Genomic DNA, 56,414 nt, shown 5'->3' on the forward strand with positions numbered 1-56,414 from the left:
ACCGGTGCGCCGTCCTCGAGGGGCTGGCGGATGTCGGTGGGCCGGCGTAGACCGGACGCATGGAGATCACGCACCTCAATCCGGAATCGATGCACTCCAGCCCGGCCTTCAGCCAGGGAGTGCTGGTCAGCGGACCGCACAGCACGCTGTACGTGGGCGGTCAGAACGGGCGCAATCCCGACGGCAGCGTCGTCGAGGGGGGCCTCGGACCCCAGACCGTCAGGGCGCTCGAGAACGTCCTCACCGTCCTCGCCGAAGCCGGCGCCGACCAGACCAACGTCGTGTCGATGACCATCACGCTCGCAGGCGGCGCCGACGCGAACGAGGGCTTCGCCGCATCCGCGGAGGTCTGGGGCCGGCATCGCACGACGGTGCAGGTGAACCAGGTCGCGGCGCTCGCGAACCCCGAGTTCCTCGTCGAGGTGAGTGCGGTGGCCGTGCTCCCGGCCTGAGCGGCGGGTCCGGCCAATCCGCCAGGGCGCCCGCGTCGAACCACCTTCCAGCGGGAGAACGTCCCGCATGCGACGGAGGCCGACATGGAGCACCCTGCACAGCAGCCCGATCGACCCGGCGCACGGCGAACCGGCGCGGGGCGCCTTCGCTGGTGGTCGCTCGCGGCGCTCGCAGGCGTCGTCAGCGCCGGGGTGTTCCTGGCCGCCGCGGAGCTCGTGGCGTTCCTGGTCGCGCGCGACGGCAGCCCGATCCTCGCGGTCGGCGCGTTCGTCATCGACATCGTGCCGCAGTGGGCGAAGGAACTCGCGATCGAGTTGTTCGGCGCCAACGACAAGATCGCGCTGCTCGGCGGGCTCGGCCTCGCGGTGCTCGTCGCATCCTGCATCTCGGGCATCCTCCAATTCGTGCGTCCACCGCTCGGTGCGGTGGCGCTCGGCCTCGCGGGCGCGCTCTCCCTCGCCGCGATCGTCACGCGCACCGGTGCGACCGCCTTCGCCTGGCTCCCGCCGCTCGTCGGCACGGCCGCCGGCATCGTCGTACTGCACCTGCTCATCCGACGCCTCCGCGCCTGGCACGCCGCGACCGTGGACGCCGTGGTCCCTGGCGGCGCCGCGAGTGGCGGCGGCACGGCCCTCGGTGGCGGCGCGACCCCGACGCCCCCCGATCCCGGCGCACGGGCGAAGTCCGACGCGGCCGCGGCATCCGTCGACCGGCGCGGGTTCTTCGTGCTCGCCGGCATCGCCGCGGCATCCGCCCTGGTGGTCGGCGTGGGCGCCCGCGTCGCCGGTGCCGCGACGAGCTCGATCGCCGCGGTCCGTCGAGCGCTCAAGCTGCCGGCACCGAACTCGACGGTCACGGTCCCCGAGGGGGCCGAGCTGGACATCCCGGGCATCACGCCGCTCTACACCCCGAACGGCGACTTCTACCGGGTCGACACGGCGCTCACCGTGCCGTCGGTCGATCCGGGAACCTGGCGGCTCGTCGTCGACGGCATGGTCGGCCGCCGCGTCGAGCTGAGCTTCGACGACCTCGTGGCGATGGGCCTCGACGAGTACTCCATCACGCTGACCTGCGTCTCGAACGAGGTCGGCGGGGACCTGCTCGGGACGGCCAAGTGGCTGGGTGTCCCGGTGCGCGACGTGCTCGCGAAGGCGATGCCGGGTGCGGATGCCGACATGGTGCTCTCGCGGAGCGTCGACGGGTTCACCGCGAGCACGCCGCTCGCCTCCCTCACCGACGACGGGCTCGATGCGATCCTCGCGGTCGGCATGAACGGCGAACCGCTCCCCCTCGAGCACGGCTTCCCGGTGCGCATGGTCGTGCCCGGCCTCTACGGCTACGTCTCGGCGACGAAGTGGCTCTCGGAGCTCAAGGTCACGCGTTTCGACGCGGAGGAGGCCTACTGGACGCCGCGCGGGTACAGCGCGAAGGCGCCGATCAAGCTGTCCTCGCGCATCGACACCCCGCGCCTCGACAAGGCGGTCGATCCCGGACCCGGCGTGATCGCGGGCGTCGCGTGGGCGCAGACCGTCGGCATCGACCGGGTGGAGGTCAAGATCGACGACGCCGACTGGCAGCCCGCGACCCTCTCCAACCCCGTCAACGCCGACACGTGGGTGCAGTGGTTCCTGGAATGGGAGGCCACGAGCGGCACCCACAACGTGACGGTGCGGGCCATCGATCGCGACGGCAACCTGCAGGTCGAGGAGCGCGCCCCGATCGCGCCCGACGGCTCGACCGGATGGCAGCGACGGCTCGTGCGCGTGAGCTGAGGTCGCGACGCACGGGGCGCGACGCGACGGCCCTGACGCCGCGGGTCGCGGGTCGCGGGTCGCGACATCCGCTCGTCCCTGACAGCATCGAGGGATGAGCAGCAAGCGCATCCTCTTCATCGGCGGCAGCGGCATCATCAGCTCGGCCTGCGTGGCCAGGGCGGTCGAGCTGGGGCACGAGGTGACCGTCCTGAACCGGGGGTCGTCGTCGACGCTGCGCCCGTTGCCGGCAGGCGTGCGGGCCGTCACGGCCGACATCCGCGAGCCGGCGTCCGTGCGCGCCGCGCTCGGCCGCGAGACCGGCGCCGGGCTCGAGTTCGACGTCGTCTGCCAGTTCACGGCGTTCACCCCCGAGCACATCCGCACCGATCTCGAGCTGTTCGAGGGCCGCGTCGGCCAGTACGTGTTCATCAGCAGCGCCTCGGCGTACCAGACGCCGCCGAGCCGGCTTCCGGTGACCGAGTCGACCCCGCTCGTGAACCCCGAGTGGCAGTACTCGCGCGACAAGATCGCGTGCGAGGACGTGCTCGTCGAGGCGGTGCGGGAACGCGGATTCCCGGCGACCATCGTGCGGCCGTCGCACACGTACGACCGCACGTTGCTGCCCACGCTCGGCGGCTACACGGACATCGCGCGGATGCGCGCCGGCAAGCCGGTGCTCGTGCACGGCGACGGCACGAGCCTCTGGACCATCACGCACCACCGGGACTTCGCCGTCGGGTTCGTGGGCCTGCTCGGCAACCCGTTCGCGATCGGCGACGCGTTCCACATCACGGGCGACCACGCCCCGACCTGGAACCAGATCTACGGCTGGCTCGCCGAGGCGGCGGGGGTCGCCGACCCCGAGTTCGTGCACGTGGCATCCGAGACCATCGCCGCCGTGCACCCCGAGTGGGGCCCCGGCCTGCTCGGCGACAAGGCGCACTCGATGGTGTTCGACAATGCGAAGGTCACGGCGCTGGTGCCCGGGTTCGCGACGACGATCACCTTCGACGAGGGCGCGCGCGAGATCATCGACTTCATCGATGCGACGCCGGAGCTGCAGCGCGTCGACCCCGAGGCGGATGCCGCGTTCGAGCGCATCCTCGCGCTGCCACGCCGGTAGGCCCGGCCCCACCGAGGCCCGCCGTCCGGCCGTACCGCCCCCGCGGGCTACTGGTTCGAGAACGCGGCGTCGAAGGACGCCGTGGGCTTGGGCCAGAGGAGCGAGCGGATGAATCCGACGGCCTCCTTCGCGCCGTGGAGCCGGTCCATGCCGGCGTCCTCCCACTCCACCGAGATGGGCCCGGTGTAGCCGATGGAGTCGAGCGCGCGGAACGAGTCCTCCCACGGCACGTCGCCGTGCCCCGTCGAGACGAAGTCCCAGCCGCGACGCGGGTCGCCCCACGGCAGGTGCGAGCCCATGACACCGGCGCGCCCGTTGCGCGGACGCATCCGCGTGTCCTTGCAGTCGACGTGGTAGATGCGGTCCTGGAAGTCGAGGATGAAGCCGACCGGGTCGATGTTCTGCCACATCATGTGCGACGGGTCCCAGTTGAAGCCGAAGGCCTCGCGGTGCCCGATCGCCTCGAGCGTGCGCACCGAGCTCCAGTAGTCGTAGGCGATCTCGCCCGGGTGCACCTCGTGCGCGAACCGCACGCCCTCGTCGTCGAACGCGTCGAGGATCGGGTTCCAGCGGTTCGCGAAGTCCTCGAAGCCGCCGTCGATGACCGACGCCGGCACGGGTGGGAACATCGCGACGTAGGGCCAGATCGACGACCCGGTGAATCCGACGACGGTGTCGACGCCGAGCTTGCGCGCGACCCGCGCCGAGCGGCGCAGGTCGTCGGCCGCCCGCTGGCGGACGCCCTCCGCCTCGCCGTCGCCCCAGACGTACGGGCGCAGGATGGCCTCGTGCCGGAAGTCGATCGGCGCATCGCAGACCGCCTGCCCCGCGAGGTGGTTGGAGACCGCGTAGACCTCGAGCCCGTGCCGCTTCAGGATCTCGCGGCGCTCCTCGAGGTAGCCGGGCTCCTCGTCGGCGAGCTTCAGGTCGAGGTGGTCGCCCGAGCATGCGATCTCGAGCCCGTCGTACCCCCACTCGGCGGCGAGCCGCGCGACCTCCTCGAACGGGAGGTCGGCCCACTGGCCGGTGAAGAGCGTGACCGGGTGGCCGCCGTCGGCACGGCCGGCACGGTTGGTCGCGGCATCCGTCATCGTGGTTCCCTTTCGTCCTGCAGTGCGGTGAGGTAGCGGATGCTCCGCTCCGCGAGCGCGTCCTGCGACGGCGCGAGCGGGCGCCACACGGACGCCGCCACCGCGATGGTGTCGTTCTCGCCCGTGAAGCTCTCGAGCCCGAGCGGGCCGTCGTAGCCGACGTCGTCGAGCGCGTCGAGGAAGGCCGGCCAATCGATATGGTCGTCGCCGACGGCGCCGCGGTCGTTGCCGCAGACCTGGACGTACGCGAGGTGTTCCCCTGCCGCGCGCACGGCCGCGCCGATGTCCTTCTCCTCGATGTTGAGGTGGTAGCTGTCGAGCGCGAGCCCGAGGCCCGGACCGAGCAGCGGCCCGAGCGCCTCGAGGGCCTGGTCGACGGTGTTCACGAGGCTCGTCTCGTACCGGTTCAGCGGTTCGATGGCGAGCCGGATGCCGCTCCGCTCGGCCGCGCGGACGACGGGGGCGAGGCTCGCCCGCAGTTCGACGTAGCGCTCTGCGCGCTCGACGTCGTCCATGCGCCACGTGCGCCCGGTGGACGCGGTGAAGGGCCCGGCGACGATCGAGGCGCCGAGGCGCTCGGCGACGCCGACGCAGTGCACGAGGTAGTTCTGGGTGGCCACGACCTCGGAGCCCGGGGCGGCCACGAGGTTGCGACCCGGGCCCATCGCCCCGACGACGACCGGCGCGAGCCCGTGCTCGGCGAGCACGTCGGCCGCGGCATCCGCCGACCAGTCCCCGGGCTGCTCGACCGGCAGCTCGATGGCGCCGAAGCCGAGGCCCGCCGCCTTGGCCGCGATCTCGCGCAGCGAGGCATCGTCGAGCGGCGAGGTCCAGACCCAGGTGTTGACGCCGATGGTGCGGCGCATGCTGCCTCCTTGCGAGCGTGCGGTCGGTGGTCGTGCGGTCGAGCGGAGTGGAACGAGCGTATCGAGACCCGGCGACGCCCCTGAGGGGAGCATCGTCCGGGCCTCGATACGGCGCTGGCGCCTACTCGACCACCGGCATCCTTACGGGATGATCCGGTCCTGCCAGACCTGCGGGTAGCCGGGAAGGTCCTCTCCGCCGAACTTGGCGTAGTGGCCGTCGGGCATGCCGTCGTTCGCCTCGAGGTACTGGTCGACCTCTTCCGCGGTGATGGGGCTCTGCGGGAGCACCCACTCCTTCGGGATCTCCTCACCCGCGAAGATCTTCTGCGCGGCGAGGAGCGGCGTGCGCCACTGGAAGTTCGAGTACACCGGTGCGAGACCGGTGAGGCCCGTGTCCTTCCACTTGCGGAGGAAGCTCATCTCGTCCTCGCCCGTCATGACGGGGTAGTCGGCGCCGGCGTCCTCGAACGCCTCGATGGCGGCGACGGCACCGTCACCGGCGTCCATCCAGATGCCCTGGACGTCGCCCTTGGCGAGCTCGTCGGAGATGATCTTCTTGATCTCGGCGGGGTCGGCTCCCGTGAAGTAGTCGACCGCGTCGATGCCCGCCTCGTCGAACAGCTTCTCGGCTGCCGCCCAGCGCTGCTCGAGCACGTCGACGCCCGGCAGGATGCGGAGCGCCACGACCTTGTCGCCCTCCTCGAGTTCGTCGATGAGGAACTCCGCCGTGTCGATGCCCCACGCGAATCCGCCGATGGGGTGGATGAACGTGACGGGGCAGTCGGTCTGCACGCCGCGGTCGAAGACCACGACGGGCTTCCCGGTGTCGCACGCTCGCTCGACCGCGGGCGTCATCGCTGCGGTCGAGTTGGGCGAGATGAGGAAGATGTCGCAGTCGCCCTCGGTGATGAAGTAGTCGATGTCGGCGATCTGCGTGTCATCGGAGTCCTGCGCGTCGCGCGTCTCCATCTCGGAGATCACGCCGGCCTCCTGCAGCACCTCCAGCTGCTGGTTCATGGTGATCCAGCCGGTCTGGCGCCACGGGTTGGAGATCGACGCGTTCGCGAAGCACGCCTTCTTGGCGCCTTCGCTCGCGAACTCGGCCGTGTCGATCATCTCGGCGTTGATGTGCTGGAGCCACGGCTCGCCTTCGGGCCCTTCGGGCACGACCTCACGCTCCGCGTCCTGCTTGTCGAACAGCTCCTGGTCGAACCACTCGACCGCCTCCTCGGTGGCAGCGGCGTCGTCCGACGGCGCGGCCACGTTGGGGTCGGTGGTACAGCCGGCGAGCGTGATCAGCGCGAGAGCGCCGACCATGGCGGATGCCACAGTGAACCTGCGTCGCATCACGAACCTCCCTTGGTTTCGTTGTCAGCCCTCTGCGTCGAGGGAATGGGTGCAGGGCGAGCCGAAACCGGGTTCGGATCTGGCTCCTTCGCCACGGGTGGTGCGGGCGAAGTCTGGTCCACGGGAGCTGCCTCCGGTGGGATCGTGCCGGTCGGCGAGGCCGCCGCCGGAGTCTCGAGGGCGCGGCCGCGTCGGCGGGCGCGCACGGTCGTGGCGGCGTACGCCACGGCGAGGATGATGATGAGGCCCTGGACGGCGTCGCGATAGGTCGAGGGCACCCCGGCGAAGTTCAGGAGCGTGAAGAGGGCTTCGAGGGCGAAGGCTCCGGCCGCCGCCGCCACGACCCAGCCGCGCCCGCCGCCGAGCACCACGCCGCCGAGCACGACGGCCGTGATCGCCGTGAACTCGTAGCCGCGGCCGACGCTCGGGTGCACGCCGGCGTAGCCGACGAGGAGGATGCCGGCGACCGTCGCCGACAGCGACGAGATGATGAACGTCGACGTCTTCACCCACCAGTTGCGGGCGCCGGCGTACCGGACGGTCGTGGCGTTGTCGCCGAGGGCGATGATGGTGCGGCCGAAGGGCCGGCGTGCGAACCAGACCGCGAGGGCGAGCACGACCGCGAGCACCACGACCGACCACGGCAGGATGTCGATGACGGGGAGGTCGCGGATGCCGCCGCGGCCGATCTCGCGGAAGGCGTCGGCCGGGTTGCCGGTGGCCGCGCCGCCGGTCCAGTAGAGCACCCCGCCGAGCAGGGCGAGCATCATGCCGAGGGTCACGATGAAGCTCGGCACCCGGAGGAAGGACACGATGAGGCCGTTCACGAGGCCGACGAGCGCCCCGAACACGAACATGAAGATCGTGACGGGCACGATCATGGCGTCGTCCTGGCCGATGAGGTTTCCGGCGATCACCACCTGGGCGGTGACGACCGAGCCCATGGACAGGTCGAACTCCCCGCCGACGATGACGAAGTACTGTCCGATCGCGACGATCGCGATGGGCGCGACGCGCTGGATGAAGCGGATGAACTGACCCGGCTCGGCGAACGAGGGGTTGAGGATCGCGATCATGACGAGCAGCACGATGAGCAGCAGGAACACGGCGCCGCGCGGGCTGATGAGGGTGCGCCCGAGGTTCGCGAGCCGGTCGAGCGTCGAGGGCTGGTGGGCGGTGGACGTGCTCATGCCTTCGCCTCCGATCGGTCGGGGTTCTCGGATGCCGCGGCGGGGCCCGCCTCGGCGGCGGTCGGCGGGTTCGCCGATGGTGGTTCGGATGCCGCGGACCCTGGCCCGAAGCGCGGCCGGCGCCGGTCGAGCCGGCGGCTCGTGTACACGGCCACGGCGGCGACGATGACGACGCCGCGGACGACGTCCTTGAGGAACGGGTTGACCTGCATGACGCTCATGACGTTGTCGACGACCGCGAAGATGGCGACGCCGCCGATGGTGCCCCAGATCGAGCCGCGCCCGCCCATGAGCAGGGTGCCGCCGAGCACCACGGCCGCGATCGAGAGCAGGTCGTAGCCGCCCTGCGTTCCGACGGTGGGGCTGCCGACGCCGAGCCGGCTGGCGAGCAGGAGCCCGGCGAACGCCGCGGTGACCGAGCAGAGCACGTGGGCCACGATGATGGGCCGTGCCGTGCGGATGCCCGAGAGCCTCGCGACCTGCTCGTTGCCGCCGACGGCGAACATGTGGTTGCCCGTACGGGTGCGGGCCAGGAAGAACGCCCCCAGGATCGCGACGACGAGCATGAGGATCGTCGAGACGGGCACCGGTCCGACGCCGGTGGCGCCGAGGAGCTGGAACTCCCACGGCACCTCGCCGCTCGTGCCCTTGTAGTTCGAGTCGAGGTAGCCCTTGATGATGAGGCCGGTGCCGAGGGTGGCGATGAAGCCGTTGACCTTGAGCTTGGTGACGATGAGGCCGTTCACCAGGCCGATCGCCGCGGCGACGACGATGACGGCGAGCACCGCGACCGGGATGTTCGCGGGGTTGCCGGCCATGAGGTCCGCGGCGATGAGGCTCGACAGGCTGACCACGTACGGCACCGACAGGTCGAGCGAGGCGCAGAGGATGACGAGGGTCTGGCCGATCGCGACGAACCCGAGCACGCTCATGCCCGTGAGGATGTCGCGGATGTTGCCGGCGCTGAAGAAGTTGCGGCCGACGCTCGCGACGAGGATCGCGCCGATCACGATCACGGCGATGAGCGCGATGCCGACGATGAGGCTGGAGTCGAGCCGGCGCGGGCGCCTGGTGGGCGCGGGTCGGGTTGCGGTGGTCGAGCTCATCGGATCTCCTCACCCTCGACGCGGAGGGTCCCGGTGGCGGCCGAGAGGATGGTGGCCTCGTCGCTCCTGGCGGGCAGTTCGGTGGACGCCCGCCCGTCGTGCATGACGACGATGCGGTCGGACATGCCGATGACCTCCGGCAGCTCCGACGAGATCATGAGCATCGCGACGCCCTCCTTCGCGAGCCGGCGCATGAGCTGGTAGACGGCGACCTTGGCGCCGACGTCGATGCCGCGCGTCGGCTCGTCGAGCAGCACGACCCCCGGCTTGGTGGCGAGCCACTTCGCCAGCACGACCTTCTGCTGGTTGCCGCCGGAGAGGTACTGGACCTCCTGGTCGAGGCCCTGCGAGGCGACCTCGAGCGAGGAGAGCACGCCCGGCAGCTCGCGGCGGACCTCGCGGGTGCGCCTGGAGAAGACCGAGCGGATGACGAGCAGGGCGTTGTCGCCCACGGACTGGTTGAGGGCGAGGCCCTGCGCCTTGCGGTCCTCGGTGATGAGCGCGACCCCCGACTTCACGGCCTGCCGCGCACCCGTCATGTGCACGACGGACCCGTCGAGGCGCATCTCGCCGCGGGTGAAGGGGGTGATGCCGAAGATCGCCTCGAGCAGTTCGGTGCGGCCGGAGCCCTGCAGCCCGGCGACGCCGACGATCTCGCCGGCCCGCAGCTCGAGGTCGATGCCGTCGACGTAGGCGTTGCCCGCACCGCGGAGCGCAAGCCGCGGCTCGCCCAGGACCGTGCCCTCCTCGGCATCGGGGAAGTAGGCGGAGATGGGTCGGCCGACCATGCGGCGCACGAGCTCGTCGGTGTCGAGCTCGGAGGCCGGCCCGGTCGAGACGAGGGCGCCGTCCTTCAACACCGTGATCGTGTCGCAGAGGTCGAAGATCTCCTTCAGGCGGTGCGAGACGTAGACGATCGCGACACCGCGCTCGGCGAGCCGGCGCACGATCGTGTAGAGCAGGGCGACCTCGTGGTCGGCCAGCGCGGCCGTGGGCTCGTCCATCTGGATGACCCGCGCATCGACCGAGAGCGCCTTCACGATCTCGACGATCTGCTGCTCGGCGACGGTGAGCGTGCGCACCGGGGCATCCGGGTCGATGCCGTCGATGCCGAGCTCGGCGAGCAGCTCCCGGGTCTCGCGGGTCATCGCCTTGCGGTCGACGAGGCCGCGACGCCGCGGTTCGCGGCCGAGGAACACGTTCTGCGCCACGGTGCGTTCGGGCAGCAGGTTGAACTCCTGGAAGACCGTCGCGAGTCCGGCGCGCGCCGCCTCGACGGGGTGCGAGAAGCGCACCTCCTCGCCGCCGAGCGTGATGGAGCCGCCGTCGCGCTCGTAGACGCCCGCGAGGATCTTCATGAAGGTCGACTTGCCCGCGCCGTTCTCGCCGACGAGGCCGTGGACCTCGCCGCGCCGGAGCGTGAGCCCGACCCCGTGCAGCACCTGCACGCCGAAGAAGGACTTCTCCAGGCCCGTGGCGACGAGCACCGGCCCGCCGTCGAGCACCGCGGCGCCGCCGGCGCCGGTCTGCGACTGTTCCGCGTTCACGCGGCCACCTCCGTCCAGTTGCCGCTCGCCGCAGAGGCGAGCACGGCCTCGGTCACGCGCACGGCGCGCAACCCGTCATCGAATCGCGGCAGTCCCTCTGGTCGATCGCCGCCGATCGCGGCATAGGCGTCGGCCACGAACGCGTTGAAGGCGTCCTGGTAGCCCATCGGATGCCCCGCCGGCACGATCGAGAGTCGTGCGGCGTCGTCGGCGAGCCTGGCCTGGTCGCGCTCGATCACGCTCGACGCGTCGGTGCGGCCGATCCAGAGCGTCTCGGGTCGTTCCTGCTCGAAGCGCACGCTGGCCTCGGTGCCCGAGAGCTCGATGGTGAGCGCGTTCTTGCGGCCGGGTGCGACCTGGGAGACGAGGAGCGTGCCGACGGCGCCCGACTCGAACTCGACGACCGCGGCGACGAGGTCCTCGGTCGCGATGTCGTCGTGCCGGGCGCGTGCCTCGTACACGGTGCGGGACGAGGCGTTCAGGCGGCGGATGCGCTCGCCCGAGACGAACTCGAGCAGGTCGACGAGGTGCGAGCCGATGTCGGCGAAGGCGCGCGACGGCCCGCCCAGGGCCGTGTCGACGCGCCAGTCGTCGTCGAACGGCGCGCTGAGCCAGTCCTGCAGGTAGGCGCCCTGCACGCTGAGCAGGCGTCCGGCCTCGCCCCTGGCGATGCGGGCGCGCGCCTCGCGGGCCATCGGGTGGAAGCGGTAGACGAACGGAACGGCGGCCACGAGGCCGCGCTCGTCGGCGAGGGCGGCCAGCGCCGCGGCATCCGCCGTCGAGGTCGCGAGCGGCTTCTCGCAGATGACGTGCTTGCCGGCCTCGAGGGCCGCGCGGGCGATCGCCGCGTGGGTCGTGTTCGGCGTGCAGACATGCACCACGTCGATCTCGGGATCGGCGAGCAGGGCCTCGACCGAGTCATAGGAGGACCCGAGGCCGAGACGACGGACCGCGTCACGAGCCCGGTCGGCGGTGGATGACGCGCCGCCCCGGAGCTCGGCCTGCGCGGCGCGAGCGGCCCTGGAGTGCACGGCGGCCATGAAGCCGCCGCCGACGAAGCCGGCACGAAGTGTGCGGGTCGGGGCCGTGACGTCCGTTGTCATAGTCGCCATGCTGACATAGGTCCGTCACCTTTTGCTAGTCCTTCGTCAAAAGTTGGCTGAGTCGTTACACCTTCGAGATTTTTCGGCGAGACAAGCCGGTGTGCTTTACTCAGTTCATGGTCGACATCAGCCGCGGTTCGGCACTCGGCGTCACGGGGGCGAGCGAGCTCTTCCAGCTGCTCCGCGACGGCGCGCCCCGCACCCGCGCCTCGCTCGCCGCGAGTACCGGACTCGCCCGTTCGACCATCGCCGCGCGCGTCGACGAACTCATGCAACTCGGACTCGTCTCCCCGGTGGCCGACGCCGTCTCGACCGGTGGCCGCCCGCCCTCGCAGTTCGCGCTCAACCCCGGCGCACGCCTCGTGCTCGCCGCCGACCTCGGCGCCTCGCACGCGACCGTGGCCGTCACCGACCTCTCGGGCACCGTCCTCGCCGAGCACAGCGAGGAGATGGACATCGCCCGCGGTCCCGAGGCCGTGCTCGGCTGGATGGTCGATGCCGCCCACGAGCTCATCGACGGGCTCGGCCGCGACCGCAGCGACGTGGCCGCGATCGGCATCGGCGTTCCGGGCCCGGTCGAGCACGACACCGGCCGCCCGGTCAACCCGCCCATCATGCCCGGGTGGGACCGCTTCGACGTGCCCGGCTGGGTGCAGCAGCACCTCGAGGTGCCGGTGCTCGTCGACAACGACGTGAACATCATGGCCCTCGGCGAGCGCGCGCTCGCGTGGCCGCAGGTCGAGCACCTCGTGTTCGTGAAGGTCGCGACCGGCATCGGCTCGGGCATCATCTCGGGCGGGCTGCTCCAGCGCGGCGCCCAGGGCATCGCGGGCGACCTCGGCCATGTCCGGGTGCCTCGCGGAGCCGACGTGCCCTGCCACTGCGGCAACCGCGGATGCCTCGAGGCCCTCGCCTCCGGCCCGGCCGTCGCCCGCGCGCTCCGCGAGCAGGGCATCGACGCACGATCGGGCTCCGACGTCATCGAGCTCGTCAAGCGGGGTGACCTCGACGCGATCCAGGCCGTCCGCCAGGCCGGCCGCGACATCGGCGAGGTCCTCACCGCCTGCGTGAGCCTCGTGAACCCCTCGGTCATCGCGATCGGCGGGTCGATGGCCCGTGCCGGCGAGCACCTCATCGCCGGGGTGCGCGAGGTCGTCTACACGCGATCGATGCCGCTGGCGACCGAGCACCTCGCGATCGTCCAGTCCGCGGCCGCCGAGAACGCCGCCGTGCTCGGCGCGGCGATGCTCGCGATCCACCACGCTCTCTCGCCCGAGGGCATCGTCGCACTCGCGTCGCGCTGACACACCGAACAGGCCGTCCGGTCGGGGGCGCCCCGCGCTACGCTCGTTCCGTGCCCGACTCCCCCTTCGCGCTCTTCGATCTCACGCCCTCGGGCGAGATCCGCGAGAGCATCGCGCCTCCCGTGCGGCTTCCGCATGAGACGCGGGTCGTGGCCGACTCCACCGACCGGGTGGCCTGGCTCCGCGCCCGCTCGCAGGGCGTCACCGCGACGGATGCCGCGAAGCTGGCCACGAAGGCCTCGGTCAGGTCGGCGGCGTGGGAGAAGCTGCACGGCTCGCCCCGCAGCTTCGGCGGCAGCCGCTACACCGACCACGGGCGCGAGCGCGAACCCGTCATCGCCGCGTGGGCGGCCGAGCTGCACGGCATGTCGCACTCGTCGCTGCTGTACCACGCGGCATCCGACCGCCGGCACCTCGCCACGCCCGACGGGCTGCGCGTCACGGCCGGCGGCGTCCTCGAGCTCTGCGAGATCAAGACCACCTCCAAGCCCTGGCGGGCGGTGCCCCGCAGCTACCTGCGACAGGTCTGGTGGCAGCAGTACGTGCTCGGGGCCGAGCGCACGCTCATCGTCTGGGAGCAGCACGAGGACTTCGTGCCGGTGGCCGCCGAGCCGCAGTGCCGGTGGATCGACCGCGACGACGACCAGATCGCGATCCTCGTCTCGCTCGCCGACCAGCTGCTCGCCGAGCTGCGCCCGGCCCAGGCCCCCGCGCAGGAGGCGCGAGCCTACTACCGGCCGTCCGTGCTGGCATGACGACGGTCCTCCTGCACGGCCTGGGCGCCGACCGTCGACAGCCGCTCACCCTGCTCGAGCCGATGCTGCGCGAGGTCTCCGCCGAGGGCGAGCTGATCATCGCCCCCGACGTGCGCGCCCACGGCGGGTTCCTCGAGGTCGGCACGGCGGCCGACTTCGCGATCGACGCGCTCGCGGCCGAGGTCGTCGCGGCCGTGCATCGGGGCATCGACGAGGGCGGCGCCTCGCGCGAGGACCCCGTGACGATCCTCGGCATCTCGATGGGTGCGGCGCTCGCCCTGCGCATCACGCTCGACGAGCGGCTCCCCGTCGAGCGCGCGGTGTTCATCCGGCCGTCCTTCGACGACCGGCCGCTGCCCGACAACCTCCGCGCCTTCCCCGTCATCGGGCAGGTGCTCGCCGACGCCGGCCCGTCCGGGGCCGTCGAGTTCCAGGAGCGCGAGGTCTACCACCGCGTCGCCGAGGTGTCGCCGCTCGGTGCACGAGGGCTCCTCGCGCAGTTCACGGCACCGGATGCCGCGCGGCGCGCCATGCGGCTCGTCGAGATCCCGCGCAACCGGGCGTTCCGCGACGACGCCGAGCTCGCCGAGCTCGAGACCCGCGGCATCCGCTCGCTCGTGGTCGGCGCGCTGCGCGACCCCGTCCACCCCATGCCGACGGCCGAGCGGTGGGCCGCCGGCACGGCCTCCCCGATGCTCGTGCTGCCGGCGCGCGACGACGGGCCCGCCGCCCAGGCCCACGTGCTCACCGAGCAGGTCGGCCGCTGGATGGTGAACTTCTAGGCAGCGGCCGGTTCGGGTTCCGTGCGGGGCCACCCGGCGCGACTGAGGGCGATGACGCCCGCGCCGACCAGCAGGATGAACGCCGCGATCGCGATGACGTACACCGCGACACCGCCGTACCCGGCCTCCTGCGCGGGGTTCAGGAACGGGTACGGGTACCAGCCGGTGATCGCTCCGCGGATCATCGAGTAGACGGCCCACGCGATCGGGAAGATCGCGATCGACCAGAGGCGCTGCCAGGCCACCGGTCGCCGGCCCGGAGCGAGCGCCCAGTCGAGCACGAGGTAGAGCGGCGCCCACACGTGCAGGATCTCGTTCGACCAGGGCACCGTCGTCGCCTGGTCGAGCGAGATGCCCCGGAGCAGCAGGTTGTAGACGACGAAGGTCGTCGCCATGTAGGTCGCGGCGCAGGCCCGGACGAGGTTGTACCAGTCGGGGTCGATGCGCCGGGTGAAGGCGTACCAGGCCCCGATGAGCAGCACGATCGCGGTCAGCGCATTCGAGAGGATCGTGAAGAAGCTGAAGAAGTTCACAATGAAGAAGAGCCGGTCGGGCACCATCGACCAGCTCTGCGCGAACTGTCCGACGATCGCGACCGCGATGGCCGCCCCGGCGATGACCCGAAGCACACCGAACACCCTGCGCATGGCTCCCCTGCCCACGTCGCCCGGCCGGCGCCGTTCCGAGTGCAGCCTAGTGGCGCCGGAGGTCCGGGGCCGGGAGGATGGTCGCATGACCGACACGATGCGCGCCCTGGTGATCGACCGCACCGGCGAGGCCGACGAACTCCACCTCGCCGAGGTGCCCCGGCCCATCCGGGTGAGCGACGAGGTGGTCGTGCGCGTGGTCTCGGCGGGCGTGAACCCGATCGACGCGAAGACCCGGGCCGGTCGCGGGGTGTCCGCCGCCATCGGCGCGTACCCCTTCGTGCTGGGCAACGACTTCGCGGGCGTCGTCGAGACCGTGCCCTACGCCGGTCACCCGCTGCACGTCGGCGATCGCGTCTACGGGAGCGCCCGGCCGCCCCGCACGCCGGGCAGCTATGCGGAGTTCGTGACCGTGTCGTCGATGAGCGTGGCCCCCATGCCCGCCTCCCTCGGCTTCGTCGAGGCCGCCGCGCTGCCGATCGCGGCGCTCACCGCCTGGGGCGCCGTCGTCGACGTCGCCCGCGTGCACGACGGGCAGCGCGTGCTCGTGCACGCCGGCGCAGGCGGCGTCGGCCACCTCGCCGTGCAGCTCGCCGCCTACTTCGGGGCGCACGTCACGGCGACCTGCTCCGCGGCGAACGTGGAGTTCGTCGAGGGGCTCGGCGCCGAACGCGTCATCGACTACCGCGCCGAGCGCTTCGAGGAAATCGCCGGCGAGCAGGACGTCGTGATCGACCTCATCGGCAACGTGAAGGACGACACGGGCAGCCGGTCGCTCGACGTGCTCCGCCACGGCGGGCTCGTCGTCAACGTGCCCACCGGGTCGTGGCCGACCATGGCCGAGGAGGCGTCGGCACGCGGCATCCGCTCGACCGGCTACTCGTGCTCGCCCGACGCCCGCACCCTCGCCGTGCTGACCCGCCTCATCGACGACGGGGCGCTCCGCGTGCACGTGGAGCGCGAACTCCCCCTCGCCGAGGGCGCCGAGGCGCACCGCCTCGTCGAGGCCGGGCACGTGCGCGGCAAGGTCGTGCTGCGCGTCGCGCCCGACCCCGAGTAGCGGCGACGGACGAGCGGGCGGATGCCGCGGCATCCGCCCGCCCGCCCGTTCAGCCGCTCCGCGACTCGAGCAGGGCCGACCCGAGCTCGCTGCGGAGGTAGAGCACGCTGCGCCCGTACCGCGAGCTGACGAGGAGGCCGGCGTCCCGGAGCACCCGGAGGTGCTGGTTGACGGCCGACGCGCTGACGCCGAAGCGCACGCCGAGCTCGGTCGAGGACGCCGGGTCGCCGAGCGCGGTGAGCAGCGCGGCCCGCGTCTCGCCGAGGATCGCGACGACCGCGGCGGGGTTGGCGATGCGCTCGGTCTCCCAGAGCGCGCCCTGCCCGCGCGCGGAGTACATGATCATCGGGGGTCCGTCGCCGACGGGCGCCGAGGCCCGCCTCGTGAACATCGTCGGCACGAGCGTGAGGCCCTCGCCGTCGATCGGTTGCGTGCGCGGCGCCGGGTCGCGCAGGTGCACGACCACGACCCCGTGCTCGTACTCGATCCGCCCTGGCGACAACTGGTTCAGCATGGACGCCACGCCGGACTGGGCGACCTGCCGGCCGCGGAAGGCGATGTCGGCCTCGAGCACGGCGCGCATGCGCGGCCAGTAGGGCTCAAAGCAGGTCTCCCAGAGCTGGCGGAGCGTCGCGATGATGCGCGAGATCGCGCGGTCGTGCGGGCCGGCGAACACCTCGGGCACGTGGCCGTGCACGGCGATGAGGTCGGCGCGGAACACCTCGGGGGGCGTCTCGGCCAGCGCCCGGAACTCGTCCTCCAGCCTCGTGAGCGGCGAGGTCGGCCTCGGGTTCAGGAAGTCGGGCGTCCACAGCCGGTCGTCGATGAGCCCCATCAGCACCCGCTGGTCGAGACGGGCGCGCGCCTCCTCGGTGCGCCGGAGCCAGCCGAGCTGCAGGGGGAACCTCGAGGGGTCGCGGAACGCGCGCACCGAGAGCCCGAGTTCGCAGAGCGGCGAGATGCCGAAGCGCACGGCCCCGATGTCGTCCTCGGTCATCAGGTAACGCAACATGTAGCACAACGCTACATCGATTTCGCGGCGGCATCCGGCTCGGGATGATCGACGACGTGAGCACCACCCCCCACCCCGACACCGCCTCGATCCCCCTCGTCGAACCCCACCTCGACGACGCCGCTGCGAGCCTCGACGAGGCGGATGCCGCGGCCCAGCGCCCGTCGGACGCCGCGACGGCGAGCGCGAAGGCCGGGTTCGCGGCCCGGCTCGCGGCATCCGTCGCCGACCCGGTCCTGCGCATCCTCGTCGGCGCGACCCTCATCTCGCGCGTCGGGCGCGGCATCTTCCTCACCGTCACCGTGCTCTACTTCACCCTCATCGTGGGGCTCACGCCCGGCGAGGTGGCAGTCGTGCTCGCCTCGGCGAGCGCGGCCGGGGTCGTGGCCTCCTTCGCCGGGGGCTGGCTCGCGGACCGGTTCAGCGCCAAGCGGCTCCTCATCACGTTCACGAGCATCGAGGGCGTCGCGCTCATCGCCTACGTCTTCGCCGGGGACTTCGTGACGGCGCTCGTCATCGCGATCATCTGCGGACTGTTCGAGCAGGGCGCGAACTCCACGCGATCGGCGATCATCGCGCGGGCGTTCACGGGCGAGTCGCGGGTGCAGGCGCGCGCGGTGCTGCGCACCGTCACGAACGTCTCGATCGCCGTGGGCTCGGGCCTCGGCGCACTCGCCCTCGCGCTCGGCACGGCGGAGGCCTACCGCTGGCTCATCGTCGGCGCCGGCGCCCTCTACCTGCTGGGCCTGTTCCAGCTCGTGCGGCTGCCGGCTCGGGTCGACGCACCCGCACGCGCCGGCGTCGAGCAGGTCGTCACCGAGACCGGGTCGGTGGATGCCGCGGCCACGGCCGAGGCGATCGCCGCCGAGCGGCGCTCATGGCGGACCCACTCGCCCTGGCGCGACCCGCGGTACCTCATGCTGACCGTGCTCAGTGCGGTCTTCGGCATGCAGTTCGGGGTCGCCGAGCTCGGGGTGCCCCTCTGGGTCGCCCGCGAGACCGCTGCGCCCGAGGTGCTCATCGCCGCCCTGCTCATCATCAACACGATCATCGTCGTGATCTTCCAGGTGCCGATGTCGCGCGGCACGCACGACCTGCGCGTCGCGGGGCGGGTGTCGGCCATCGCGGCCTGGCTGATGGCCGTCGCCTGCCTGGTCTACGCGGCCGCGGCCGGTCTCCCGGTCGGCTTCGCGATCGCCGTGCTCGTCGTGGCCGCCGTCACCCACGCGTTCGCCGAGGTGCTCTCGCAGGCCGGCGGGTGGGGGCTCAGCTTCGAGCTCGCGGACCCGGTGCAGGCCGGCAGCTACCAGGGCGTGTTCGGCATGGGCTACTCGGTCGGCGCGCTCGCGGCGCCGCTCGTGGTCAATGCGACGGCGATCTCGCACGGGTTCAGCGGCTGGGCCGTGCTCTCGGGGATCTTCCTGGCCTCGGGCCTCGGCATCTGGTGGATCGCGCGCCGGGCCGCCCGGACGATGCCCTCCGCCGCCGCTCCCGCCTAGCCCCGGGCTCCCGCCGCCGACGACCGGAGTGCCGAATCGGCGCAGGAGTGCCCGAATCGCCCCCCGTGTTCGGCCCGTCCACGCCGAAACGGCACTCGGGTGTTCGCGGGATGCGTCGGCTAGGGTCGGGCGCATGGCCGACGCACCCACGATCGTCTGGTTCCGCGACGACCTCCGCGTCGCCGACCATCCGGCCCTCTCGGCCGCGGTCGAGCGCGGCGCTCCCGTCCTCTGCGTGTTCGTCCTCGACGAGGAGTCCCCCGGCATCCGTCCGCTCGGCGGAGCGTCACGCTGGTGGCTGCACGGGTCCATCGAGGCCCTCCGCGGCGAGCTCGAGGCACTCGGCGGCCGACTCGTGCTCCGGCGCGGGCCGGCGGGCCGCGTCATCCGCTCGCTCGTCGAGGAGGCCGGGGCCGGAGCCGTGTTCTGGAACCGGCGCTACGGCGGCCCCGAGCGAGAGGTCGACACCGAGCTGAAGGCCGCGCTCACCGAGGGCGGGGTCGATGTGCGCAGCTTCGCGGCGAACCTCCTCTTCGAGCCCTGGACCATCCGCACCCAGCAGGGCGCGCCGTACTCGGTGTTCACGCCGTACTGGCGGGCGTGCGTCGCGGCGCCCGAACCGCGGCATCCGCTTCCGGCTCCGGGTGCGATCGAGGCGACCGGTCCGGATGTCGCGAGCGACGAGCTCGCCTCGTGGCACCTGCTGCCCACCCGACCCGACTGGGCGGACGGGCTCGGCGAGACGTGGACGCCGGGCGCGGCGGCCGCCCATGAGCGGCTCGAGACGTTCCTCGACGAGCGCGTCGGCGACTACGCCGATGATCGCGACCGCCCGGCGGTCGACGCGACCTCCCGGCTCTCGCCGCACCTGCGCTGGGGCGAGATCAGCCCGTTCGAGGTGTGGCACGCCCTGCGGGAACGGCGCGTGCACGGCGACGGCGCGAGCCGGTTCCGCGCCGAGCTCGGCTGGCGGGAGTTCGCCTGGCACGTGCTCTTCCACGCACCCGAGCTCGCCACCCGGAACTGGCGCGCCGAGTTCGACGCCTTCCCGTGGCCCCGTCTGCACCCGGCCGCCCTCGTCGCGTGGCAGCGCGGCCGCACGGGCGTGCCGATCGTCGATGCCGGCATGCGCGAGTTGTGGCGCACGGGCAGCATGCACAACCGCGTGCGCATGGTGACGGCGTCGTTCCTCACGAAGAACCTGCTCATCGACTGGCGCCTCGGCGAGCAGTGGTTCTGGGACACGCTCGTCGACGCCGACGCGGCATCCAACCCCTTCAACTGGCAGTGGGTCGCCGGATCGGGCGCCGATGCGGCACCCTACTTCCGGGTGTTCAACCCCCTGCTGCAGGCGTCGAAGTTCGACCCCGACGGGCGATACGTGCGGCGGTGGGTGCCCGAGCTCGAGACCGAGGAGTACCCGGCCCCGATCGTGGACCTCGGAGAGTCGAGGGAGGCCGCCCTCGCGGCGTATCGGAAGGTGCGGTCGAGCTCGGCGTCGGCCTGACGGCCCATTCGACTCGGCCGGCTCATCCGGCTCAGCCGGCTCAACCGGCTCAACCTGCTCAACCGGCTCAGCCGAGCAGGATGTCGGTCACGAGGTCCTTGGCCGCGGCAGGCGGAACCGGCGGCGGTTCCACGCGGACCTCCTTCTCGGCCGCGGGCGCCGGCGTGGCATTCGTACCCCGACTCGCTCCCCTGCCGGCGCGGGCGCGCGACGCCGTGCCCGCGCCCAGCTTCTGCTCGTACCAATCCCGAAGGGCGATGAAGCCCCGCTCCCGGTACTCCGTGCGCTGGCGCTCGGCACCGGTCGCGTGCGCGCGGACCCGCTCGATGCCGGCCATCGCGAACTCCAGGTCTCCCGCGTCCTCGAGCGCGGGCCGCACGACCTCGACGAGGTGATCGAGCACCTCCTGCGCCGGGCGGAAGCCGCCGGCGACCGGATCGGGCAGCCGTGACTCCATGCCCGTTCGGGCGGCCGCCCATAGCGCGCCGTCGAGGAGTTCCGTCGGGGCGTCGCGGTCGACGCTCTGCTCGGAAGCCGAGGTGACGATCGCACGGGTCAGGGCGACGGCGAGCAGCGCGTCGTCGACCGTCAGCTGCGCATCGAACACGCGCAGCTCGACCGTCGGGAATCGTTCCGAGAGGCGCGCGGCCCAGGCGATCGACGGCAGGTCGACGACCGCGCCGAGTTCGACGAGCGCCTGCGTGCGCTCCTGGTAGTCGGTGGCGTCGACGAACTCCGGCGGGCATCCCGCGGTCGACTGGCGCCTGAGGATCAGGTGACGCCAGCTCGCGAACCCGGTGTCGCGCCCGCGCCAGAACGGCGAGTTGCCGGTGGCCGCCATGAGCACCGGGAGCCAGACCCGTGTGACATTGAGCGCGTGCACCCGCGCCTCGGGATCGGTCACCTCGACGTGGACGTGGAGGCCGTTCACCTGGTGGTCGACGATGAGGTCGCCGAAGTCGTCCGCGATGTGCAGATAGCGCTCGGTCGGCATGATCGCGACGTCGGGCCCGGCATCGAACGGCGTGCCCGTACCGACCGGGACGACGTCGAGGTCTCGGGAGGCCTCCACGAGCTCCGTCCGGAATCGCAGCAGGTCGGCGCCCGCCGTGCCGAGGTCGTCGTGGATCCCGGTGGCATGCTCGATCTGCGCGGCGAGGAACTCGCATCGGATGTCGGGGGCCAGCAGCGGATCCCGCTCGAGGATCTCCTGCGCCTCAGCGCCGCGGGCCACGGGCGAGAGCCGGTGGCGATCCAGGAGCATGAATTCTTCTTCGACGCCGAAACGTGCCATGCGGGCACTCCTCTCCCTGTGGGGGAAGTCTGGCTCGGGCGGACCGCGGTCGGGAGGGCTTGACGGACTCCCGATCTCGATGTTACTCGCGCAGCGCGCGCTCGGCCATGGCCGTCGGGGCGGCGCTCACGGACGCCGCGACACTCGCCCCGGAGGCCGCCGGTCGCACGAGCACCCAGTCGTCCTCATCGCGATCGCCGAGCCGGAAGTGCTTCGTGCCCGCCTTCGCGAATCCGTGCTTCTCGTAGAAGCGGATCGCCCGGCCGTTCTCCTGGTTCACGCCGAGCCAGACGGAGGAGACGCCGGTCGCCTCGGCGGCCTCCACCGTGCCGTCCATGAGCGGTCCGGCGACGGACCCGCTGCCGTGCGTCGCCTTGCGCGTGTAGAACTTGCTGAGCTCGATCGTGGGCCGCACCACGACGGCTGCCGCGACCTCGGCATCGGTCGGGTCGCCCGCGATGAGCATCGTGTAGCCGACGAGCCGGGGACCGGCCGTGCCGTCGGCCGGGCGCTCCGCGACCGCGTCCTCCTCGGCGACGACGATGATGCGCGACGGGTCGGCGAGGTATGCGTCGAACCGGGCGGGGGTGAAGTTCGCGGCGATGAACGAGGCGATCGCCTCGGCCGTGGTCGACGGCGGGCAGGCGAGGGGGAAGGTCTCGGCGGCGAGGTCGGCGAGCGCCGCGGCATCCGTCGGCCTCGCCCTGCGAATCGTGGCTCGGGTCACGACTGGCATTCTGTCAGGCCGACGGATGTCGCGGGGCTCGCCGCTCACCGGAGTGCGGCCGCGGCCCGGGGCGACGCTCAGTCGCAGACGCCGCCGATCGCCGTGAAGGTCTCGCCCAGGGTCTGCGCCTGCGCCGCCATGCCCTGGGCATCGGCTTCCAGCGGGTTCGCGAGCACGTCCTCCAGGAACTCCGCGTAGGCCGTCATCGCCTCCTCTGCGGGCGCCGCCACCGCGGCGACGTCGGCGTTCGTCACCTGCGCCGCGCCCGCGGCGAAGGCGTCGGCGGCCGCGCGGACCTCGGCGACGGCGCCGGCCGGGTCCTCCGCCGCCCATGCCGCGGCGTCCTGCTCCCTGGATGAGATGTCGACGAACTCCTGCGCACCGGACTGCAGGATCGCGCAGGCCTCCTCGGTCGACTGCTCGCCGGAGCCCTCAGGGGCCGTCTCGTCGGCGCCGCCCTGCGTGGCCGTCGGCTCGGGCGCCCCGGAATCGGCGACCGGTGCACCCCCGGCGGCGCATCCGGACAGCAGCAGGATCGCGAGGACGGCGGGGGCGATGGCGGTGATGCGCAGCGAGGGCATGGGACTCCAGAGGTGGCGGGTCTGCGGACCGTTTCGGAGCGGCGCCGTCGTTCCAGCGCCGCCGGAGTCCGAGCGGGCGCCAGCCTAACAGCCGCCCACGACGTCCGCTATGCGCGCACTGTGCGCACTGCGCGGACTGCGCGGACTGCGCGGACGCCGAAGGCCGGGGCGCCGATCGTGTCGGCGCCCCGGTCCGGCCCATGCGCGGTGCGTGCGGCTCAGAGGAACCGCGCGTACGCCCCGACGGTGAGGAACGTCGGGAACTCGGGCTCGAGCGCGACCGTGCGGAACACCGAGATCGCGTCGTCGAACCGGTCTCCCTCGAAGCGCGGCAGCGCGGCCACGGCCTCGGCCATCAGGCGCACGATCGAGGTCTGATCGATGCGCGTGCCCTCGGCGGTGACGGTGTTGTTGTCGAGCCACTGCCAGATCTGCGAGCGCGAGATCTCGGCCGTCGCGGCATCCTCCATGAGGTTGTCGATGGCCGCGGCGCCGACGCCGCGCAGCCACGACTCGAGGTACCGGATCGCGATCGAGACGTTGTCGCGCACGCCGGCCTCGGTCACCTCTCCGCCGATCGACGGGATGTCGAGCAGGTCGGATGCCGCGACCTCGACGTCGTCGCGGAGGCGGTCGACCTGGTTCGGCCGGTCCCCGAGCACGGCGTCGAACTCGGCGCGCGCCGTCGGGATGAGGTCGGGATGGGCGACCCACGTGCCGTCGAAGCCGTCGCCCGCCTCGCGGCGCTTGTCGGCGGTCACGGCGGCGAGCGCGCGCTCGGTCACCTCGGGGTCGCGACGGTTCGGGATGAACGCGCTCATGCCGCCGATGGCGTGCGCCCCGCGCTTGTGGCAGGTCTGCACGAGCAGCTCGGTGTAGGCCCGCATGAACGGCACCGTCATGGTGATCGCCTTGCGGTCCGGGAACACCCAGCGACGGCCCCGCGAGCGGAACGTCTTCACGATCGAGAAGATGTAGTCCCAGCGACCGGCGTTGAGGCCCGCGCAGTGCTCGCGCAGCTCGTAGAGGATCTCATCCATCTGGAACGCGGCCTGGATGGTCTCGATGAGCACGGTCGCGCGGATGGTGCCCTGCGGGATGCCGAGCGCGTCCTGCGCGAACACGAAGATGTCGTTCCAGAGCTTCGCCTCGCGGTGCGACTCGAGCTTCGGCAGGTAGAAGTACGGCCCGCGACCGGAGCCGATGAGCGCCTTCGCGTTGTGGAAGAAGTACAGCCCGAAGTCGACGAGCGACCCCGAGGCGTGCATCGCCCGCCCCGCCCGGTCGTGGAACGTCAGGTGCTTCTCGACGAGGTGCCAGCCGCGCGGCCGCATCACGATGGTCGGCGTCTCCTCGGCCGTCACCCGGTACTGCTTGCCCTCGGGGCTCGTGTAGCCGAGGTCGCCGCGGAGGAAGTCGAACAGCGTCAGCTGCCCCTCGACCACGTTCGCCCAGGTCGGACTCGTGGCGTCCTCCTGGTCGGCCAGCCAGACCTTCGCGCCCGAGTTCAGCGCGTTGATCGCCATCTTGCGGTCGGTCGGACCGGTGATCTCGACACGGCGGTCCTCGAGGCCGGGGCCCGGGCCGGCGACGCGCCAGGACGCATCGTCGCGGATCCATGCCGTCTCGGGCATGAAGCGGGGGTCGCGGCCGTTCGCCGCGTCGACGCGGGTCTGGAGGCGCTCGGCGAGCAGTTCGTGCCGGGTGCCGGCGAACCGGTCGTGCAGCGCGGCGAGGAACTCGAGCGCCGCAGGGGTCAGGATCTCGCCGTAGCGGTCGACGAGCTCGCCGCCGGTCGCGCCGGCCGGCGCGATCTCGAGTCGCGGTTCGACGGTCTGGAAGCTGCCGGTGGCCGGCTTCGGTTCGGGGCGACGAGCGGATGCGGCATCCGCTCGCTGACGTTCGAGGGTCATGCTCGGAGTGGTGTTCATGATGGTGTCTCCTGTCCGGCCGGGGCCGTGGTCAGTGAGCGAACTGGTCTTCCTCGGTCGATCCGACGAGGGCGAGCGTGGCGCTGGTGGGGTTCAGCGCCGTGGCGATCCGGTCGAAGTAGCCGGTGCCCACCTCGCGCTGGTGGCGCGTGGCGGTGTAGCCGGCGGACTCCGAGGCGAATTCCGCCTCCTGGAGCTCGACGTAGGCCGACATGTGCCGCTCGGAGTAGTCCTTCGCGAGCGTGAACATGCCGTGGTTCAGGGAGTGGAAGCCGGCGAGCGTGATGAACTGGAAGGCGTAGCCCATCGATGCGAGCTCGCGCTGGAAGGTCGCGATCTGGTCGTCGTCGAGGTGGCGCTTCCAGTTGAACGAGGGCGAGCAGTTGTAGCTCAGTCGCTTGCCGGGGAACTTCGCGTGCACGGCCTCCGCGAAGCGGCGCGCGAGGTCGAGGTCGGGCTCGGCCGACTCGACCCAGAGCAGGTCGGCGTACTCGGCGTAGGCCAGGCCGCGGGCGATGACCGGCTCGATGCCGTTCTGCACCTCGTAGAAGCCCTCGGCGGTGCGCTCACCGGTGACGAACGGCTTGTCGCGCTCGTCATGGTCGCTCGTGAGCAGGGTCGCGGCGAGTGCGTCGGTGCGGGCGATGATGATCGACGGCACGCCGGCGACATCCGCCGCCAGCCGGGCCGCGTTGATCGTGCGGATGTGCTGCGAGGTCGGGATCAGCACCTTGCCGCCCATGTGACCGCACTTCTTCTCGCTCGCGAGCTGGTCCTCCCAGTGCACGCCCGCGGCTCCGGCCTCGATCATCTGGTGCATGAGCTCGTAGGCGTTGAGCGGGCCGCCGAAGCCGGCCTCGGCGTCGGCGACGATCGGGGCCATCCAGTCGGTGATGCCGGTCTGCGCCTCGCTGCCCTGCTCGATCTGGCCGGTGCGCAGCAGCGCGTTGTTGATGCGGCGGACGACCGCCGGGACCGAGTTCGCGGGGTAGAGCGACTGGTCGGGGTAGGTCTGGCCGCTGAGGTTCGCGTCGGCGGCGACCTGCCAGCCCGAGAGGTAGATGGCCTTGAGGCCGGCGCGAACCTGCTGCACGGCCTGGTTGCCGGTGAGGGCGCCGAGGGCGGCCGACCACTGCGGGTCCTCCTGGGGCGCGAAGGCGGTGCCGGTGTTGCGCTGGATGTCCTCCCACAGGCGCTCGGCGCCGCGCTTGGCGAGCGTGCGCTCCTCGCGCACCGGGCCGCGGAGGGCGACGACGTCCTCGGCGGTGTAGTCGCGGCTGACACCCTCCCAGCGCGGGTTCGCGTCCCACTCGAGCTGAAGCTCGGCTGCGGTCTGGGTCTGGTCGCCGGGGCGGATGGTGCTCATCGTCGTGCTCCTTCGGTGGTGCGCATCCGGGGTCTGGCCTCGGCTGCGGCGGATGTCTCGTGGTGCTCCGTTCGGCGCCTGCCTCGTGCCGTCCGGGGTGTCTGCATCCACTCTGCGCGCCGCCCACACCCGGCGGACCACGATTCGAGGGGTGAACTTTCGCAGAAGTTCCGGCGCGCGGAACAACCCCGATCCGTCGAGGCGTTCCGGGCACGAACCTGCGGCTGCGGTATCCGACCGGCCTTGTCACCTTGCAGTTCTATGTACCTTGCAGCACTATGTATGTGACAGCACTAGGTATGGAGAACCACATGCGCATCGGAAAAGACCTCGTCGCCGCAGCCGCGACGCCGGTCGTGCTCGGCATCCTCGCCGAGGGCGAGTCCTACGGGTACGCGATCCTGCACCGCGTCTCGGTGCTCTCGGACGGCGAACTCGAATGGAGCGACGGCATGCTCTACCCGCTCCTCCACCGCCTCGAACGACTCGGCCACGTGCACTCCGAGTGGCGGCAGTCCGACACCGGCCGGCCGCGCAAGCACTACCGACTGAGCGAACAGGGGGCGGCGGTGCTCGTCGAGCAGCGGCGGCAGTGGTCGGTCGTCGGCGACGTCCTCGGCAAGGTCTGGCCCGACGACGGCGGCCCTCGCTTCCGCGCGGCGCTGGGGGGCCTGGCATGAGCCCCGAGACGCACGGCGACCCGAACACCGGGCACGCGCCGGCCGAGGGCGACGAACTCGACGCCCTCGTCGCGTCGTGGCGTCGGTGGATGCAGCGGCACGAGTCGCTCACGGGCGCCGACCTCGACGAGCTCGAGGGCCACCTGCTCGATCGCGTCGACGAGTTCGTCCGGGCCGGGCTCACCCGCGACGAGGCCTTCCTCATCGCCGTGAAGCGGCTCGGCAGCAGCAGCGACCTCTCCCGCGAGTACGCCCGCGAGCACTCCGAGCGGCTCTGGAAGCAGCTCGTGCTCGATGGGCCGGAGGAGGGTCGGGCAGCGGATGCCGCGGGCGCGCGCCTGCCGTTCCACCGACGTGCGAACGGGCTCGCCGTGGCCCTGCTCCTCGGCGTCGGCGCCGGCCTCGCGGTGAAGACGGTCGACCTCCTGGCCGGCGACCCTTCGGCGGTCGTGCTCAACGCCGCCGTGATCGTGCTGCCGTTCCTCGCCGCCTGGTTCGCCTGGCGCAGGCGCCCCCCGGTGGGGATGCTCATCGGTGCGGCGGTCGCATTCCTGGTGGCCGGTCTCGCGCTGAACCTGTACCCGTTCGCGAGCGCGGACCCGGGCGGCGCCGATGCGGGCGTGAGCTCCGCGACGGCGGTGCTCGCGGCCATCGGCTCCGTCGTCGCGCTGTGGCTCGTCGGCGGCATCGTCGACACGGGCGGGGCGTGGCGGAGCAACACCGCACGAATGGACTTCATCCGGTTCAGTGGCGAGTGGCTCGTCTACTACGTGCTCATCGCACTCGTGGGGGGCGCCCTCAGCGGACTCACGATCGGCGTCTTCTCCTCGATCGGCGTCGACGTGACGCCGTTCGTGGGCGAGTGGGTGCTGCCCTGCGGCGCGGCCGGCGCCGTGCTCGTGGCCGCGTGGCTCGTCGGCGCCAAGCAGCGTGTCATCGAGAACATCGCCCCCGTGCTCACCAAGGTGTTCACGCCGCTGTTCACGCTCATGATGCTCGCGCTCATCATCGCCGCGATCGTGCAGTGGAACATCGTCGACGCCGACCGCGACCTCCTCATCGCGTTCGACCTCGTGCTCGTGGTCGTGGTGGCGCTCCTGGTCTACTCGCTCTCGGCGCGCGACCCGCTGCTGCCGCCCGGATGGTTCGACCGGCTGCTGCTCGTCATGCTCGCCGCGGCCCTCGTCGTCGACCTGATCGTGCTCGTCGCGATGATCGCGCGCACGGGCGAGTTCGGGTTCAGCGCGAACAAGACCGCCTCGCTCGGGCTCAACCTGATCCTGCTCGTGAACCTCGCCTGGGCGACCAGGCTGCAGGTCGGGTTCCTCAGGCGACGCACGGGCTTCGCCGCGCTCGAGCGTTGGCAGACCGGCTACCTGCCGGTGTACCTGGCCTGGGCCGTGATCCTGCTGCTCGTCTTCCCGCCCGTCTTCGACTTCGCCTGAGCGGAGCAGGCCCAGGCGCCCGACGCCCGAGGAGGTGTCAGGCGCCTGGGCTAGCGTGGCTCGGATGACCCGCACCCTGCTCATCATCGACATCCAGAACGACTACTTCGAGGGCGGCGCGAACCCGCTCGTCGGTCCCGATGCAGCCGCCGCGAACGCCGCTCGCCTGCTCGCCTCGCACCGCGAGGCGGGTCAGCCGGTCGTGCACGTGCAGCACGTGTGGGATGCCCCGGATGCCGCGTTCTTCGCGCCGGGCACGCACGGCGTCGAGATCCACCCGCTCGTCGCGCCCGTCGAGGGCGAGCCCGTCGTGGTGAAGGCGAAGCCGAACTCGTTCCTCGGCACCGACCTCGACGCGCGCCTCCGCCAGGCTGGCGCCGACGTGGACGGCGTGGTCGTCGTCGGCATGATGTCGAGCATGTGCGTCGACGCCACCGTGCGCGCCGCGGCCGATGCCGGATACTCCGTGACGGTCGCGCACGACGCCTGCGCCGCACCCGACCTCGCCTTCGGCGACGCGGTCGTGCCCGCGGCGCAGGTGCACGCGGCATTCATGGCCGCCCTCGACGGCAGCTACGCCGAGGTCGTGGGCGTCGACGAACTGCTCAGCACGACTCCGACCGCGTAGGTCGCGACGAGGCGGGCGCCGAACGCGGCGAGCCGGTCGCGCACCGCCGTCGGCTCCACGACCTCCACGTCGTCGACCCACGACGCGAGCCGACGCGCGAGCGCCTCGTCGCTCGGGGCGGCGACGCGCACGAGCACCCGGCCCGAGGCATCCGGCGTCGTCTCGGTGACGAGCTCGGTGCCCCCGACCCACCCGCGGAACTCGTCGAGCACGCCGGGCGCCACGCGCACCATGGCGCTCGCCTGCGCCCGCGCTCGCTCCACTTCGCCGCTGACCCTCGCCCACGCCGCCTCCAGGTCGAACGCCACGGGCGGCGCGAAGCGCTCGTCGAGCATGGCGACGTCCGAGATGCGGTCGAGGCGGTAACTGCGCATGGCGGTGTCGGATGCCGCGGGAGGCTGCACCGCGGCATCCGCCGGGCTCGCGGCATCCGCCGGGTTCTCGGCATTCGCCGGGGCCGTGGCATCCGCCGGGCTCGCGGCATCCGCCGGGCGTGCGAGGAGGTACCAGGTGCCGCCCTTGTCGACGAGGCCGAGCGGATGCACCGTGCGCGAGCGCACCGGCCGCCCCCAGGCCGCGTAGTCGAACCGCACGGCCCGTCGCTCGAGCACCGCCGTCTGCAACGTCCCGACCTCGCGCGGGCGCACGGCGGAAGCTCCCCAGCCGCCCGCCTCGACGACGACCGAGTCGGACGCGGCCTCGGCGTCGGCGCGGAAGGTCGCGGGCAACGCACGCATCACCTTGCGGAGGGCGGACCGGGTGGCCTCGCTCTCGCCCGCTCGCGGGCCGAGCGTCAGGAAGAGGGCCCGCGCCTCCGACGCCGTGAACCCGCTCAGGTCGGTGCGGCCCTCGCCGAGCAGCTGCCAACCGCCTCCGCGGCCGGGCTGCGGATAGACCGGGATGCCCGCGGCGGAGAGCGCCTCGAGGTCGCGCCTCGCCGTCGCGACGGAGATCTCGAGCTCCTCCGCGAGCTCGCGCGCGGTCACGCGCCCCCGCGCCTGCATGAGGAGGAGGGCGGCCACGAGCCGGTCTGCGCGCATGGTCCCATTCTCGCCGAAAAAGTAGTCAGAAGGTGAGCACTTCAGAGGCGCAGGATGGATGCATCAGGTCGGCGCAGGCCGGCCCAGAGCGAAGGAGACCACAATGCTGCGAGGCATCGCCACCGTGAACTGCTACGTCGACGACCCGGCGGCGGCCGCCGCCTGGTACGCGAAGGTGCTCGGCTTCGAGCCCTACTTCACGCGTGCCAACCCCGACGGCAACGCCGGATACGTCGAGTTCCGCATCGGCGACCACCAGCAGGAGCTCGGCTTCATCGACCGCCGCTACAGCCCGGCGGGCCTTTCGACGGACGCCGGCGGGACGATCATCCACTGGCACACCGACGACCTGGAGGGCTCGCTGGACCGACTGATCGAGCTCGGCGCGACGCCGCTCCTGCCGATCACCGAGCATGGACCCGGCTTCGTGACCGCCTCCGTCATCGATCCGTTCGGCAACGTGCTGGGCGTCATGACGAACACCCACTACCTCGAGATGCTGGGTCGCGAGCGAGACGGCGTCGACGCGTAGCGATCCGAGCTGCCGGCGCAGGGTGACCCGCCACCCGGCCGCCCGCCGCCCGCCAGCGCAACTCCACCGCCCAACCGCGGACGCGAATGGTCGCCGTCCGACGAGCGACGCGACCATTCGCGTCCGCAGGAGTCGCCACACAACGCCAGTTCGACACCGCGACGCGACCATTCGCGTCCGCAGGAGTCCGCATGTCGCAAGCGGCGCCCCGACATCCCGCCCGACGCCCCGCCCCGCCCCGCCCAGCACCCCTCATCGCCGCCCGCGATCCTCGAGGGCGCGAGCGACCCGGGCGACGAGCTCGGCGGGCGGGGTCCGCTTCGTCACCCGGATGACGATCCACCCGTCGGCGACGAGGTCGTTGAGCCGCGAGACATCCGTCGCCCACTGCCGGTCGTCGGAACGGTGGTGATCGCCGTCGTACTCGACGAGCACGCGATGACGGCGATAGACGAGGTCGCCCTTCGTGCAGCCCCCGGAGCGCAGCCGTATCTGCGCGTTCGGTTCGGGTTCGGGCAGGCCCGCTCGCACCAGGGTGAGCCTGGCCAGGCTCTCCCGTCGAGAGTACGAGTTCGCCCTCAGCTCGACGCGGGCCCTGGCGAGGCGCGCCGACCCGGTGCGGCGGCCATGCCTCACGATCGCCGCATCGATCTCATCGAGCGTGGCGAGCGGTCGGGGCAACCCGATGAGGCGATCGCCCGCCGCGATGAGGTCGTCGATGTCGAGCACTCCCGCCAGCGAGCACCACGTGTCGGCGGGACCCATCGCGCGAACCCCGTGGACCACGCGGATGACGGTCTCGACGCCCGTGGAGTGTCCCGCGACACCACGACCCCGCGGGGCGCGCCCCCATCCCAGTGCGCTGACGTGAACGCGCGAGTCGCGCTCGACCTGGAGTGGCAGCGGGATGCCGTGCAGCATCGCCGCCGTCGCGTGGGAGAACACGTGATCGGGCGCCATCCTGACCGCGTACGCGACAGCGCGCTCCTGCACGCTCTCAACCGAGCCGACGGAACGCACGGCGTGGAAGGGCGTCGCGAGATCGCCATGACGCAGACGGCGGCGGGAGACACCGGCGTCGAGCGCGGTGGCCACGTGGAACGGGCGGGTGCGGAGGTCGGACGGGATCGGGTTCGGTGGTCGCATCCGTCGACCCTCGATGATCGGATGCGACGCTGCCCCCAGCCGATGGCGAATGTGGAAGGTCGACACGTTCTCCACAGCCAGCGGCTCCTGCCGCTCGGACGCGGATGGTCGCCACCCAGCACCCGACGCGACCATTCGCGTCCGCGCCCCGCGGAACGGGGCTGGTTCTTCGCACGGCACGGGGTCGATTCGCGGCGCATTCCCGCCTCGATCGGGGTTGCGTGCGGAATTTCCTTCATTGTTCCGTTTGCGGAGGGCGCCTGCGCGTGTGACCATCGAAAGATGATCATCGCCGATCGCACTCCCCGCGCACCGATCCAGGCCGCCTCGCGTTCCGCAGGCCCGGCCGTCGGCGCGGGGCGCGTCGAGCGTCCCGGCCGGCCCGCCCCGGTCGATGCCGCCGAGGCCGACGGCGCCCCGACCGGCGAGGTCGACGCCCTGACCCTCGGCCGGCGCATCCGCGAACACCGCACCGCTCGGTCGATGACCCTCGGCGAGCTGGCTGCCGCGATCGACCGCGCGCCCTCGCAGGTGAGCGCCATCGAGAACGGCAAGCGCGAACCGCGACTCTCCATGCTGCGCACGATCGCCGGGGCCCTCGGCACCTCGGTCGAGGAACTGCTGAAGCCGGATGCCCCGTCCGAGCGCGCGGCCCTCGAGATCGCCGTCGAGCGCGCCCAGCGCGGGCCCGTGTTCGCCGCGCTCGGGCTCGAGCCGTTCCGCGTGGCCAAGGGCATGAACGACCAGACGCTCGCGACCATCCTCGCGCTGCACAACGAGATCGACCGCCTGCACCGCGAGCGCGCCGCGACCCCCGAGGAGGCGCGGCGCGCGAACGCCGTGCTGCGCGCCGAGATGCGCTCGCGCGACAACTTCTACCCCGAGCTCGAGGCCAAGGCCGCCGAGCTGCTCGAAGCCGTCGGGCACACCGGCGGGCCCGTCTCCCACCAGCTCGTCGCCGACATGGCGAGCCACCTCGGCTACTCGCTGCACTACGTGGGCGACTTGCCGCACTCGACGAGGTCGGTGACCGACAAGCGCAACGGCCGCATCTACCTGCCCACCGAGCAGTCGCCCTCGCGGGATTCGCGCTCCCCCATCCTCCAGGCACTGGCGAGCCACCTGCTCGGCCACGTCGAGCCGCACGGCTACGACGAGTTCCTTCGCCAGCGGATCGAGACGAACTACCTCACCGCCGCGATCCTGCTCCCCGAGCAGGCGGCCGTCCGTTTCCTCACGGAGGCGAAGAACCTGCGCCGCATCTCGATGGAGGAGCTGCGCGACCACTTCGCGGTGTCGTACGAGACGGCGGCGCACCGATTCACGAACCTCGCGACGGCCAGGCTCGGCATCCCCGTGCACTTCACGAAGGTGCACGAGTCGGGCACGATCATCAAGGCCTACGAGAACGACCGGGTGCGCTTCCCGAGCGACGCCCTCGGGGCCATCGAGGGCACCACGATGTGCCGCAACTGGACCGCCCGCACCGTCTTCGACGTCGAGGACCGCTTCAGCCCCTGGTACCAGTACACCGACACGCCCTCGGGCACGTTCTGGTGCACCTCGCGCATCGAGAAGGCGAAGGAGGGCGAGTACTCGGTGTCGGTCGGCGTGCCGTTCGAGCACGTGAAGTGGTTCCGCGGACGGGAGACACCCCATCGTGCGGTGTCACGCTGCCCCGACCCCGCGTGCTGCCAGGCGCCCGCCGGCCTCGCCGAGCGGTGGGCGGATGCCTCGTGGCCGGCCGCGCGGACCCCGACCTCGCTGCTCGCGGCGCTGCCCACGGGCACGTTCCCGGGCGTCGACCAGACCGAGGTCTTCGCATTCCTCGAGGCGCACGCGCCGCACGCCTGACCCGCGCCGGGCCCGCATCGGGGTGGAGACCGGCCGGATCCGGGCATCCTGTCCGGTGGCGGGCGGATGTCGCGACACGGCGCCCGTAGCGGCGCCGACGGCGGCACGGGAGGATGGAGTCCAGCCCGACCGCCTTGGAGTGATCCCCGTGGGAACGACCGTATTCGAACGACGCCGGCCCCCGGCATCCGTTGTCGAACATGCACTGAAGCCGACCGCGCAGGCGGTGTTCTGGCTCGAGGACCTACCGGAGGGCGCCGTCGGCGGCCGCCCCAAGCTGATGGGCGCGAAGGTCGCCGACCTGGTCGTCGTCGGCGGCGGCTACACGGGCCTCTGGACCGCGGTGCTCGCCAAGCGCCGCAACCCCGGCGCACACGTCGTGCTCGTCGAGGCGAAGTCCGTCGGCTGGGCGGCATCCGGTCGCAACGGCGGCTTCTGCGAGGCGAGCCTGACGCACGGCCACGAGAACGGCATGGCCCGCTGGCCCGATGACCTGCCCCTGCTGAACCGTCTGGGCCTCGGGAACCTCGATGCGATCGAGGCGTCGGAGGCCGAGCTCGGCATGGACTTCCACTTCGAGCGCACCGGCGCCCTGGCGCCCGCGATCGAGGAGCACCAGGTCGAGTGGCTGCGCGAGATGCACGCCGATGCGGTGGCCGAGGGCGACGACAGCGTCGTGTTCCTCGACGAGCGGGAGGTGCAGGCATCCGTCGCCTCCCCCACCTACCTCGCCGGCGTGTGGGAGAAGCGCACGAACGGCATGCTGCACCCGGCCCGGCTCGCGTCGGAGCTCGCGCGCGTCGCGGAGGAGCTCGGCGTCGAGATCTTCGAGCACTCCCCCGTGAAGCGCATCGACACCCCGGGGTCGACGGGCGCGGTCAGCGTCATCACCGAGGGCGGCCGGGTCGAGGCTGCGCACGCGGTGCTCGGCACGAACGTCTTCCCGTCGCTGCTGAAGCGCAACCGGCTCATGACCGTGCCCGTGTACGACTACGTGCTCATGACCGAGCCGCTCACCGAGCAGCAGTTGGACAGCATCGGATGGCGCGATCGCCAGGGCATCGGCGACATGGCGAACCAGTTCCACTACTACCGGCTCTCCAAGGACAACCGCATCCTGTTCGGCGGCTACGACGCGATCTACCACTACGGGCGACGCGTGCGCTCCGGGTACGAGCGACGCCCGGAGACGTGGGCGAAGCTCGCGAGCCACTTCTTCACGACGTTCCCGCAGCTCGAGGGCCTGCAGTTCAGCCACCAGTGGGCCGGCGCGATCGACACCAGCACCCAGTTCACGGCCTTCTTCGGCACCGCGCGCGATCATCGCGTCGCCTACGCCGCGGGCTTCACCGGACTCGGCGTCGGGTCGACGAGGTTCGCCGCCGAGGTCATGCTCGACCTCCTCGAACGGCGCGACAACGAGCGCACCCAGCTCGAGATGGTGCGCAAGCGCCCGCTGCCCTTCCCTCCCGAGCCCGCCGCCGCGATCGGCATCAACGCCACCAGGTGGTCGCTCGATCGGGCCGACCACAACGGCGGCCGCCGCAACCTGCTGCTGAAGACGCTCGACGCGCTCGGGCTCGGATTCGACTCGTGACGGCCTCCGCCGACCCCACCCGGCTCCTCGCCGGTGCGGTGACGGATGCCGCGAGCCTCGCGCTCGAGCACGAGCCGGTGCCTGCCGACCAGGTCGTGGCCGGGTCGCCGACGACGGGGTACGTCGTGCTCGACGCACGTGGACCGGGGGCGGACGACGTCGACCCGGTCGGCAGCGCTCGCGAGATCGGCGTCTGGGAGATGACGCCAGGCGCCATGCGCGACGTCGAGGCCGACGAGGTCTTCGTGGTGCTCGCGGGCGATGCGACCGTCGAGTTCGAGCGACCCGCCCTCGAGTCGATCGTCCTCCGGCCGGGATCGATCGTGCGCCTCGACGCCGGCATGGAGACCGTCTGGACCGTGCGCGAGACGCTGCGCAAGGTCTTCGTCGCGCCGTAGGACTCGCTCGCCTTCAGCGCCGGCAGGTCAGGCGCAGGGCTCCTTCGGGATGCCGGCGCCGACGCCGATGACCCTGACCTCGTCCTCGAACGTCCGGAAGCTCACGTTCGCCGCGTCCTCGACCGGCGTCGCGTAGGTCCATGTCTCGGGGGTGGGCCGGCTCGAGAGCGAGAGGTCGGTGTGGGCCGCGAGAAGTTCCTCCGTGGACGAGCCGAGGCCGATGCCCTCGGGCGTCATCGGACCCGCGACGTCCTGCCCGGAGACGGTGATCGTCTCGACCGTCAGCCCGTCTCCCGACAGGTGGAGCACGAGCGTCGCCGAGCCGGACTGCTCCAGGCGCACCACGCCACTGCACCAGTCGACCTTCTCGTACCCGGGCGCGGCACCGAGGACCTCGGGGTAGGCCGCCCCGCGCTCGATCGGCCCGATGCCCGCGCGCGAGATCGTCCAGGTGGAGATGTCGGAGGCATCGAACGGGGCGGACGCGTCAGGAGCCGGCGCCGGTTCGGGCGTCGCGGTGGGGGTTGGCTCGGACGTCGACGTCGACGTCGGCGTCGGCGTCGGCGTCGGGCTCGGGCTCGGGCTCGCCGAAGCGGGTGTCGAGGCATCTGCACCCTGCGCGGAGGGCGACGAGCACGAGGTGAGCAGGAGCGCGGTGAGCGCAACCGCGACCAGCCCTGGGACGGATGCTCGAGTGCGTGCCATCGCTCTCCTTCGAGGTTCGGGTGACGCGCCGCTGGGATGTGTCGCCTCGCGGCAGTCGATCACGCGGCGAGGTTCGGCTGCGGGGGTCAACCGCACAGCTCCTTGGGCGCGCGCGGCACCTCCGACGAGCCCATCGCCGTCACGACGTCACCGTCGACGATGAAGTCGATCCACCCTGTGGCGTCGTCCCCGACGGCGTAGCCGAAGGTGTCGGCACTCATCTGTCCGACCTGTTGGAGGTCGGGGTACGCCGCCGCGAGCTCATCGGCCGAGGATCCGAGGGTGATCCCCTCGGCCGTGGAGGGCGAGATCGGGATCGATCCACCCTCACCGGCGCGTCCGTTGACCCAGATCGTCCCGATCTCGGTGCCGTCGTTCGACAGCTGCAGCGCGACGCCGACCGTCGCATCCCTGGAGACCCCGACGACCCCCGGGCAGTACTCCTCCACCGTGAACGACGTCAAGGGCTCGATCGACCCGGGGTAGGCCGCGCCGCGCGTGATCGGACCGATGCCGGTGGCCGAGACCTCCCAGGTCGCGACGTCGGCGGGATCCGAAGCGACCGGCTCGGGCTCGGGCTCCGGCACCTCGGACGACTTCGGTGTCGACGATGGCGTCGGCGTCGGCGGGGTCGACTCGGATGGTGGCGGCGACGAGGACGCGGTCGCCGACGATTCGATCGCCTTCGCTTCCCCGAGGGTGCATCCGGCGAGGCCGAGCAGCGCCAGCGTGCCCAGCCCGAGGGCGGCAGGGATCGACGCGAAGCGGCGGGTTCGTGACATGGGTTCTCCTCCGGCTGAGCAGTGCGGGGGGAACCGCAGGGAAACGATATCCAGCCGCAACCCCGCTGGACAGGACTCCTGCGTCTCGCTTCGATAACGCTGCCGGCCGGCGGCCGGCGGAGCTCGACCAGGGCATGCCCCTCGGGTCGATACCCGCGTCGGAGGTGTGACCTACGCTCGAACCATGGCCACCCTCCACGAGCTGATCCCCGACCATGCCCGCGTCGCGTCGGTCTCGCGCGACGACGCGCACCGGTTCAGCAAGCCGACCCGCGACGAGATCACCCTCGTCACCGGGCTCGGGGTCGAGGGGGACGCCCATGCCGGTCGCACGGTGCAGCACCGCTCGCGCGTGCGGCGCGACCCGTCGACGCCCAACCTGCGCCAGGTGCACCTCATCCACGCCGAGCTGCTCGACGAGTTGGCACAGGACGGCTTCGAGGTCGTGCCGGGCGCGCTCGGCGAGAACGTGCTCACGCGCGGGATCGACCTGCTCGGCCTTCCCCGGGGCACGCGGGTGCGCTTCGGCGATGGGGCGGAGATCGAGATCACGGGCCTGCGCAACCCCTGCGTCCAGATCGACCAGCTCGGCCACGGCCTCATGCGGCGACTCGTGGCGCGCGGCGACGACGGCGAGATCGTCCGGCTCGCGGGCGTCATGGCGGTCGTGCTGGCCGACGGAACCGTGAGCCCCGGCGATGCCATCACCGTGGCACTGCCCGAGGGCGAGCACGAGGCCCTGCAGCCGGTCTGATCAGGAGGCCGCTGCCAGGCCGTCACGGCCGGCGGTCGGCTCGATCGGGTCGATGCGGAACGTGCTCGTGAAACGCCCGAGCAGTTCGTCGTCTCCGGTGAACCGAGCCGTCGCGGCATCCGAGCCCTCCGACCCGGCCGACATCAGGTCGCGCAGTTCCGACGGCGTCACCTCGAGCTCGAGCACGGCGCTCGCCACCGGCTCGAATGCCGACCGGCGCCGCGGCGAGGGCAGTGCGCCCGGCCCGACCGCGACGATGTCGAGCGTTCCGGCCACGACGATGGCCGACACGGAGACGTCGCCGACGTGCAGCACGTACTCCGTGGGAGGCAGGGCGGCCGCGGCATCCGCTCGGAATGCGGCGCGCAGCGACATCGCGAGCGCATCGGCTCCGACCCCGTCGCCCTCGCCCGGCTCGCCGAGCACCGACCAGCCCCATCGCTCGAGCGCCATGACGGCGGGCTCGAGCGCATGTCCGAGCGCCGTCAGCTCGTAGCCGCCGCGCACGGTCGGCACGCGGCGGAGCACCCCGGCCTCCTGCAGCTCCTTCAGGCGATCGCTGAGGATGTTCGTCGGGATCCTCGGCAGGGAGGCCTTGAGGTCGCCGTACCGGCGCGGACCGATGAGCAGGTCGCGCACGATGAGCAGCGCCCACCGGTCGCCGACGCGCTCGAGGGCACGGGCGGTACCGCTGTACTGCCCGTACCCGCGCGCCGCGCGTGTCGCCACGAGTCGTGCCGGGGTCAGGCCGTGGCCTGGCCGGCGCCCTGCTCGGCGAGGTAGGCGTCGGGGCCCTGCTCTGCGGCGGTCGGCTCCATGTAGAGGAAGCCGAGGATGTTGCCGTCGGGGTCCTCGAGGTCGCGAGAGTACATGAAGCCGTGGTCCTGCGCCTCACGCGGCTCGCTGCCGCCGGCCGCGAGCCCCTTGGCGAGCACCGCATCGACCTCGTCCCGCGAGTCGCGGGTGAAGGCGATGCTCGTCTGCGCGTGCGTCTTCGGGTCGATGATCTGCTTGTCGGTGAACGTGCCGAGGTACTCGCGCGTGAGCACCATGAAGTAGATGTTCTCGTCGAGCACGACGCAGGCCGCGTTCTCGTCGGTGAACATGGGGTTGATGGTGAACCCGAGGCCCTCGTAGAACGCCTTCGAACGATCGAGGTCGCTCGTGGGCAGGTTCACGAAGATGCTGGTCGCGGTCATGATCTCCTCCAAGAAATCGTCAGTGGATCGCTTCGGTGAGGCCAAGCTTGCTCTTTGCAAGTGAACTTGTCAATAGCAAGTAAGAATTCCTCGGATGTCGCGCGCGGGCGCTCATCGGGCGGCGCTCCGCCGCACGAGGAGCGCCAGGTGCAGCCCGGTCAGCACCTCGCCGTCGTCGAGGTCGTAGCCCAGCAGGTCCCCGATCAGCGCCAGCCGTTGGTAGAAGACCGAACGCGAGAGATGCGAGGCCGCCGCGGCCGCCGTGCGGTTGCCCGGATGGGCGAGCATCGCGCCGAGGACGGTCAGCAGGTCGCCGTCGCGGGCGAGGTCGTACTCGATAAGCGGCGCGAGCATCCGCTCGCTGTGCCTGAGCAGGCGATGGTCGTCGCGCAGCGAGGTCACGAGGCGCATGAGCGGGCGATCCTCCGCACGCCGCACGAGCACGCCGCGCACCCCGCGGGGGCGCGCGCTCCGAGCCAGGTCCGTCGCCTCCTGGACCGAAGCCAGCAGGCCCTCGAGGCCGCCGGCCGGGGCGCCGACGGAGAGCACGAGCCGGTCGAGGGATCCCGCGTCGCCGCCCACGAGCGCGGAGGCGAACTCGGCCGCCTGGGCGTCGCCCAGCGCCTTCGGCGCGGAGAGCAGGACGATGCGGGCACCCGTCGGCCCGCCCGCCGCGTCGGCGGCGCCGTCGATCGCCCGCCCGGCGAGCGCGCGGGCCGCGGCATCCGCTGCTCCCGGCGCGATCGACGCGCCCGTGACGACGATGCCGTAGAGCGTCGCACCCTCGAGCGGCAGTCCGAATGCCCGCACCCGCGCCTCGGCGCCGTCGAGCCCCGCGAAGCGGCCGGACACCAGCCCGTCGACGAGGCGCTGGCGGCCGATCCTCGTCCACTCGTCGGCCTCGCCGTCGGCGAGGCGGCCCAGGGCGAGCGCGATCGCGCCCTGCTCGAGCACGCTCGTCCGCCCGGCCGGATGCGCCGGGCCGGGCATCGCGATGAGATGCCCCCACCGCGTGCCGCGAGCCTCGACCGGCACGATGAGCCACTCGTCGGGAGAGGACGCGGACGCCGCCGGGCTCGACCCGCCGGGCATCCCGCCCTGCCGCGCCGCCAGGTGCCGGCGGTGCTCCGCCCGCGAGCGCGCCTCCCAGTTCGCGAGGAGCTCCGCCTCATCGGCGGGCGGCGCCTCGGCGGCCACGACCTCGTGGGCGAGGTTCTCGAGCACCACGGCCGATCCGAGCGTCTGGGCGAGCTGCTGCACAATGAAGTCGGCGGGCGAGCCGCGCAGGCTGAGCGCGGTGAACCGCTCGCGCACCTCGTCACGGGCCCGGAGGGCAGCCGTCTGCTCCGAGATGATGCGGCTGTGCACGGCCTCGGTGAGCACGACGAACTTCACCTCGCGGTGCAGGACCACGAGGGCGAGACCGCGCTCGCGGGCCGCCCGCTCGACCACCGCCGGCAGGTAGTGGTAGTGCACGCCGAGCTCGAGCACGAGGCCTGCGAGGCCCGCGTCGACGAGGCCGCCGATGAACGCGTCGAGGTCGGCGGGCTCGGCCGGCCATCCCGAGCCGGTGGACAGCAGGAGCTCGCCGCCCTCGAGCAGGCGGGCGACGCCGGAGCTGTCGGACACGTGCACCCAGCGAACGTGCGCGTCGAGCGCCTCATCGCTCGCGAGCACCTCCGGCACTCCGGCGACCACCGCATCGAGCGAGAGGATCTCGCGCACGGTCGGCAGTCCGTCGTCGGCGGCGACCGCGGCCATACGATCCGTCTGGTTCGCCACGTCTTCGCGACGTTCTGCCATCGGTGAGCCCTCGCACCCTCTGAAAAGCTTGGAGTCGCAAGCCTAATCGACGATCGGGCGAAGTGTCCGAGCAACAGCGTCGGCGCGCGGCATCCGTCACCACCCAGTCACGAAGGAACAGCATGAGCCTCATCCGTCACGTCATCGGCGGCGTCGAGACCGCCGACGCCGACCGCACCGGCCCCGTCTTCAACCCGGCGACGGGCCAGCAGCAGCACGAGGTCGCGTTCGCGTCGACGACCGAGGTCGAGCGGGCCATCGCCACGGCGAAGGCGGCGCTGCCCGGCTGGCGTGCGACCGGCCTCGTCAAGCGCGCCGACGTGTTCTTCCGGCTTCGCCAGCTGCTCGTCGAGCGCACGCCCGAGCTCGCGGCGATCGTCACGAGCGAGCACGGCAAGGTGCTCTCGGATGCCGCGGGCGAGATCTCGCGCGGCATCGAGAACGTGGAGTTCGCCGCCGGCCTCGTGCACCTGCTGAAGGGCGAGCACTCCGAGCAGGTCGCGCGCGGAGTCGACGTGCACTCGGCCAAGCAGCCCGTCGGCGTCGTCGGTGCCATCACGCCCTTCAACTTCCCCGTCATGGTGCCGCTCTGGATGGTCGCCTCGGCGATCGCGTGCGGCAACACGGTCGTGCTGAAGCCGTCCGAGAAGGACCCGAGCGCCGCGGTGTTCCTCGCGAAGCTCTTCCAGGAGGCCGGTCTGCCCGACGGCGTGCTCAACGTCGTGCACGGTGACAAGGTCGCGGTCGACGCGATCCTCGAGTCGCCCGACGTGCGCGCCGTGTCCTTCGTCGGCTCGACGCCCATCGCGAAGTCCATCTACGAGCGAGCCTCGCAGAACGGCAAGCGGGTCCAGGCCCTCGGCGGCGCCAAGAACCACATGGTCGTCATGCCCGACGCCGACCTCGACGGCGCGGCCGACGCCGCGATCTCCGCCGCGTACGGCTCCGCCGGCGAGCGGTGCATGGCCGTCTCCGTGCTCGTCGCCGTGGGCGACGTGGCCGACGAGCTCGTCGAGAAGGTGCGCTCGCGCATGCACGGCCTCGTCATCGGCGACGGCACCGACGCGGCATCCGAGATGGGCCCGCTCATCACCCGCGAGCACCGCGACAAGGTCGCGTCCTACGTGGCCGGGGCCGAGGCCGAGGGTGCGACCGTCGTCGTCGACGGCACGACCCAGCAGTTCGACACCGACGGCTTCTTCGTCGGCGTCTCGCTCGTGGACCACGTGAAGCCCGGCATGAAGGTCTACGAGGATGAGATCTTCGGCCCCGTGCTCTCGGTCGTGCGCGTCGAGACCTACGACGAGGCGGTGGCGCTCATCAACGCGAACCGCTTCGCGAACGGCACGGCGATCTTCACGCGCGACGGCCGCACGGCCCGCGCGTTCGAGTTCGACATCGAGGTCGGCATGGTCGGCGTCAACGTGCCGATCCCCGTGCCGATCGGCGCCTACTCGTTCGGCGGCTGGAAGAACTCCCTCTTCGGCGACTCCCACATCTACGGCCCCGAGTCGGTGCACTTCTACACGCGTTCCAAGGTCGTGACCACGCGCTGGCCCCAGCCGAGCGAATCGCAGATCAACCTCGGCTTCCCGAGCAACCACTAGGACCCGACGTGACCGACACCCTCCTTCCCCAGACGGATGCCGCAGCCGCCCCGGATGCCGCGACGCCGAGCTTCCTCGACCGCGCGGGCACGCGGCATCCGCTGCCCGACGCCGCCGCCGAGGCGCAGGTGCGCGCCGACGACCGCGCGCACGTGTTCCACTCGTGGAGCGCGCAGGCGCTCATCGACCCGCTGCCGATCGCCTCGGGCGAGGGCGCGACGTTCCGGGACTACGCGGGCAACGCGTACCTCGACTTCAGCTCGCAGCTCGTGAACCTGAACCTCGGCCACCAGCACCCCGACCTCGTGGCGGCGATCCAGCAGCAGGCCGGCCGCCTGGCGACCATCCAGCCGTCGATGGCGAACGACGTGCGCGGAGAGCTCGCACGCCGCATCGCCGAGGTCGCTCCCGGCGATCTCGACCGGGTGTTCTTCACGAACGGCGGGGCCGACGCGAACGAGTACGCGGTGCGCATGGCCCGCGCGGTGACCGGCCGGCGCAAGGTGCTCTCGATGTACCGCAGCTACCACGGCGGCACGGCGACGGCGATCTCGCTCACCGGCGACCCGCGCCGCTGGGCGAACGAGCCGTCCGACGGCTCCGTCGCGCACTTCATGGGCCCGTACGCGTACCGGTCCTCGTTCCACAGCGAGAGCCCGGCGCAGGAGGCCGAGCGCGCGCTCGCGCACCTCGAGCAGGTCATCGTGCTCGAGGGCGCGTCGACCGTCGCAGCGATCATCCTCGAGACGATCGTCGGCACCAACGGCGTGCTCGTGCCGCCGCCCGGCTACCTCGAGGGCGTCCGGGCGCTGGCCGACAAGTACGGCATCGTCTACATCGCCGACGAGGTCATGGTCGGGTTCGGCCGGGTCGGCGAGTGGTTCGCCGTGAACCACTTCGGCGTCACGCCCGACCTCATCACCTTCGCGAAGGGGGTGAACTCGGGCTACGTGCCGCTCGGCGGCGTGGTGATCTCCCAGCGCATCGCCTCCCACTTCGACACGGTGGCGTTCGCCGGCGGCCTCACGTACTCCGGCCACCCGCTCGCCTGCGCGCCGGGCGTCGCGACGTTCGAGGTCTTCGAACGCGACGGCGTCCTCGAGCGGGTCCGCGACCTCGGCGAGCGCGTCGTCGGTCCGCGACTCCGGGAGATCGCCGAGACGCACCCGAGCGTCGGGGAGGTGCGCGGCCTCGGCCTCTTCTGGGCGATCGAGCTCGTGCGCGACCCGGCCACCCGGGAGCCGCTGGTGCCGTTCAACGCCGGTGGTGCGGATGCCGCGCCGATGGCCGCCGTCGCCGCCGCCTGCAAGCAGGCGGGCCTCTGGCCGTTCGTGCACTTCAACCGGATGCACGTCGCGCCGCCGCTCGTGATCTCCGAGGCCGACCTGGTGCGCGGCCTGGACATCATCGACGAGGCCCTGAAGGTGGCCGACGCGTACGTCGTCGCCTGACGCCGCGCGCTTCGCGCCTCGTTCGCCCTCGACTCGTCGGATAGCCTGAGTCGCATGGACGAACGGGGCGCGTCGGGCGGCATGGCCCGACGCAGCTTCCTGGCGGCGGGCCTCGCCGGAGTACTCGGCGTCGCGCTGTCGAGCTGCACCTGGGGCGACGAGCCGAGCCCCACGCGCACGGCGACGCCCGGGCCGACCACGGGCCCATCGCCGTCGCCGGTGCCGCGCCCGACGAACATGCGGCGCTCGGCCTGGGGCTCCGACCCCTACGCGCGCGGCTCGTTCAGCTTCCCCGAGTTCGGCTCGACCGATGCCATGCGCGAGCGGCTGACGGCTCCCGTCGCCGATCGCCTCGTGTTCGCCGGCGAAGCCACGTCGACGGCCGCGCCCGGCACGCTCGACGGCGCGCGGCGATCCGGGCTCCGTGCCGCCGCCGACCTCGCGGCCCTCGCGGAACCGGGCGAGCGGGTCGCCGTCATCGGGGCGGGCATGGCCGGCCTCACCGCCGCCCGCCGCCTCGCCGACGACGGGTACGAGGTGCTCGTCATCGAGGCGCGCGACCGCATCGGCGGTCGGGTCCAGTCGATCGCCGACGATGCCCTCGGCGGCACCGCGGAGCTCGGCACGTGGTTCCTCTCCGACGACGACGAGCTGCTCGGCGAGCTCGCCGGGGCATCCGTCACGACGGCCCCCGTGGGCGGGGTGGCCGTCGTGCACCGCATCGACGGCACGCCGGTGCCCGCCTCCACGATCGGCGTCGACGCCCTCGAGCGGGCGCACGTCTGGGCGCAGGAGCGCCCCCACGACGTCGCCGTCGCGACGGCCCTGCTCGGTTCGGGGGGGATCCCGGCGTCCGAGGCCGACGGAGCCGATGGCGTGAGCCCCGCCGACTGGCTGAGGCACGCCCTCACGAGCGGCCTGCAACCGGTCACCGGCGCCGCACCCACGGTCGTCTCCGCGCAGCAGTTCGACCCGTCCAAACGCCTGGCTCTGTTCGCGGCCGCCGGCGGCGACCCGTTCGCCGGCCTGCGCCTGCCCTCCGAGCCGATCGCCGACGTGTTCACCCCGCTCGCCGAGGGCCTCGACCTGGTGCTCTCGAGCGCCGTGACCCGCATCGCCTACGACGACGAGCGGGTCAGTCTCCGCCTCGACACGGGCGAGTCGCTCAACGTCGACCGCGCGATCGTGACGCTGCCGCTCGGCGTGCTGAAGACCGACCAGGTGCGCTTCGAGCCGGCGCTCCCCCGACCTCAGCAGCAGGCCATCGCACAGCTCGGCATGGGCGTCCTCGACGTGGTCTGGCTCGCCTTCGACGAGCCCTTCTGGCGATCCGGGACGACGGACGCCACGGGCGCGGGTGCCACGGGCGACGCGGATGCCACGGGCGACGCGCAGCCCGCAGACCCCGCCGCGCCCGCGGCATCCGTGCTCACCGTGGTCGGGGGGTTCCCGACGGTCGCCCTGTGGGTCGACGCCGGGGTCGCCACCGGAAGCGGCGACCCGGTGCTCGTGGGCTTCATCGCCGCATCGCAGGCGACGCGACTCGAGCAGCTGTCGGACCAGGACTTCCTGTCGGCCGTGCTCGTCGATCTCGAGCCCTTCGCCACAGCCACCGGTTGACGGCGACGAGCGTCGAGGTCAGCGCGAGGAAGATCAGCACGACGATCGCGCAGGACACGACGACGCCGAGCGTGCTGCCGACCTGCGCCTCGTCGAGGAAGAAGTACGGGTACCAGCCGACGTCCGCGCCGCGGATGAGCGTGTAGACGAGCCACACCGACGGGAACACGAGCACCCACCCGATAGTCGGCCACGGCACCCTCGGGTTCACGGCGATGACGCTGTCCGTCGTCCAGGCGACGAGCGCGAGGGCGGGCACCACGAAGTGCAGCAGCGTGTCCGACCACGGGACGTCGACGCGGTAGCCGTGCGAGGAGGATTCCGCGACGATGACGGCGAACACGAGGCCCGAGAGCACGACGTACACGGTCGCCATCGTGCGGAGGACGCCCAGCCACGCCGGGTCGCGCGGCGCCCGCAGGGCGTAGACGGCCGCGATCGTCAGAGTCACGACGGCGATGAACGCCGACTGGATGGTGAAGTAGCTGAAGAAGTTCGAGACGGCGAAGCTGCGGAAGCCGAGCACGTACCGGAGGTTGCCCGCCAGGGCGACGAGCTCGAGCACCACGATGCCCAGCCGGAACGTGCCGAGGGCCATCCGGGCCCGCCTCGTCCGGGCCTCTGGCGAGGGTCCGGTGGCAGCGGGCATGCCTCAACGCTACGCCAGCGACCCGTCAGTCCAGTGGACGCAGGATCCGGTCGAGGAAGCGCCGGGTGCGCTCCTCCGCCGGATTCGTGAAGATGTCCTTCGGCGCTCCCCGCTCGACGACGACCCCGCCGTCCATGAACAGCACCTCGTCGGCGACCTGCCTGGCGAAGCCCAGCTCATGGGTCACGACGACCATCGTCCAGCCCTCGTCGGCGAGCTCCTTGATGACCTTCAGCACCTCGCCGACCAGCTCCGGGTCGAGGGCGCTCGTCGGCTCGTCGAAGAGCAGCAGGTCGGGCCTCAGTGCGAGCGCGCGCACGATGCCCACGCGCTGCTGCTGCCCGCCCGAGAGCGCGAACGGATACGCGTCGCGCTTGTCAGACAGGCCGACGCGCTCGAGCAGCGCCTCGGCGTCGGCGATCGCCCTGGCCCTCGGCACGCGCTGCACGCGCACCGGACCCTCGATGACGTTCTCGAGCACGGTCATGTGGGGGAAGAGGTTGTGCTGCTGGAACACCATCGCCGAGCGGTCGCGCATCGCGACCCGCCCCTGCTTCGTGATGCCGGCGGCGAAGTCGAGCTCGGGCCCGCCGTCGAAGTCGAGCACGCCGCTGTCGGGCGTCTCGAGCCCGTTCAGCGAGCGCAGCACGGTCGTCTTGCCCGAGCCGCTCGGCCCGATCAGCACGACGACCTCGCCGCGACGCACCTCGAGGTCGATCGAGCGCAGCACCTCGTTCTCCCCGAAGGACTTGCGGATGCCGCGCGCCGTCAGCAGCACGGCGTCGTCGGGCGTCGCCCCGGGCGCCAGCGGGTCGCCGGCGGCCGGGCGCCGGCCCGCGGCATCCGATCGGGTGGGGTCCTGTTCGAACTCAGACGGCGACATAGCGATCCAGTCTCCTCTCGAGCGCGCTCTGGCCACTCGACAGCACGAGGCAGAACAGCCAGTAGATCAGCGCCGCCTCGAGGTAGATGAGCATGAACTCCTGGCTGAACGCCGCGATCTCCTCGGACACCCGGAACAGCTCGGTGACGAGGATGAGCGACGCCAGCGACGTGTCCTTCACGAGCGAGATGAACGTGTTCGACAGGGGCGGCACCGAGACGCGGGCGGCCTGCGGCAGGATGATGCGCCGCAGCGTGGTGCCGGAGGACATGCCGATCGTGTACCCGGCCTCCCACTGCCCCTTGGGCACCGAGAGGATGGCGGCCCGGATGATCTCGGCGGCGTACCCGCCCACGTTGAGCGAGAACGCGATGATCGCACTCGGCCACGGGTCGAGCACGATGCCCACCGCGGGCATGCCGTAGAAGATCACGAACAGCTGCACGAGCAGCGGCGTGCCCCGGATGACGGAGACGTAGAACCGCGCGACGCCCGAGAGCACGCGGTTCTTCGAGATCCGCATGAGTGCCACGACGAGCGCGAGGACGATGCCGATCGCGAACGAGGCGAGCGCGAGCGGGATGGTCCCGCCCAGCCCGCCCCAGACGATCGGCCAGAAGGAGTCGAGGAACAGCTGCCAGCCCGAGGAATCCACGTCGGCCTCCCTTCGAGGTCGTGTGGTGCGAGGCTACTCGGAGACGTCGGCGCCGAAGTACTTCTCGCCGATCTCGGCGAGGGTGCCGTCGGCGCGGAGGGTCTCGAGGGCCTCGTCGACGGCCTTCACGAGGGCCGTCTTGTCCTTCGCGAACGCGAGGGCGCTCTGGGTCGGGTCGGTCTCGGCGACGACCTCGAGCTTCGCGTCGGGGTTCTCCTTGACGTAGTCGAGGTAGGTCAGCTCGTCGTTCACGGTGGCGTCGACCCGGCCCTGCTCGAGGAGCGCGACGGCCTGGGCCCAGCCCTCGACGGCCTCGACGTTCGCACCGGCGTCGACCGCGAGCTGGTAGAAGTTGCTCGTCAGGGACTGCGCGGTGGTCTTGCCGGCGAGGTCCTCGAAGCTCGAGATCGACGTGTCGCCCTCGTTGACGACGACGACGCTCGGCGACACCGTGTACGGCGAGCTGAAGAGGTACTTCTCCTCGCGCTCGGGGTTGATCGAGACCTGGTTCGCGATGACGTCGGAGCGACCCGACTCGAGGCCCGCGAAGATCGCGTCCCACTGGGTCTCCTGGAACTCGATCTCGAGGCCCAGCTCGTCGGCGACGGCCTCGGCGATCTCGACATCGTAGCCGACCAGGTCGCCCGAGCCCTCGTCGTGGTACGTGAAGGGACGGTACGTGCCCTCGGTCGCGACGGTCAGGGTGCCGGCCTTCACCAGCCCGTACTCGTCGCCGGATGCGTCGTCGGTCGCGGCCGGCGTGCTGCTCGAGCAGGCGGCGAGGGCGAGGACGGCGGCGGATGCGGCGGCGAGGCCGAGGAGGGTGCGGGTTCGTGACATGCGGGTGGAGCTCCGTTCGAGACGTACTGGCGTTGTGGGCCGGCGTTGCGGATGGCGGCCGGGCGTGTGATCGCGCCCGGGAGGTGTCGAGTCCATCACGCGGGCGCCCCGAGGTGAAACCGCGTGACCTCGCGTTGCATTCCCATTCCGTGCGTGCGGGGGCCGCCGTGGACATGCGCCTCGCGGAATACACGCAAACGGAGGTGCGGCGCAACCCCTCCTCCCGCGAAATCGCGCGCCGATAGTGTTCAGGACCGACGGAACCCCCTCCGTCGCCCCGGTGCCCCCCTGCACCATCACCCGAAGGGATCCCATGATCACCCTGACCTGGCTCCTGCTCATCGCGCTCATCGGCGGCGTGCTCGCCCTCATCGACGGCATCTGGCGCATCCGCGCCCGCGGCGGCTCGACCGTCGTCGGCGTCATCGAGGTCATCGTCGCCGCGCTGTTCCTGCTCTCGTTCTTCGTGCCCGGCATCCCGTGGGGCTCGCTGGTGCTCGGCGTCGCCACGATCATCGCGCTCGTCGTCGCGCTGTTCGCCGGCGGTCGCACCGGTCGCGGCGTGACCGTCGCCGCACTCGTCGTGCTGGCCGTCTGGGTCGTGCTCGTCAACCAGTGGCTCGTGATCCCCGGCGTCAACTGACCCCGGCCACGCACGCGGAGGGCGCCCCGGCTTCGGCCGGGGCGCCCTTCGTCGTCTCGCCCCGTCGTCCCTAATGCTTCTTGCCCGGGCAGTCCCATCCGTTCCCCACGTCGAACGGGAGGCCCTGAAGCACGTCGGGGAGCACGGGCTTCCCGACATGTGGAGTGCACGCGTTCGCTGACGCCCTCACGATGACCCGCATCGTGACCGTCGGCGATGCGAGCTCTTCCGAGGACTCCATGTCGAGCACCGGGATTCCCTCGGCATCGAAGTGGACCCGACGAACGAACATGTCGCGCCCGACCGTGTACTCGCCGAAGCCCGCGTCGGTCTTCGCGTGGAAGACGTGGACGATGTTGCCGTCCTCGTCCTCCGACCACATGCCGTGCCCGGTGCCGAGCTGCCACTCGCCCTCGAACTCGCCCGACTTCAGCAGCGGGTAGTTGAGCTTCTTCCAGGATGCGGGATCGAGGAGGTCCGCCCCAGAGGCCGGCGCGACCGCGAGTCCCGTGGCGTAGGTGTAGCCCACCTGCGAGCCCGCATACGTCATGAGCAGCTTCCCATCGCGCGAGAGCACGTTCGGACCCTCGGCGCAGGAGTTGTCCCAGGCGTACTCCGGAGAGACGATCCGCACGGGATCACTCGTCACGCGGTTCGGGTGCGCGGGGTCGAGGGTCGCGATGTACGTCGAGCAGTTCGACTGCCAGGCGTAGTACGACTGCCCCGCCGCATCCTCGAAGTAGGTCATGTCGAGCGAGATCTGGTTGCTCGCCGGCACATCCGTGTTCAGGTTGGTGGTCCCGTCGGCGCGGAGGACCCACTCGGGCTTCGACCAGTTCGCCGGATCGGCGGGGTCGAGGTCGTCGCCGGCCTCATCCTGCTGCAGTTGCATGATCGACGCGCGACCCGTGATGTAGTCCGGCGCGCCGTTCTTGTCGTAGCAGGGCATGAACAGGATCGACAGCTTGCCACCGATCACCTGGAACTCAGGCGCCCAGAAGCAGCCGGTCATCGCCTTCCCCTGCGCGTCGAGGTCGCCCTTCTTCAGCAGATGGATCTCATCCGCCTGCGGATCGTTCGGGTCGGGCTGCGCAGCGTCGGCGAGCTCGGTGAGCGTGTCTCCGATCCTGACCGGCATGAACGCGTTGCCGTACTGGTCGACATGTCGCTCGTTCAGGTCGTTCGTCGCGATCATCAGGTACTTCGTCTGACCGTTCCAGTCGTACGTGAACGCCGAGGGGTCGGCGCGCTCCACCGCGAACGGCTTCGGGTACGTCGTCTGCTTGACCGTGCCCGTGACCGTGTACGTGCCCGGCTTCTTCAGGTTGAGGTCGCTGAGATCCCAGTCGGAGATCGGCAGCTTCGCGATCGAGCCGTCGGAGTAGTCGAGCGTCACCTGCTCCGGCAGCCCGAGCTCATCGATCGGCGTCTTCTTGACCACGGTCAGGTCTTCGAACTCCTGGTACCCCGTGTTCGTGATCCGTCCGAGGCGATTCTCGAGCCGGTCTGCGACGCGCTCGGCAATGGTCAGCACGGTGCCCGATGCGAAGTCCTCGATCTCGAGGTCGGTCACGCGGTGCGAACCGGTGGCCCGGCCTGACGCAGACTCGCCGCCGGCTCCCCCGCCTGCGCCGGCCACGGCCGCCGCGAGGTCGCTGAAGACCTGGTGCCGGCCTGCGCCCGAGTCCGTCGTCCACGACACGACGTAGGCGTCGCTCGACGCGTCGTACACGGCGGTCGGAACGTTGACCCCTCCGGCCTCGTCGAGCGTGAGCAGGCCCAGTTCGGTGTAGTCGAGCAGGTCTGTCGTGGTCGCCACGAGCACCTGGTTCGCCTGCGTGCCGTCGTCGGCGCCACCGCGCCGCACTCGCGTGCTCACCACGCCATAGCCCTCGTCACCGCGCAGCTGGAACACTGCGGGATCGGTGAGGCTGCGGGTGTAGGTGTTCGGATTCGGCCCGGTCTTGGGAACGGCTTCGGAGGTCTTCGGGAAGAACACGCCGTAGTTCTCGTTGAGCGGCGTCCACTCGTCCGCGGCTGACGACGGGTCGCTCCGCACCGCGAGGTGCATGCTGAGCGCGACGTCGGCGTTGTTCGCTTCGAACTCGCTCGTCGGCGTGCGGTGGTACCCCGCGATGTCCCGCGCCCCCGACGCAGGCAGCACCCGAACGGTGAAGGTCTTGTCGACGGTGGTCTGCGGCGCGGAGTCCCGTGCGACCGTGACCGTCACCTCGGCATCGGCCGCCGTGCTGCCGTCGAGCACGAGCGCGCCGTCGTCGAGGGATGCGCCACCGGTCGCGGAGACGGGGGTGACGATGATGCCCTTCGGCGCCGCGGGCAGCTTGGTGCCCGAACGCAGCAGCGGCGGGATCACGTAGCGCTCGGCCGCCGTCTCCGCCTGCTCCTCGGCGGTGGCGCTCGTGGGCAGCACCGTGACCATGGTCTTCCGCTCGGCGGTGAGACCGCGGAAGGTGTAGCTCGCCGTCAATTCGACGGCGACGGGCTCCGCGCCTGCGTCGGGCTGGGTGACCGTGCCGTCGGCGTCGATCACGGAGGGCTCGCTCGACGCCCAGGCGACGCTGCCGCCCGCCGTCGGGAGGGCGACGTAGTCGCTGTCGATCTCCCCCTCGGGCACGGTCAGCCCGTCGACCTTCGCCTGGGCGACGGCCTGGAGCTCGTCGTCGTGCAGCAGCGCATCCCGGTCGCTGATCTCGCGCACCTCGTCGGCGTCCATCGCCCGGTCGTACACCCGGAAGGTGGCGATCTCACCCTGGAACAGCGGGTCGGGCCACGGCGACTTGCCGATGGTGTTCATCGTCTGGTCGGCGATGTCCTTCGGTTCGAGCGTCGTCGCGGCTTTCGCCACCAGTTCGCCGTCGAAGTACAGGAGCAGTTCGTCGGTCGCCCCGTCGATGGTCGTCGTGACCGACGTCCACCGGTCGAAGTCGATGTCGCCGCTCGTGGCCGCGATCGCCTCCGCGCTGCCGTTCCTGATGTCGGCGCGGGGCGGGAACACCTCGTCATCGCGCAGGCCGACGAAGAAGTAGTGGGCCTGGTCGTTCTCCGCACCGATGTTCCAGAGGAAGTTGTGCAGGTGCTTCATCGACGGGTCGATCTTCACCTCGGTGGTGACGGTCGCCGCATCCGCTCCGGTGAGCAGGTCGTTGGGCAGCCGGACCCAGTTGCCCGGGCCGCCCTTCGCGCCGCCCGTGAGCTGCAGCGAGTTGCCCGTCCACTGGGCGTCGTCCTGGTTCTGCACCCGCGCGGGCCCCGCGTTGCCGCCCACGTTGGGCACGGTCGAGCCCGTCGTCTGCGTGAACGCGTAGTCGGCCAGCAGGCCGTCGACGGCCTGCGCCTTCTCGGTGACGGTCACGGTCACCTCGATCGGGAAGCGCGACGCGTCCTTCGCGACGCCCTTCACGACGAAGCTCGTGCCCGCCTCGGCGTAGTCCCCGGCCGGCACGTCGTTCCAGATCGTGCCGACCTGCTTGGTCTCGCCGCTCTTCATGTGCAGGGTCACCGTCTCCGGCAGGTCAGGCGTGACGCCCGCCATCGTCTCCGCGGCGAGGGGTTCGAACGACTCGACCTCGATGTCGCCGGCGTAGGCGGCGAGCAGGGCCTGCTGCTCCGCCTTCGTGACGGGGAGGATCGTGCCGTGACGGGGCATGCCGCCGTCGGAGTTCGAGGGGAAGCGGGCCTTCGGCATCTCGTCGCCGATGACCTCCCACCGGGAGGCGTCCATGATGTCGTCGGTCGCCATCGGCACGTAGTGGTTCGGGCCGTCGTGGTAGCTCGGCTGATCCGCGAACAGGTAGTACTGGTAGCCGTTCACGTCTCCCGGGTTCGCCTTGAACAGCGAGGGACCCTCGCCACCGGTGAAGGTGCCGCCATAGCCGTTGTCGCTGCCGTTGCCGATGCCGGTGCCCATCTGCGACCAGCCGGTCGTCGCGCCGACCGTCGAGGAGTAGTCCTTCACCCCGGACCCGCCGACGGTCGCGAGCAGGTCGCTCGACTTCTCCTGACGCAGCGACATCGTGTTCTCGTCCTTGTAGACGCGCACGTACTCGTCGCCGACCTTCTGCACCGAGACGTCGATCGATCCCGAGCCGGCTTGGCCCCGGCGGTCGACGTCGATCCAGACCTGCGGCTCGGAGAAGCTGACGAAGTCGTCGGTCGTGACGTACATCATGCGGTTGTAGTTCGGGTCGCCGGGGCGCGCGGCCGCATTCTCGGTGTCGTAGAGGTTCGACGCCCAGTACACGACGTACGTGCCCAGCTCGTCGTCCCAGTAGGCCTCGGGGGCCCAGGTGTTCCCCGCGAGCGGGGTGTTCACGACGGCGTGGCGCTGCGCCGTCCAGTCGACGAGGTCCGTCGACTCCCAGACCTCGATGCCGAGCGAGCCGTTGACCTGCGACGTCATGAACCCGTTGCCGGGGCGACCGGAGATCTTGAGGTCGGTGGCGAGCATGTAGAACGTGTCACCGTCGTGGGAGCGGATGATGAACGGATCCCGCAGGCCCTTCTCGCCGAGCGTGGAGGTGAACAGCGGCTCGCCCTGGTTCAGGGTGTACCAGTCGAGCGCGTTGTTGCCCTTCGAGGCGGCGAGGCTGATCTTCTCACCGCCGACGCCCTCCCCGGTGAAGAAGGCCCAGACGTACGCCTCGGGATCGCCTGCGTCGGCGGGCCTCGGCGTGATCGACACCGTGACGTCCTTCGTCGCCGTCGCGCCGTCGTTGGTGACCGTCGCATGCAGCCCGACCGTCGCGGCGGCGTCGCCGGCGGCGGGACGGGTGACGATGACGCGCTGCGTGGTGTCGTTGACACCGGCCTGGAGTGTCGCGAACTCGCCGCCGCTCGTGATCTCCCACCCGATGGTGGAACCCTGCGCCCCCGTGAGCGGCAGGGAGAAGTTGCCGCGGAGGTCGTCGGCGTTCACGATCTCGATGCCGTCGGCGTCCTGCTGCGCGAGCACCTCGCTCGGCGGGCGCAGTTCGTCGGCGCTGAGCGCACGCGGGGTGATCGTCAGGTTGTCGATGAGCCCGGTGAAGTACTCGCCGGCGCCCCAGTTGGCCTTGCCGATCTGCAGCACTCCACCGGTGGCGCCAAGGATGCCGCTGAGCGTCCGCCCCGTCGTGTTCTCACCGACGAGCACGTGGTCGACGTAGAGCTTCGCGGTGGCGCCGTCGACGACGAGGTCCACGTGCGTCCAGTCGGCCCGGCTCGCGGCGGCCGTCATGTTGCCGTCGACGTTGCGGAACCCCGCATTGTCGTAGCGCTCGACGGTGATGGCCGATGCGGTGTCGATGACGCCGAGGTAGGTCTCGTTCTCGAAGACGTTCGGGCTCGCCGAACGCGAGGCGAAGACCGTCCAGCCCTGGTTGCCGCCCTCGGGCTTGCGGTCGTACGAGAACGTGGCGGCATCGAGCCCCTGCAGCACCGGCGAACCGTCGGTCTTCGCGAGGTCGAGCCAGAACCCGGCGCCGATCCGGGCCGCGGTGCCCTGGCCCTCCTTGCCGGCGACGAGCGAGGCATCGCCCCGGACCGTCGCGCGAACCTCGCCCGAGGTGAACGCACCCCCGGTCGGTTGCTCGTCGAAGGTGAACTTCGCGATCGCGTCGGTCTCGGCGTGCGCCGCGGGAGCGGCGAGGCCGAGCACGAGGGCCCACGCGGCGACGATGGTCCCGAGACCGCGGAGTCTCCGGCTGCGGGACCGGGTGGCCGCTCGGTTGGGATCGTTCACGGGACATCCTCCTCGATGTCAGGGAATACAGGGGGTGCGTCGGATCGTCACGGGCCAGGCGGTGCTTCCACCAGATTGTTCCCGGTAACACTGAGCGCTTGGCGATCGTAACTCACGGAACGGTCGGTGCGCCAGACCGACCCCGTGGCTTCTCGGCCGCACCAGCTCCGCCCCGGTGGCAGCTTCGCCCGGCGACGGCCTCGAGCAGCTTCACGGCGCGACGAGTCCATCCCGGTTCGCCTCGACCCGTCGGCGAGATCCCCCGGGTCGTGGTCTCGAGGCGCGCTGCCCACGCAGCGCAAGCCCGCGTCAGAACGCCGCGATGCCCGTGAGCGCCCGCCCGAGCACGAGCTGGTGGATCTCGTCGGTGCCCTCGTAGGTGCGAACCGACTCGAGGTTCGCGGCGTGCCGCATGACGGGGAACGCGTTCGTGATGCCGTCGCCGGCGAGTATCGACCTGGCCTGGTGGGCGATCTCGAGCGCCTCGCGCACGCTGTTCAGCTTGCCGACCGAGATCTGGGCCGGGGTGAGCGCGCCGCGCTCCTTCAGCCGGCCGAGGTGCAGCGCGAGCAGCACGCCCTTCTCGACCTCGACGAACATGTCGGCGAGCTTGGCCTGCGTCAGCTGGTTCGCGCCGATCGGCCTGCCGAACACCTCGCGCGTCATCGAGCGCTCGAGCGCGGCCTCGAGGCACGAGCGCGCGGCGCCCATCGCTCCCCAGACGATGCCGTACCGCGCCTCGTTGAGGCAGCCGAAGGGTCCGGAGAGACCGGATGCCCCGGGCAGCATCGCGTCGGCCGGCACGCGCACGCCGTCGAGGTCGAGGTCGCACTGCACCGAGGCGCGCATCGAGAGCTTGCCGTCGATGGGCGTGGCGGTGAACCCGGCCGTCGTGGTGGGCACGAGGAAGCCGCGCACGGCGCTCGCTCCCGCGCCGTACGCCCCTGACGCGTCGTCGACACGCGCCCACACGACGGCCACGTCGGCGAGCGACGCGAGGCCGATCCACCGCTTCGCCCCGTCGATGATCCACTCGTCGCCCTCGCGCCGAGCCACCGTGATCATCGCGGCGGGGTCGCTGCCGCCCTGGGGCTCGGTCAGCGCGAAGCATCCGATCAGGTCGCCCGCGGCCATGCCGGGCAGCCAGCGCTGCTTCTGCTCCTCCGAGCCGTACTTGTGGATGGCGCTCATCGCGAGCGATCCCTGCACCGACACGAACGTGCGCCAGCCGCTGTCGGCGGCCTCGAGCTCGAGGCAGACGAGCCCGTACGCTACGGCGCCCGCACCGGCGCACCCGTAGCCCTGCAGGTGCATGCCGAGGAATCCGGCGTCGCCCATGACCTTCACGAGCTCGCGGCGGAAGTGCTTCTGCTCGAAGTCGTCCTCGATGATCGGCAGGATGCGCTCCTGCGCGACGGTGCGCGCCCGCTGCTGCCACTCGCGCTCCTCGTCGGTGAGGAGGGCGTCGAGGTCGAACACGGTGTCGATGCGGGGGGCGATGACGGTCATGCGCGGGGTCCTTCCGAAGGGTCGAGCGGGTCGAGCGGGTCGAGCGGGTCGTCGAGCGGATGCCAGTCGGCGCCCGCGTGCTCGTCGAGCGACGGCGGCGGCGTGCGATAGGCGGCGGGCGTCTCGGCGAGGTGGATCGGGTTGGCGATCGACCGGCCGGCGTGCGCGTCTGGCGCATCGCGCCGCGTCTCCACCACCGGCTCGAGCCC

The 56,414-nt window shown here is 71.5% G+C and carries 49 protein-coding genes (1 of these 49 only partly in view); 21 read left to right on the top strand and 28 right to left on the bottom strand.

What is annotated here, in order from left to right; translation table 11 throughout:
* Positions 1-59: 59 nt before the first annotated feature.
* The 3 genes from GQQ95_RS02390 to GQQ95_RS02400 all read left to right on the top strand — a co-directional run bounded on the left by GQQ95_RS02390 (position 60) and on the right by GQQ95_RS02400 (position 3,330).
* On the top strand, positions 60-452 hold the full coding sequence (locus GQQ95_RS02390) for a RidA family protein (RefSeq protein ID WP_157426012.1): 393 nt from the start codon (positions 60-62) through the stop codon (positions 450-452).
* Positions 453-536: 84 nt separating this feature from the next.
* Positions 537-2,225, top strand: coding sequence for a molybdopterin-dependent oxidoreductase (locus tag GQQ95_RS02395; RefSeq protein WP_157426013.1), 1,689 nt, complete (start codon positions 537-539; stop codon positions 2,223-2,225).
* Positions 2,226-2,319: 94 nt separating this feature from the next.
* Entirely contained in the window at positions 2,320-3,330 is a 1,011-nt protein-coding gene (locus GQQ95_RS02400; RefSeq protein WP_157426014.1) for an SDR family oxidoreductase, read from the top strand.
* 47 nt (positions 3,331-3,377) lie between these two features.
* On the opposite strand, the gene GQQ95_RS02405 is transcribed toward GQQ95_RS02400, so the two are convergent.
* From GQQ95_RS02405 to GQQ95_RS02435, 7 genes are all read right to left on the bottom strand, one after another.
* Positions 3,378-4,421 carry a sugar phosphate isomerase/epimerase family protein gene (locus GQQ95_RS02405; RefSeq protein WP_157426015.1) on the bottom strand — a complete coding sequence of 348 codons (1,044 nt, stop codon included), beginning with the start codon at positions 4,419-4,421 and terminating at the stop codon, positions 3,378-3,380.
* Positions 4,418-5,287: a sugar phosphate isomerase/epimerase family protein gene (locus GQQ95_RS02410; RefSeq protein WP_157426016.1), complete on the bottom strand. Its 870-nt coding sequence runs from the start codon at positions 5,285-5,287 to the stop codon at positions 4,418-4,420. Before GQQ95_RS02410 ends, GQQ95_RS02405 begins: the two co-directional genes overlap by 4 nt.
* Positions 5,288-5,428: 141 nt before the next feature.
* Positions 5,429-6,634 (bottom strand): substrate-binding domain-containing protein, encoded by a 1,206-nt coding sequence (locus GQQ95_RS02415; RefSeq protein ID WP_157426017.1) that lies wholly within the window; start codon positions 6,632-6,634, stop codon positions 5,429-5,431.
* Positions 6,634-7,824, bottom strand: a complete 1,191-nt coding sequence (locus GQQ95_RS02420) for an ABC transporter permease (RefSeq protein ID WP_157426018.1) — start codon at positions 7,822-7,824, stop codon at positions 6,634-6,636. Before GQQ95_RS02420 ends, GQQ95_RS02415 begins: the two co-directional genes overlap by 1 nt.
* Positions 7,821-8,930, bottom strand: a complete 1,110-nt coding sequence (locus GQQ95_RS02425; RefSeq protein ID WP_157426019.1) for an ABC transporter permease — start codon at positions 8,928-8,930, stop codon at positions 7,821-7,823. The genes GQQ95_RS02420 and GQQ95_RS02425 overlap by 4 nt, the downstream gene beginning before the upstream one ends.
* Positions 8,927-10,477 carry a sugar ABC transporter ATP-binding protein gene (locus GQQ95_RS02430; protein WP_246205144.1) on the bottom strand — a complete coding sequence of 517 codons (1,551 nt, stop codon included), beginning with the start codon at positions 10,475-10,477 and terminating at the stop codon, positions 8,927-8,929. The genes GQQ95_RS02425 and GQQ95_RS02430 overlap by 4 nt, the downstream gene beginning before the upstream one ends.
* Positions 10,474-11,580 carry a Gfo/Idh/MocA family protein gene (locus tag GQQ95_RS02435; RefSeq protein WP_157426020.1) on the bottom strand — a complete coding sequence of 369 codons (1,107 nt, stop codon included), beginning with the start codon at positions 11,578-11,580 and terminating at the stop codon, positions 10,474-10,476. The genes GQQ95_RS02430 and GQQ95_RS02435 overlap by 4 nt, the downstream gene beginning before the upstream one ends.
* 116 nt (positions 11,581-11,696) lie before the next feature.
* Between GQQ95_RS02435 and GQQ95_RS02440 the strand changes: the two genes are divergently transcribed.
* The 3 genes from GQQ95_RS02440 to GQQ95_RS02450 all read left to right on the top strand — a co-directional run bounded on the left by GQQ95_RS02440 (position 11,697) and on the right by GQQ95_RS02450 (position 14,421).
* On the top strand, positions 11,697-12,884 hold the full coding sequence (locus GQQ95_RS02440) for an ROK family transcriptional regulator (protein ID WP_157426021.1): 1,188 nt from the start codon (positions 11,697-11,699) through the stop codon (positions 12,882-12,884).
* A gap of 122 nt (positions 12,885-13,006) precedes the next feature.
* Positions 13,007-13,639, top strand: coding sequence for a YqaJ viral recombinase family protein (locus GQQ95_RS02445; RefSeq protein ID WP_425482544.1), 633 nt, complete (start codon positions 13,007-13,009; stop codon positions 13,637-13,639).
* On the top strand, positions 13,636-14,421 hold the full coding sequence (locus GQQ95_RS02450) for an alpha/beta fold hydrolase (protein ID WP_157426022.1): 786 nt from the start codon (positions 13,636-13,638) through the stop codon (positions 14,419-14,421). The genes GQQ95_RS02445 and GQQ95_RS02450 overlap by 4 nt, the downstream gene beginning before the upstream one ends.
* Here GQQ95_RS02450 and GQQ95_RS02455 read toward each other — a convergent pair.
* Positions 14,418-15,068: a Pr6Pr family membrane protein gene (locus GQQ95_RS02455; protein WP_157426023.1), complete on the bottom strand. Its 651-nt coding sequence runs from the start codon at positions 15,066-15,068 to the stop codon at positions 14,418-14,420. The genes GQQ95_RS02450 and GQQ95_RS02455 overlap by 4 nt on opposite strands.
* 85 nt (positions 15,069-15,153) lie before the next feature.
* Here GQQ95_RS02455 and GQQ95_RS02460 point away from each other — a divergent pair, with 85 nt between their 5' ends.
* Positions 15,154-16,128 (top strand): NADP-dependent oxidoreductase, encoded by a 975-nt coding sequence (locus GQQ95_RS02460; protein WP_157426024.1) that lies wholly within the window; start codon positions 15,154-15,156, stop codon positions 16,126-16,128.
* A 49-nt stretch (positions 16,129-16,177) separates the two neighbouring features.
* On the opposite strand, the gene GQQ95_RS02465 is transcribed toward GQQ95_RS02460, so the two are convergent.
* Positions 16,178-17,125 carry an ArsR/SmtB family transcription factor gene (locus tag GQQ95_RS02465; RefSeq protein WP_246205145.1) on the bottom strand — a complete coding sequence of 316 codons (948 nt, stop codon included), beginning with the start codon at positions 17,123-17,125 and terminating at the stop codon, positions 16,178-16,180.
* A gap of 71 nt (positions 17,126-17,196) precedes the next feature.
* Between GQQ95_RS02465 and GQQ95_RS02470 the strand changes: the two genes are divergently transcribed.
* Together GQQ95_RS02470 and GQQ95_RS02475 are read left to right on the top strand one after the other, a co-directional pair.
* Complete coding sequence (locus tag GQQ95_RS02470) at positions 17,197-18,639, top strand: MFS transporter (protein ID WP_246205146.1); 1,443 nt, start codon at positions 17,197-17,199, stop codon at positions 18,637-18,639.
* 133 nt (positions 18,640-18,772) lie between these two features.
* Positions 18,773-20,146 carry a cryptochrome/photolyase family protein gene (locus GQQ95_RS02475; protein ID WP_157426027.1) on the top strand — a complete coding sequence of 458 codons (1,374 nt, stop codon included), beginning with the start codon at positions 18,773-18,775 and terminating at the stop codon, positions 20,144-20,146.
* A gap of 67 nt (positions 20,147-20,213) precedes the next feature.
* On the opposite strand, the gene GQQ95_RS02480 is transcribed toward GQQ95_RS02475, so the two are convergent.
* The 5 genes from GQQ95_RS02480 to aceA form a co-directional block, all read right to left on the bottom strand.
* Positions 20,214-21,440, bottom strand: a complete 1,227-nt coding sequence (locus GQQ95_RS02480; RefSeq protein ID WP_157426028.1) for a carboxylate-amine ligase — start codon at positions 21,438-21,440, stop codon at positions 20,214-20,216.
* A gap of 82 nt (positions 21,441-21,522) precedes the next feature.
* Positions 21,523-22,176, bottom strand: coding sequence for a GNAT family N-acetyltransferase (locus GQQ95_RS02485; protein ID WP_157426029.1), 654 nt, complete (start codon positions 22,174-22,176; stop codon positions 21,523-21,525).
* 68 nt (positions 22,177-22,244) lie between these two features.
* A complete protein-coding gene (locus tag GQQ95_RS02490) occupies positions 22,245-22,748 on the bottom strand; it encodes a hypothetical protein (protein WP_157426030.1) in 504 nt (167 codons plus the stop codon).
* Positions 22,749-22,966: 218 nt separating this feature from the next.
* Positions 22,967-24,679 carry a malate synthase A gene (gene aceB, locus GQQ95_RS02495; RefSeq protein WP_246205147.1) on the bottom strand — a complete coding sequence of 571 codons (1,713 nt, stop codon included), beginning with the start codon at positions 24,677-24,679 and terminating at the stop codon, positions 22,967-22,969.
* Between the two features lie 31 nt (positions 24,680-24,710).
* Positions 24,711-26,045: an isocitrate lyase gene (aceA, locus tag GQQ95_RS02500; RefSeq protein WP_157426031.1), complete on the bottom strand. Its 1,335-nt coding sequence runs from the start codon at positions 26,043-26,045 to the stop codon at positions 24,711-24,713.
* A gap of 311 nt (positions 26,046-26,356) precedes the next feature.
* Here aceA and GQQ95_RS02505 point away from each other — a divergent pair, with 311 nt between their 5' ends.
* From GQQ95_RS02505 to GQQ95_RS02515, 3 genes are all read left to right on the top strand, one after another.
* Complete coding sequence (locus tag GQQ95_RS02505) at positions 26,357-26,725, top strand: PadR family transcriptional regulator (RefSeq protein WP_157426032.1); 369 nt, start codon at positions 26,357-26,359, stop codon at positions 26,723-26,725.
* Positions 26,722-28,170, top strand: coding sequence for a permease prefix domain 1-containing protein (locus GQQ95_RS02510; RefSeq protein ID WP_157426033.1), 1,449 nt, complete (start codon positions 26,722-26,724; stop codon positions 28,168-28,170). Before GQQ95_RS02505 ends, GQQ95_RS02510 begins: the two co-directional genes overlap by 4 nt.
* A gap of 64 nt (positions 28,171-28,234) precedes the next feature.
* On the top strand, positions 28,235-28,798 hold the full coding sequence (locus GQQ95_RS02515) for a cysteine hydrolase family protein (RefSeq protein ID WP_157426034.1): 564 nt from the start codon (positions 28,235-28,237) through the stop codon (positions 28,796-28,798).
* Here GQQ95_RS02515 and GQQ95_RS02520 read toward each other — a convergent pair.
* Complete coding sequence (locus GQQ95_RS02520; RefSeq protein ID WP_157426035.1) at positions 28,744-29,838, bottom strand: helix-turn-helix transcriptional regulator; 1,095 nt, start codon at positions 29,836-29,838, stop codon at positions 28,744-28,746. The genes GQQ95_RS02515 and GQQ95_RS02520 overlap by 55 nt on opposite strands.
* A 103-nt stretch (positions 29,839-29,941) precedes the next feature.
* On the opposite strand from GQQ95_RS02520, the gene GQQ95_RS02525 reads away from it, so the two are divergent.
* Positions 29,942-30,370 carry a VOC family protein gene (locus tag GQQ95_RS02525; protein ID WP_157426036.1) on the top strand — a complete coding sequence of 143 codons (429 nt, stop codon included), beginning with the start codon at positions 29,942-29,944 and terminating at the stop codon, positions 30,368-30,370.
* A gap of 252 nt (positions 30,371-30,622) precedes the next feature.
* On the opposite strand, the gene GQQ95_RS02530 is transcribed toward GQQ95_RS02525, so the two are convergent.
* Positions 30,623-31,516 carry a hypothetical protein gene (locus GQQ95_RS02530; protein ID WP_157426037.1) on the bottom strand — a complete coding sequence of 298 codons (894 nt, stop codon included), beginning with the start codon at positions 31,514-31,516 and terminating at the stop codon, positions 30,623-30,625.
* A 282-nt stretch (positions 31,517-31,798) separates the two neighbouring features.
* Here GQQ95_RS02530 and GQQ95_RS02535 point away from each other — a divergent pair, with 282 nt between their 5' ends.
* From GQQ95_RS02535 to GQQ95_RS02545, 3 genes are all read left to right on the top strand, one after another.
* Positions 31,799-33,370: a helix-turn-helix transcriptional regulator gene (locus GQQ95_RS02535; protein WP_157426038.1), complete on the top strand. Its 1,572-nt coding sequence runs from the start codon at positions 31,799-31,801 to the stop codon at positions 33,368-33,370.
* Positions 33,371-33,518: 148 nt separating this feature from the next.
* The gene (locus tag GQQ95_RS02540) at positions 33,519-34,967 is read left to right on the top strand and encodes an NAD(P)/FAD-dependent oxidoreductase (protein ID WP_157426039.1); all 1,449 of its coding nucleotides are present in this window, start codon (positions 33,519-33,521) and stop codon (positions 34,965-34,967) included.
* Entirely contained in the window at positions 34,964-35,365 is a 402-nt protein-coding gene (locus GQQ95_RS02545; protein ID WP_246205148.1) for a cupin domain-containing protein, read from the top strand. Before GQQ95_RS02540 ends, GQQ95_RS02545 begins: the two co-directional genes overlap by 4 nt.
* Positions 35,366-35,392: 27 nt before the next feature.
* Here GQQ95_RS02545 and GQQ95_RS02550 read toward each other — a convergent pair whose 3' ends face one another.
* Both GQQ95_RS02550 and GQQ95_RS02555 read right to left on the bottom strand, forming a co-directional pair.
* Positions 35,393-36,070, bottom strand: coding sequence for a hypothetical protein (locus GQQ95_RS02550; protein WP_157426040.1), 678 nt, complete (start codon positions 36,068-36,070; stop codon positions 35,393-35,395).
* 86 nt (positions 36,071-36,156) lie between these two features.
* Entirely contained in the window at positions 36,157-36,852 is a 696-nt protein-coding gene (locus GQQ95_RS02555; RefSeq protein WP_157426041.1) for a hypothetical protein, read from the bottom strand.
* Between the two features lie 184 nt (positions 36,853-37,036).
* Between GQQ95_RS02555 and GQQ95_RS02560 the strand changes: the two genes are divergently transcribed.
* Positions 37,037-37,606, top strand: a complete 570-nt coding sequence (locus GQQ95_RS02560) for an MOSC domain-containing protein (protein WP_157426042.1) — start codon at positions 37,037-37,039, stop codon at positions 37,604-37,606.
* Here the strand turns inward: GQQ95_RS02560 and GQQ95_RS02565 are convergent, their stop codons facing one another.
* The 3 genes from GQQ95_RS02565 to GQQ95_RS02575 all read right to left on the bottom strand — a co-directional run bounded on the left by GQQ95_RS02565 (position 37,607) and on the right by GQQ95_RS02575 (position 40,608).
* Positions 37,607-38,335, bottom strand: coding sequence for a winged helix-turn-helix transcriptional regulator (locus GQQ95_RS02565; protein ID WP_157426043.1), 729 nt, complete (start codon positions 38,333-38,335; stop codon positions 37,607-37,609).
* A 14-nt stretch (positions 38,336-38,349) separates the two neighbouring features.
* A complete protein-coding gene (locus tag GQQ95_RS02570) occupies positions 38,350-38,805 on the bottom strand; it encodes a VOC family protein (RefSeq protein WP_157426044.1) in 456 nt (151 codons plus the stop codon).
* Positions 38,806-38,916: 111 nt separating this feature from the next.
* On the bottom strand, positions 38,917-40,608 hold the full coding sequence (locus tag GQQ95_RS02575) for a PucR family transcriptional regulator (RefSeq protein WP_246205149.1): 1,692 nt from the start codon (positions 40,606-40,608) through the stop codon (positions 38,917-38,919).
* Positions 40,609-40,730: 122 nt separating this feature from the next.
* Between GQQ95_RS02575 and GQQ95_RS02580 the strand changes: the two genes are divergently transcribed.
* From GQQ95_RS02580 to GQQ95_RS02590, 3 genes are all read left to right on the top strand, one after another.
* The gene (locus GQQ95_RS02580; RefSeq protein ID WP_157426045.1) at positions 40,731-42,215 is read left to right on the top strand and encodes a CoA-acylating methylmalonate-semialdehyde dehydrogenase; all 1,485 of its coding nucleotides are present in this window, start codon (positions 40,731-40,733) and stop codon (positions 42,213-42,215) included.
* A gap of 101 nt (positions 42,216-42,316) precedes the next feature.
* Positions 42,317-43,666, top strand: coding sequence for an aspartate aminotransferase family protein (locus tag GQQ95_RS02585; protein WP_212275241.1), 1,350 nt, complete (start codon positions 42,317-42,319; stop codon positions 43,664-43,666).
* Positions 43,667-43,720: 54 nt separating this feature from the next.
* Entirely contained in the window at positions 43,721-45,286 is a 1,566-nt protein-coding gene (locus GQQ95_RS02590) for a flavin monoamine oxidase family protein (protein WP_157426047.1), read from the top strand.
* Here the strand turns inward: GQQ95_RS02590 and GQQ95_RS02595 are convergent.
* Genes GQQ95_RS02595 through GQQ95_RS02610 form a run of 4 tightly spaced genes read right to left on the bottom strand, consistent with a single transcriptional unit; the run spans position 45,183 to position 48,313 of the window.
* Complete coding sequence (locus GQQ95_RS02595) at positions 45,183-45,935, bottom strand: Pr6Pr family membrane protein (protein WP_157426048.1); 753 nt, start codon at positions 45,933-45,935, stop codon at positions 45,183-45,185. The genes GQQ95_RS02590 and GQQ95_RS02595 overlap by 104 nt on opposite strands.
* 25 nt (positions 45,936-45,960) lie before the next feature.
* Positions 45,961-46,818 carry an amino acid ABC transporter ATP-binding protein gene (locus GQQ95_RS02600; protein ID WP_157426049.1) on the bottom strand — a complete coding sequence of 286 codons (858 nt, stop codon included), beginning with the start codon at positions 46,816-46,818 and terminating at the stop codon, positions 45,961-45,963.
* Complete coding sequence (locus GQQ95_RS02605; protein ID WP_212275222.1) at positions 46,805-47,473, bottom strand: amino acid ABC transporter permease; 669 nt, start codon at positions 47,471-47,473, stop codon at positions 46,805-46,807. The genes GQQ95_RS02600 and GQQ95_RS02605 overlap by 14 nt, the downstream gene beginning before the upstream one ends.
* Positions 47,474-47,506: 33 nt before the next feature.
* Positions 47,507-48,313, bottom strand: coding sequence for an amino acid ABC transporter substrate-binding protein (locus GQQ95_RS02610; protein ID WP_157426050.1), 807 nt, complete (start codon positions 48,311-48,313; stop codon positions 47,507-47,509).
* A 313-nt stretch (positions 48,314-48,626) separates the two neighbouring features.
* Here GQQ95_RS02610 and GQQ95_RS02615 point away from each other — a divergent pair, with 313 nt between their 5' ends.
* Positions 48,627-48,956 (top strand): hypothetical protein, encoded by a 330-nt coding sequence (locus GQQ95_RS02615; protein WP_157426051.1) that lies wholly within the window; start codon positions 48,627-48,629, stop codon positions 48,954-48,956.
* A gap of 70 nt (positions 48,957-49,026) precedes the next feature.
* On the opposite strand, the gene GQQ95_RS02620 is transcribed toward GQQ95_RS02615, so the two are convergent.
* From GQQ95_RS02620 to GQQ95_RS02630, 3 genes are all read right to left on the bottom strand, one after another.
* Positions 49,027-54,696 carry a LamG-like jellyroll fold domain-containing protein gene (locus GQQ95_RS02620; protein ID WP_157426052.1) on the bottom strand — a complete coding sequence of 1,890 codons (5,670 nt, stop codon included), beginning with the start codon at positions 54,694-54,696 and terminating at the stop codon, positions 49,027-49,029.
* A gap of 309 nt (positions 54,697-55,005) precedes the next feature.
* Positions 55,006-56,205: an acyl-CoA dehydrogenase family protein gene (locus tag GQQ95_RS02625; RefSeq protein ID WP_425482541.1), complete on the bottom strand. Its 1,200-nt coding sequence runs from the start codon at positions 56,203-56,205 to the stop codon at positions 55,006-55,008.
* A protein-coding gene (locus GQQ95_RS02630) for a CaiB/BaiF CoA transferase family protein (protein ID WP_157426053.1) crosses the window boundary here: on the bottom strand, positions 56,202-56,414 show its final stretch. 987 nt of this gene lie beyond the right edge of the window; the window shows 213 of its 1,200 coding nt (coding positions 988-1,200); its start codon lies beyond the right edge, outside the window; the stop codon is at positions 56,202-56,204. The genes GQQ95_RS02625 and GQQ95_RS02630 overlap by 4 nt, the downstream gene beginning before the upstream one ends.

Origin of the sequence: Agromyces salentinus (assembly GCF_009749395.1) — a bacterium.
In the GTDB taxonomy this organism is placed as follows: domain Bacteria; phylum Actinomycetota; class Actinomycetes; order Actinomycetales; family Microbacteriaceae; genus Agromyces; species Agromyces salentinus.

Excerpts from the sequence above, each read along its gene's own strand:
- GQQ95_RS02390 (WP_157426012.1), top strand. The coding sequence starts at position 60 with ATGGAGATCACGCACCTCAATCCGGAATCGATGCACTCCAGCCCGGCC.
- GQQ95_RS02395 (WP_157426013.1), top strand. The coding sequence starts at position 537 with ATGGAGCACCCTGCACAGCAGCCCGATCGACCCGGCGCACGGCGAACC.
- GQQ95_RS02400 (WP_157426014.1), top strand. The coding sequence starts at position 2,320 with ATGAGCAGCAAGCGCATCCTCTTCATCGGCGGCAGCGGCATCATCAGC.
- GQQ95_RS02405 (WP_157426015.1), bottom strand. The coding sequence starts at position 4,421 with ATGACGGATGCCGCGACCAACCGTGCCGGCCGTGCCGACGGCGGCCAC.
- GQQ95_RS02410 (WP_157426016.1), bottom strand. The coding sequence starts at position 5,287 with ATGCGCCGCACCATCGGCGTCAACACCTGGGTCTGGACCTCGCCGCTC.
- GQQ95_RS02415 (WP_157426017.1), bottom strand. The coding sequence starts at position 6,634 with ATGCGACGCAGGTTCACTGTGGCATCCGCCATGGTCGGCGCTCTCGCG.
- GQQ95_RS02420 (WP_157426018.1), bottom strand. The coding sequence starts at position 7,824 with ATGAGCACGTCCACCGCCCACCAGCCCTCGACGCTCGACCGGCTCGCG.
- GQQ95_RS02425 (WP_157426019.1), bottom strand. The coding sequence starts at position 8,930 with ATGAGCTCGACCACCGCAACCCGACCCGCGCCCACCAGGCGCCCGCGC.
- GQQ95_RS02435 (WP_157426020.1), bottom strand. The coding sequence starts at position 11,580 with ATGACAACGGACGTCACGGCCCCGACCCGCACACTTCGTGCCGGCTTC.
- GQQ95_RS02440 (WP_157426021.1), top strand. The coding sequence starts at position 11,697 with ATGGTCGACATCAGCCGCGGTTCGGCACTCGGCGTCACGGGGGCGAGC.
- GQQ95_RS02450 (WP_157426022.1), top strand. The coding sequence starts at position 13,636 with ATGACGACGGTCCTCCTGCACGGCCTGGGCGCCGACCGTCGACAGCCG.
- GQQ95_RS02455 (WP_157426023.1), bottom strand. The coding sequence starts at position 15,068 with ATGCGCAGGGTGTTCGGTGTGCTTCGGGTCATCGCCGGGGCGGCCATC.
- GQQ95_RS02460 (WP_157426024.1), top strand. The coding sequence starts at position 15,154 with ATGACCGACACGATGCGCGCCCTGGTGATCGACCGCACCGGCGAGGCC.
- GQQ95_RS02465 (WP_246205145.1), bottom strand. The coding sequence starts at position 17,125 with ATGACCGAGGACGACATCGGGGCCGTGCGCTTCGGCATCTCGCCGCTC.
- GQQ95_RS02475 (WP_157426027.1), top strand. The coding sequence starts at position 18,773 with ATGGCCGACGCACCCACGATCGTCTGGTTCCGCGACGACCTCCGCGTC.
- GQQ95_RS02480 (WP_157426028.1), bottom strand. The coding sequence starts at position 21,440 with ATGGCACGTTTCGGCGTCGAAGAAGAATTCATGCTCCTGGATCGCCAC.
- GQQ95_RS02485 (WP_157426029.1), bottom strand. The coding sequence starts at position 22,176 with ATGCCAGTCGTGACCCGAGCCACGATTCGCAGGGCGAGGCCGACGGAT.
- GQQ95_RS02490 (WP_157426030.1), bottom strand. The coding sequence starts at position 22,748 with ATGCCCTCGCTGCGCATCACCGCCATCGCCCCCGCCGTCCTCGCGATC.
- aceB (WP_246205147.1), bottom strand. The coding sequence starts at position 24,679 with ATGAACACCACTCCGAGCATGACCCTCGAACGTCAGCGAGCGGATGCC.
- aceA (WP_157426031.1), bottom strand. The coding sequence starts at position 26,045 with ATGAGCACCATCCGCCCCGGCGACCAGACCCAGACCGCAGCCGAGCTT.
- GQQ95_RS02505 (WP_157426032.1), top strand. The coding sequence starts at position 26,357 with ATGCGCATCGGAAAAGACCTCGTCGCCGCAGCCGCGACGCCGGTCGTG.
- GQQ95_RS02510 (WP_157426033.1), top strand. The coding sequence starts at position 26,722 with ATGAGCCCCGAGACGCACGGCGACCCGAACACCGGGCACGCGCCGGCC.
- GQQ95_RS02515 (WP_157426034.1), top strand. The coding sequence starts at position 28,235 with ATGACCCGCACCCTGCTCATCATCGACATCCAGAACGACTACTTCGAG.
- GQQ95_RS02520 (WP_157426035.1), bottom strand. The coding sequence starts at position 29,838 with ATGCGCGCAGACCGGCTCGTGGCCGCCCTCCTCCTCATGCAGGCGCGG.
- GQQ95_RS02525 (WP_157426036.1), top strand. The coding sequence starts at position 29,942 with ATGCTGCGAGGCATCGCCACCGTGAACTGCTACGTCGACGACCCGGCG.
- GQQ95_RS02530 (WP_157426037.1), bottom strand. The coding sequence starts at position 31,516 with ATGCGACCACCGAACCCGATCCCGTCCGACCTCCGCACCCGCCCGTTC.
- GQQ95_RS02535 (WP_157426038.1), top strand. The coding sequence starts at position 31,799 with ATGATCATCGCCGATCGCACTCCCCGCGCACCGATCCAGGCCGCCTCG.
- GQQ95_RS02550 (WP_157426040.1), bottom strand. The coding sequence starts at position 36,070 with ATGGCACGCACTCGAGCATCCGTCCCAGGGCTGGTCGCGGTTGCGCTC.
- GQQ95_RS02555 (WP_157426041.1), bottom strand. The coding sequence starts at position 36,852 with ATGTCACGAACCCGCCGCTTCGCGTCGATCCCTGCCGCCCTCGGGCTG.
- GQQ95_RS02560 (WP_157426042.1), top strand. The coding sequence starts at position 37,037 with ATGGCCACCCTCCACGAGCTGATCCCCGACCATGCCCGCGTCGCGTCG.
- GQQ95_RS02570 (WP_157426044.1), bottom strand. The coding sequence starts at position 38,805 with ATGACCGCGACCAGCATCTTCGTGAACCTGCCCACGAGCGACCTCGAT.
- GQQ95_RS02575 (WP_246205149.1), bottom strand. The coding sequence starts at position 40,608 with ATGGCAGAACGTCGCGAAGACGTGGCGAACCAGACGGATCGTATGGCC.
- GQQ95_RS02580 (WP_157426045.1), top strand. The coding sequence starts at position 40,731 with ATGAGCCTCATCCGTCACGTCATCGGCGGCGTCGAGACCGCCGACGCC.
- GQQ95_RS02590 (WP_157426047.1), top strand. The coding sequence starts at position 43,721 with ATGGACGAACGGGGCGCGTCGGGCGGCATGGCCCGACGCAGCTTCCTG.
- GQQ95_RS02595 (WP_157426048.1), bottom strand. The coding sequence starts at position 45,935 with ATGCCCGCTGCCACCGGACCCTCGCCAGAGGCCCGGACGAGGCGGGCC.
- GQQ95_RS02600 (WP_157426049.1), bottom strand. The coding sequence starts at position 46,818 with ATGTCGCCGTCTGAGTTCGAACAGGACCCCACCCGATCGGATGCCGCG.
- GQQ95_RS02610 (WP_157426050.1), bottom strand. The coding sequence starts at position 48,313 with ATGTCACGAACCCGCACCCTCCTCGGCCTCGCCGCCGCATCCGCCGCC.
- GQQ95_RS02615 (WP_157426051.1), top strand. The coding sequence starts at position 48,627 with ATGATCACCCTGACCTGGCTCCTGCTCATCGCGCTCATCGGCGGCGTG.
- GQQ95_RS02625 (WP_425482541.1), bottom strand. The coding sequence starts at position 56,205 with ATGACCGTCATCGCCCCCCGCATCGACACCGTGTTCGACCTCGACGCC.